The organism is Pseudomonas sp. NBRC 111123 (genome assembly GCF_001320205.1).
Classification (GTDB): Bacteria; Pseudomonadota; Gammaproteobacteria; order Pseudomonadales; family Pseudomonadaceae; genus Aquipseudomonas; species Aquipseudomonas putida_J.
In genome coordinates this window covers 1-54,235 of sequence record NZ_BCAZ01000024.1, presented here as the reverse complement: position 1 = coordinate 54,235, position 54,235 = coordinate 1, and the positions used below count along the sequence as shown (strand labels likewise).

Annotated in this window: 57 protein-coding genes and 1 tRNA gene; 34 read left to right on the top strand and 24 right to left on the bottom strand. The window is 63.6% G+C overall.

The genetic code is table 11. The features are described 5' to 3' along the window. Window positions 1-152: 152 nt before the first annotated feature. The 3 genes from APH27_RS14165 to APH27_RS14155 all read left to right on the top strand — a co-directional run bounded on the left by APH27_RS14165 (window position 153) and on the right by APH27_RS14155 (window position 1,997). A complete protein-coding gene (locus APH27_RS14165; RefSeq protein WP_027916979.1) occupies window positions 153-1,133 on the top strand; it encodes a response regulator in 981 nt (326 codons plus the stop codon). Further along, window positions 1,130-1,495, top strand: a complete 366-nt coding sequence (locus tag APH27_RS14160; protein WP_177326665.1) for a response regulator transcription factor — start codon at window positions 1,130-1,132, stop codon at window positions 1,493-1,495. The genes APH27_RS14165 and APH27_RS14160 overlap by 4 nt, the downstream gene beginning before the upstream one ends. Window positions 1,496-1,568: 73 nt before the next feature. Further along, entirely contained in the window at window positions 1,569-1,997 is a 429-nt protein-coding gene (locus APH27_RS14155; protein ID WP_060485142.1) for a DoxX family protein, read from the top strand. A 33-nt stretch (window positions 1,998-2,030) separates the two neighbouring features. On the opposite strand, the gene APH27_RS14150 is transcribed toward APH27_RS14155, so the two are convergent. Next, entirely contained in the window at window positions 2,031-3,521 is a 1,491-nt protein-coding gene (locus APH27_RS14150) for a YifB family Mg chelatase-like AAA ATPase (protein WP_060485141.1), read from the bottom strand. A 256-nt stretch (window positions 3,522-3,777) separates the two neighbouring features. Between APH27_RS14150 and APH27_RS14145 the strand changes: the two genes are divergently transcribed. Beyond that, window positions 3,778-5,790, top strand: coding sequence for a DUF4034 domain-containing protein (locus APH27_RS14145; RefSeq protein WP_060485140.1), 2,013 nt, complete (start codon window positions 3,778-3,780; stop codon window positions 5,788-5,790). Window positions 5,791-5,824: 34 nt separating this feature from the next. Here the strand turns inward: APH27_RS14145 and APH27_RS14140 are convergent, their stop codons facing one another. Together APH27_RS14140 and APH27_RS14135 are read right to left on the bottom strand one after the other, a co-directional pair. Then, window positions 5,825-6,253, bottom strand: coding sequence for a molybdopterin-binding protein (locus tag APH27_RS14140; RefSeq protein WP_060485139.1), 429 nt, complete (start codon window positions 6,251-6,253; stop codon window positions 5,825-5,827). A 21-nt stretch (window positions 6,254-6,274) separates the two neighbouring features. Beyond that, entirely contained in the window at window positions 6,275-6,538 is a 264-nt protein-coding gene (locus APH27_RS14135) for an accessory factor UbiK family protein (RefSeq protein ID WP_027916973.1), read from the bottom strand. A 376-nt stretch (window positions 6,539-6,914) separates the two neighbouring features. Between APH27_RS14135 and glnK the strand changes: the two genes are divergently transcribed. From glnK to sutA, 3 genes are all read left to right on the top strand, one after another. Further along, window positions 6,915-7,253, top strand: a complete 339-nt coding sequence (glnK, locus tag APH27_RS14130) for a P-II family nitrogen regulator (RefSeq protein WP_002555808.1) — start codon at window positions 6,915-6,917, stop codon at window positions 7,251-7,253. A 48-nt stretch (window positions 7,254-7,301) separates the two neighbouring features. Next, window positions 7,302-8,636: an ammonium transporter gene (locus APH27_RS14125; RefSeq protein WP_027916972.1), complete on the top strand. Its 1,335-nt coding sequence runs from the start codon at window positions 7,302-7,304 to the stop codon at window positions 8,634-8,636. 428 nt (window positions 8,637-9,064) lie between these two features. Then, window positions 9,065-9,394 (top strand): transcriptional regulator SutA, encoded by a 330-nt coding sequence (sutA, locus tag APH27_RS14120; RefSeq protein WP_027916971.1) that lies wholly within the window; start codon window positions 9,065-9,067, stop codon window positions 9,392-9,394. Window positions 9,395-9,581: 187 nt separating this feature from the next. Here the strand turns inward: sutA and APH27_RS14115 are convergent, their stop codons facing one another. The 6 genes from APH27_RS14115 to APH27_RS14090 are packed head-to-tail and all read right to left on the bottom strand — an operon-like array spanning window position 9,582 to window position 14,186. Then, window positions 9,582-10,277, bottom strand: coding sequence for an HAD family hydrolase (locus APH27_RS14115; RefSeq protein ID WP_027916970.1), 696 nt, complete (start codon window positions 10,275-10,277; stop codon window positions 9,582-9,584). Then, the gene (gene xerC, locus APH27_RS14110; RefSeq protein ID WP_027916969.1) at window positions 10,274-11,173 is read right to left on the bottom strand and encodes a tyrosine recombinase XerC; all 900 of its coding nucleotides are present in this window, start codon (window positions 11,171-11,173) and stop codon (window positions 10,274-10,276) included. The genes APH27_RS14115 and xerC overlap by 4 nt, the downstream gene beginning before the upstream one ends. Continuing rightward, on the bottom strand, window positions 11,173-11,877 hold the full coding sequence (locus tag APH27_RS14105) for a DUF484 family protein (protein ID WP_027916968.1): 705 nt from the start codon (window positions 11,875-11,877) through the stop codon (window positions 11,173-11,175). Before APH27_RS14105 ends, xerC begins: the two co-directional genes overlap by 1 nt. 13 nt (window positions 11,878-11,890) lie before the next feature. Beyond that, window positions 11,891-12,721: a diaminopimelate epimerase gene (dapF, locus tag APH27_RS14100; protein WP_027916967.1), complete on the bottom strand. Its 831-nt coding sequence runs from the start codon at window positions 12,719-12,721 to the stop codon at window positions 11,891-11,893. Window positions 12,722-12,725: 4 nt separating this feature from the next. Further along, window positions 12,726-13,973: a diaminopimelate decarboxylase gene (gene lysA, locus APH27_RS14095; RefSeq protein WP_027916966.1), complete on the bottom strand. Its 1,248-nt coding sequence runs from the start codon at window positions 13,971-13,973 to the stop codon at window positions 12,726-12,728. Between the two features lie 9 nt (window positions 13,974-13,982). Beyond that, window positions 13,983-14,186, bottom strand: a complete 204-nt coding sequence (locus tag APH27_RS14090; RefSeq protein WP_033695922.1) for a lipoprotein — start codon at window positions 14,184-14,186, stop codon at window positions 13,983-13,985. Window positions 14,187-14,405: 219 nt separating this feature from the next. Here APH27_RS14090 and cyaY point away from each other — a divergent pair, with 219 nt between their 5' ends. From cyaY to rnk, 3 genes are all read left to right on the top strand, one after another. Beyond that, on the top strand, window positions 14,406-14,738 hold the full coding sequence (gene cyaY / locus APH27_RS14085; protein ID WP_027916965.1) for an iron donor protein CyaY: 333 nt from the start codon (window positions 14,406-14,408) through the stop codon (window positions 14,736-14,738). A 1-nt stretch (window position 14,739) separates the two neighbouring features. Continuing rightward, window positions 14,740-14,952 (top strand): DUF1289 domain-containing protein, encoded by a 213-nt coding sequence (locus tag APH27_RS14080; RefSeq protein WP_027916964.1) that lies wholly within the window; start codon window positions 14,740-14,742, stop codon window positions 14,950-14,952. Window positions 14,953-15,084: 132 nt separating this feature from the next. Continuing rightward, window positions 15,085-15,495, top strand: coding sequence for a nucleoside diphosphate kinase regulator (gene rnk / locus APH27_RS14075; RefSeq protein ID WP_027916963.1), 411 nt, complete (start codon window positions 15,085-15,087; stop codon window positions 15,493-15,495). 15 nt (window positions 15,496-15,510) lie between these two features. On the opposite strand, the gene APH27_RS14070 is transcribed toward rnk, so the two are convergent. The 4 genes from APH27_RS14070 to APH27_RS14055 all read right to left on the bottom strand — a co-directional run bounded on the left by APH27_RS14070 (window position 15,511) and on the right by APH27_RS14055 (window position 20,120). Further along, entirely contained in the window at window positions 15,511-16,353 is an 843-nt protein-coding gene (locus APH27_RS14070; RefSeq protein ID WP_027916962.1) for a hypothetical protein, read from the bottom strand. Window positions 16,354-16,430: 77 nt separating this feature from the next. After that, window positions 16,431-19,295 carry a class I adenylate cyclase gene (locus APH27_RS14065; RefSeq protein WP_060485138.1) on the bottom strand — a complete coding sequence of 955 codons (2,865 nt, stop codon included), beginning with the start codon at window positions 19,293-19,295 and terminating at the stop codon, window positions 16,431-16,433. Between the two features lie 210 nt (window positions 19,296-19,505). Next, on the bottom strand, window positions 19,506-19,751 hold the full coding sequence (locus APH27_RS14060; protein WP_027916960.1) for a TIGR02647 family protein: 246 nt from the start codon (window positions 19,749-19,751) through the stop codon (window positions 19,506-19,508). Window positions 19,752-19,820: 69 nt separating this feature from the next. After that, the gene (locus APH27_RS14055; RefSeq protein WP_027916959.1) at window positions 19,821-20,120 is read right to left on the bottom strand and encodes a hypothetical protein; all 300 of its coding nucleotides are present in this window, start codon (window positions 20,118-20,120) and stop codon (window positions 19,821-19,823) included. A 147-nt stretch (window positions 20,121-20,267) separates the two neighbouring features. On the opposite strand from APH27_RS14055, the gene APH27_RS14050 reads away from it, so the two are divergent. After that, entirely contained in the window at window positions 20,268-20,930 is a 663-nt protein-coding gene (locus APH27_RS14050) for a glutathione S-transferase (RefSeq protein ID WP_027916958.1), read from the top strand. A gap of 123 nt (window positions 20,931-21,053) precedes the next feature. Here APH27_RS14050 and argH read toward each other — a convergent pair whose 3' ends face one another. Then, window positions 21,054-22,448, bottom strand: a complete 1,395-nt coding sequence (gene argH / locus APH27_RS14045) for an argininosuccinate lyase (RefSeq protein WP_027916957.1) — start codon at window positions 22,446-22,448, stop codon at window positions 21,054-21,056. Between the two features lie 309 nt (window positions 22,449-22,757). Between argH and APH27_RS14040 the strand changes: the two genes are divergently transcribed. From APH27_RS14040 to APH27_RS14010, 7 genes are all read left to right on the top strand, one after another. After that, on the top strand, window positions 22,758-23,501 hold the full coding sequence (locus APH27_RS14040; RefSeq protein WP_027916956.1) for a LytTR family DNA-binding domain-containing protein: 744 nt from the start codon (window positions 22,758-22,760) through the stop codon (window positions 23,499-23,501). Window positions 23,502-23,688: 187 nt separating this feature from the next. Next, window positions 23,689-24,630: a hydroxymethylbilane synthase gene (hemC, locus tag APH27_RS14035; protein WP_027916955.1), complete on the top strand. Its 942-nt coding sequence runs from the start codon at window positions 23,689-23,691 to the stop codon at window positions 24,628-24,630. Continuing rightward, on the top strand, window positions 24,627-25,409 hold the full coding sequence (locus APH27_RS14030; protein ID WP_060485137.1) for a uroporphyrinogen-III synthase: 783 nt from the start codon (window positions 24,627-24,629) through the stop codon (window positions 25,407-25,409). Before hemC ends, APH27_RS14030 begins: the two co-directional genes overlap by 4 nt. Window positions 25,410-25,440: 31 nt before the next feature. Beyond that, window positions 25,441-26,541, top strand: a complete 1,101-nt coding sequence (locus APH27_RS14025; RefSeq protein WP_060485136.1) for a uroporphyrinogen-III C-methyltransferase — start codon at window positions 25,441-25,443, stop codon at window positions 26,539-26,541. Continuing rightward, on the top strand, window positions 26,538-27,776 hold the full coding sequence (locus APH27_RS14020; RefSeq protein WP_060485135.1) for a heme biosynthesis HemY N-terminal domain-containing protein: 1,239 nt from the start codon (window positions 26,538-26,540) through the stop codon (window positions 27,774-27,776). The genes APH27_RS14025 and APH27_RS14020 overlap by 4 nt, the downstream gene beginning before the upstream one ends. Window positions 27,777-27,995: 219 nt before the next feature. Further along, window positions 27,996-28,502, top strand: a complete 507-nt coding sequence (locus APH27_RS14015) for a disulfide bond formation protein B (protein WP_060485134.1) — start codon at window positions 27,996-27,998, stop codon at window positions 28,500-28,502. Window positions 28,503-28,734: 232 nt separating this feature from the next. Then, window positions 28,735-29,205 (top strand): Rsd/AlgQ family anti-sigma factor, encoded by a 471-nt coding sequence (locus tag APH27_RS14010; RefSeq protein WP_060485133.1) that lies wholly within the window; start codon window positions 28,735-28,737, stop codon window positions 29,203-29,205. Between the two features lie 9 nt (window positions 29,206-29,214). Here the strand turns inward: APH27_RS14010 and APH27_RS14005 are convergent, their stop codons facing one another. Continuing rightward, window positions 29,215-29,874 (bottom strand): FKBP-type peptidyl-prolyl cis-trans isomerase, encoded by a 660-nt coding sequence (locus APH27_RS14005; RefSeq protein WP_060485132.1) that lies wholly within the window; start codon window positions 29,872-29,874, stop codon window positions 29,215-29,217. A 499-nt stretch (window positions 29,875-30,373) separates the two neighbouring features. On the opposite strand from APH27_RS14005, the gene APH27_RS14000 reads away from it, so the two are divergent. Beyond that, window positions 30,374-31,417 carry an AlgP family protein gene (locus tag APH27_RS14000; protein WP_060485131.1) on the top strand — a complete coding sequence of 348 codons (1,044 nt, stop codon included), beginning with the start codon at window positions 30,374-30,376 and terminating at the stop codon, window positions 31,415-31,417. Here the strand turns inward: APH27_RS14000 and APH27_RS13995 are convergent. Beyond that, window positions 31,393-31,875, bottom strand: coding sequence for a TIGR02444 family protein (locus APH27_RS13995; protein ID WP_060485130.1), 483 nt, complete (start codon window positions 31,873-31,875; stop codon window positions 31,393-31,395). The genes APH27_RS14000 and APH27_RS13995 overlap by 25 nt on opposite strands. Window positions 31,876-31,925: 50 nt before the next feature. Here APH27_RS13995 and APH27_RS13990 point away from each other — a divergent pair, with 50 nt between their 5' ends. Together APH27_RS13990 and APH27_RS13985 are read left to right on the top strand one after the other, a co-directional pair. Beyond that, window positions 31,926-33,836 carry an ATP-binding cassette domain-containing protein gene (locus tag APH27_RS13990; protein WP_027916946.1) on the top strand — a complete coding sequence of 637 codons (1,911 nt, stop codon included), beginning with the start codon at window positions 31,926-31,928 and terminating at the stop codon, window positions 33,834-33,836. A gap of 225 nt (window positions 33,837-34,061) precedes the next feature. Next, a complete protein-coding gene (locus APH27_RS13985) occupies window positions 34,062-34,694 on the top strand; it encodes a LysE family transporter (protein WP_027916945.1) in 633 nt (210 codons plus the stop codon). 30 nt (window positions 34,695-34,724) lie between these two features. Here the strand turns inward: APH27_RS13985 and APH27_RS13980 are convergent, their stop codons facing one another. Both APH27_RS13980 and APH27_RS13975 read right to left on the bottom strand, forming a co-directional pair. Further along, window positions 34,725-35,477, bottom strand: a complete 753-nt coding sequence (locus APH27_RS13980; protein WP_027916944.1) for a slipin family protein — start codon at window positions 35,475-35,477, stop codon at window positions 34,725-34,727. Beyond that, window positions 35,477-36,829 (bottom strand): nodulation protein NfeD, encoded by a 1,353-nt coding sequence (locus tag APH27_RS13975; RefSeq protein ID WP_060485129.1) that lies wholly within the window; start codon window positions 36,827-36,829, stop codon window positions 35,477-35,479. The genes APH27_RS13980 and APH27_RS13975 overlap by 1 nt, the downstream gene beginning before the upstream one ends. A 98-nt stretch (window positions 36,830-36,927) precedes the next feature. Between APH27_RS13975 and APH27_RS13970 the strand changes: the two genes are divergently transcribed. From APH27_RS13970 to APH27_RS13960, 3 genes are all read left to right on the top strand, one after another. Then, on the top strand, window positions 36,928-37,386 hold the full coding sequence (locus APH27_RS13970) for an aminoacyl-tRNA deacylase (protein WP_027916942.1): 459 nt from the start codon (window positions 36,928-36,930) through the stop codon (window positions 37,384-37,386). Between the two features lie 61 nt (window positions 37,387-37,447). Further along, window positions 37,448-37,690 (top strand): DUF2789 domain-containing protein, encoded by a 243-nt coding sequence (locus APH27_RS13965; RefSeq protein WP_027916941.1) that lies wholly within the window; start codon window positions 37,448-37,450, stop codon window positions 37,688-37,690. 69 nt (window positions 37,691-37,759) lie between these two features. Then, window positions 37,760-38,398 carry a hypothetical protein gene (locus tag APH27_RS13960; protein WP_060485128.1) on the top strand — a complete coding sequence of 213 codons (639 nt, stop codon included), beginning with the start codon at window positions 37,760-37,762 and terminating at the stop codon, window positions 38,396-38,398. Between the two features lie 7 nt (window positions 38,399-38,405). Here the strand turns inward: APH27_RS13960 and APH27_RS13955 are convergent, their stop codons facing one another. The 4 genes from APH27_RS13955 to APH27_RS13940 form a co-directional block, all read right to left on the bottom strand. Continuing rightward, entirely contained in the window at window positions 38,406-38,843 is a 438-nt protein-coding gene (locus tag APH27_RS13955; protein WP_027916939.1) for a CBS domain-containing protein, read from the bottom strand. Window positions 38,844-38,973: 130 nt separating this feature from the next. Then, on the bottom strand, window positions 38,974-39,963 hold the full coding sequence (locus APH27_RS13950; RefSeq protein ID WP_218187548.1) for an alpha/beta fold hydrolase: 990 nt from the start codon (window positions 39,961-39,963) through the stop codon (window positions 38,974-38,976). Between the two features lie 121 nt (window positions 39,964-40,084). Beyond that, window positions 40,085-41,815 (bottom strand): dipeptidase, encoded by a 1,731-nt coding sequence (locus APH27_RS13945; RefSeq protein WP_060485127.1) that lies wholly within the window; start codon window positions 41,813-41,815, stop codon window positions 40,085-40,087. 157 nt (window positions 41,816-41,972) lie between these two features. Beyond that, window positions 41,973-42,049, bottom strand: a tRNA-Arg gene (locus APH27_RS13940). 264 nt (window positions 42,050-42,313) lie between these two features. On the opposite strand from APH27_RS13940, the gene APH27_RS13935 reads away from it, so the two are divergent. From APH27_RS13935 to APH27_RS13900, 8 genes are all read left to right on the top strand, one after another. Next, window positions 42,314-43,063 carry a GntR family transcriptional regulator gene (locus APH27_RS13935; RefSeq protein ID WP_060485126.1) on the top strand — a complete coding sequence of 250 codons (750 nt, stop codon included), beginning with the start codon at window positions 42,314-42,316 and terminating at the stop codon, window positions 43,061-43,063. Beyond that, window positions 43,060-44,784, top strand: a complete 1,725-nt coding sequence (locus APH27_RS13930; RefSeq protein ID WP_060485125.1) for a fumarate reductase/succinate dehydrogenase flavoprotein subunit — start codon at window positions 43,060-43,062, stop codon at window positions 44,782-44,784. Before APH27_RS13935 ends, APH27_RS13930 begins: the two co-directional genes overlap by 4 nt. A gap of 159 nt (window positions 44,785-44,943) precedes the next feature. Further along, complete coding sequence (locus APH27_RS13925; RefSeq protein WP_008096634.1) at window positions 44,944-45,189, top strand: ferredoxin family protein; 246 nt, start codon at window positions 44,944-44,946, stop codon at window positions 45,187-45,189. A gap of 122 nt (window positions 45,190-45,311) precedes the next feature. Continuing rightward, on the top strand, window positions 45,312-46,718 hold the full coding sequence (locus tag APH27_RS13920) for an ABC transporter substrate-binding protein (protein WP_060485124.1): 1,407 nt from the start codon (window positions 45,312-45,314) through the stop codon (window positions 46,716-46,718). A 15-nt stretch (window positions 46,719-46,733) separates the two neighbouring features. Beyond that, complete coding sequence (locus APH27_RS13915) at window positions 46,734-47,516, top strand: ABC transporter permease (protein ID WP_027916934.1); 783 nt, start codon at window positions 46,734-46,736, stop codon at window positions 47,514-47,516. After that, window positions 47,516-48,367 (top strand): ABC transporter ATP-binding protein, encoded by an 852-nt coding sequence (locus APH27_RS13910; protein ID WP_060485123.1) that lies wholly within the window; start codon window positions 47,516-47,518, stop codon window positions 48,365-48,367. The genes APH27_RS13915 and APH27_RS13910 overlap by 1 nt, the downstream gene beginning before the upstream one ends. After that, window positions 48,364-49,329 carry a HEAT repeat domain-containing protein gene (locus APH27_RS13905; protein ID WP_060485122.1) on the top strand — a complete coding sequence of 322 codons (966 nt, stop codon included), beginning with the start codon at window positions 48,364-48,366 and terminating at the stop codon, window positions 49,327-49,329. Before APH27_RS13910 ends, APH27_RS13905 begins: the two co-directional genes overlap by 4 nt. Continuing rightward, on the top strand, window positions 49,329-49,622 hold the full coding sequence (locus APH27_RS13900) for a gamma-butyrobetaine hydroxylase-like domain-containing protein (protein WP_027916931.1): 294 nt from the start codon (window positions 49,329-49,331) through the stop codon (window positions 49,620-49,622). The genes APH27_RS13905 and APH27_RS13900 overlap by 1 nt, the downstream gene beginning before the upstream one ends. Before the next feature lie 76 nt (window positions 49,623-49,698). Here the strand turns inward: APH27_RS13900 and APH27_RS13895 are convergent, their stop codons facing one another. Next, window positions 49,699-50,562 carry an ABC transporter ATP-binding protein gene (locus APH27_RS13895; RefSeq protein ID WP_060485121.1) on the bottom strand — a complete coding sequence of 288 codons (864 nt, stop codon included), beginning with the start codon at window positions 50,560-50,562 and terminating at the stop codon, window positions 49,699-49,701. Continuing rightward, entirely contained in the window at window positions 50,559-52,133 is a 1,575-nt protein-coding gene (locus tag APH27_RS13890) for an ABC transporter permease (protein ID WP_256250585.1), read from the bottom strand. Before APH27_RS13890 ends, APH27_RS13895 begins: the two co-directional genes overlap by 4 nt. A 297-nt stretch (window positions 52,134-52,430) precedes the next feature. Here APH27_RS13890 and APH27_RS13885 point away from each other — a divergent pair, with 297 nt between their 5' ends. Beyond that, the gene (locus tag APH27_RS13885; protein ID WP_027916928.1) at window positions 52,431-53,468 is read left to right on the top strand and encodes an ABC transporter substrate-binding protein; all 1,038 of its coding nucleotides are present in this window, start codon (window positions 52,431-52,433) and stop codon (window positions 53,466-53,468) included. 36 nt (window positions 53,469-53,504) lie between these two features. Further along, window positions 53,505-54,235, top strand: a 731-nt coding sequence (locus tag APH27_RS13880) for a TauD/TfdA family dioxygenase (RefSeq protein WP_060485119.1), incomplete at its 3' end; no start/stop codon positions are given.

Genomic DNA, 54,235 nt, shown 5'->3' with positions numbered 1-54,235 from the left:
GGGCACGCTGTTGTCCGTTATCAGTACCTGGTGCTCGACGGGGGCTTGTATAGTTCTGAGGCCAACCTATCCCTCGGGATAATTGTCTGATCGCGCTCGCTGGCCTAGGCTGCCCGAGGCTGCGCAATCGCCCATGCCCGCGCGAGGAAACCATGATCCGAATAGGCAATGCCCAGGTGTCGCTGGAGCGGCGAGAAGCCTTTCTTGACGGCAAGCCGATCCCGTTGGGCGGGCGGGCGTTCGAGGTGCTGGCCACGCTGATCAGGGCCAAGGGCCGGGTGGTCGGCAAGGACGAGCTGTTCAGCCAGGTGTGGGCCGGCACGGTGGTCGAGGACAACAACCTGCAGGTGCAGGTGTCGCTGCTGCGCAAGGCCTTCGGCGACCGCGGGCTGATCCAGACTGTACCGCGTCGGGGTTATCGCCTGGCGGCCGACGTCAGTATCGACGTGCCTTGCCTGGCGTTGGGGCCATCTGCGCTTTGCGCCGTGGCCGGTGCCACAGAGCCGCTCGATGACGGTGCGAACGTGCCAGTGCTGGTGGTGGACGACGACCCATCGGTGCGCAAGGCACTGGGCCGTTTGCTGCGTTCGCAGGACATTCCCCACCGGTTGTTCGCCAGTGCCGAAGAGCTGTTCGACGCTCGGCTGGAAACGCCCTGCGCCTGCCTGCTGCTGGACATGCACCTGCCAGAAACCAGCGGCCTTGAGGTGCAGGCTGCGCTGGGGCGATTGGCGCTGCCTTGGCCAATCGTGTTCATGACCGGCTTCGGCACCATCCCCATGACAGTCCAGGCGATGCGCGCGGGTGCCGTGGAGTTTTTGACCAAGCCTTTCGACGAAGATCAGCTGCTGGCACTGCTTGTAGCGGTACGCGCACGCGCCGTGACCGAGGGGCGCAAATGGCACCATGCGCGGCAGGTCGAGGAAAAATACCAGCGCCTGACCCAGCGCGAACGTCAGGTGTTCACGCTGGTGGTCGGCGGCCTGTCACACAAGCAGATCGCCAAGGAAATCGGCACCAGTGAGGTGACCACCAAGGTGCACAAGAAGAACATCATGAACAAGATGCAGTCACGCTCACTGCTGGAGCTGGTGGCGATGCACAACGTCATCGAGGCTCGGTCTGGCGCATGAGCAGAGCGGTGTGCATCGTCGATGACGATGCTTCGGTGCGCAAAAGCCTGGCCAACCTGCTGCGTTCGGCGGGCTTCGGCAGCCTGGCGTTTGCCACGGGGGAAGTGTTTCTGGCTTCGGAGCTGGCGCGCGAGGCAGGCTGCGTTCTGCTCGATCTGAAAATGCCGGGCATGAGTGGGCTGGACGTGCAGCGCGAGCTGGCGCGCAGGGGTTGGCGCTTGCCGGTGATCTGCATGTCGGCGCATTGGGACGAAGGTGCGCTGCAGGCGGCACTGCGCAATGGCGCACGGGCTTGTCTGGGCAAGCCGTTTCCCGAAGAGGTACTGCTCAAGGTGGTCGAAGAAGCGCTAGCGGGTGAATGAGCACACCTGATCAATCAATTGCTGCGCGTTCGAGCGATGCTCGCTGGGTTGATCGAATTGCGAGACCTTTCCCATGCCACGCCTGAACACCTTTCTCGACCTACCATCGCCGGCCCTGACCGCCAGCGGCCTGCTGTTCATGCGGGTGATGGCTGCGCTGCTGCTGTTTTTCATTCACGGCTTGCCCAAGCTGCTGGACTGGAGCGGGGAGTTGCAGCGCATCGAAGATCCTTTTGGCCTTGGGGCGTCGCTGACCTTGGGCCTGGCCGTGTTTGCCGAGGTGGTTTGCCCCGTGTTGCTGGTGCTGGGTATCGCAGCGCGCCTGGCCTGCCTGCCGGTGCTGGCGGTGTTGCTGGTGGCGCTGCTGGTGGTGCATCCGGACTGGTCGCTGGAACAGGGGCAGTTTGCATGGTTGCTGGTGGCGCTTTATGGCGGACTGGCGCTGACCGGGCCAGGGGCGTATTCGGTCTCGGGGTTGATCGGTCGGGGCACGTTTTCCTGATGGATTTTGGGGTCGCAAAGCGGCCCCAAAGATCTAACTGCTCCCTGGCCGGTACTGCAATGCCTCGGCCAGATGGCTTTTGCCGATCACCTGACTACCTTCCAGATCCGCCAATGTACGTGCAACTTTCAGCAGCCGATGCGCTGCCCGCAAAGAAAGGCTCAGCCGTTCACAGGCAGTCTCCAGCCAGGCCTGGTCCGCCGCTGCCAGCTGACAATGACGACGCAGCCCCTCCAGGTTCAGAAACGCATTGGCACAGCCTTGCCGTCGCTGCTGTACTTCACGGGCCTCGGCCACCCTGGCTGCCACACCGGTGCTGGTTTCGCCGCTCGGTTGGTTGTTGAGCGTGGTGGTCTCGCGGGCCACGGTCAGGTGCAAGTCGATGCGGTCCAGCAACGGGCCTGACAGCTTGTTGCGATACCGTGCGATCTGTTCGGTACTGCAGCGGCAGCGGCCGGTGGGGTCACCCAGGTAGCCGCAAGGGCACGGGTTCATCGCCGCTACCAGCTGGAAGCGTGCCGGGAAACGCACCTTGTCGCGCGCCCGTGCAATCACGATCTCGCCCGATTCCAGCGGCTCGCGCAGCACCTCCAGCACGCGCCGTTCAAACTCTGGGAGCTCGTCGAGAAACAGCACGCCATGGTGCGCCAGGGTGATCTCGCCAGGTTGCGGCCGGCTGCCGCCGCCAACCAGCGCGGGCCCCGAGGCCGAATGGTGCGGATGGCGAAATGGCCGCTGCGGCCAACTGCTAAGCGGCGCGTGGCCACTGACCGACTGGATCGCCGCCACCTCCAGCGCCTCGTGTTCATCCAGTGGCGGCAGCAGTCCGGGGAGGCGGCTGGCGAGCAAGGTCTTGCCCGTGCCGGGCGGGCCGGTGAACAACAGGTTATGCGCCCCGGCTGCGGCCAGCAGCAATGCCCGCTTGGCCGCGACCTGGCCCTGGACTTCGCTGAGGTCCGGGTAAGGATGTTGCTGCAGGACCAGGCCATTGGCGGCGAACGGTGGCAGCGGTACCTGCCCGTTGAGGTGCGCCACCAGCTCCAGCAGATGCCCCACCGCATACACCACCAGCCCGCCGGCCAGGCTGGCTTCTTCGGCATTCTCCCGCGGCACCACCAGCGTCCGGCCCGCCTCGCGTGCCGCCAGCGCTGCCGGCAATACACCCTGCACTGGGCGCAGGTTGCCCGACAGTGCCAGTTCACCCAGGCACTCCAGGTCGCTCAACGCCGCTATCGGCACTTGGCCGTCGGCGGCCAGGATGCCCAATGCGATGGCCAGGTCATAACGCCCGCCGTCCTTGGGCAGGTCGGCCGGTGCGAGGTTCTGGGTGATGCGCCGTTGGGGGTAATTCAGCCCGGAATTGACGATGGCACTGCGCACACGGTCCTTGCTCTCCTTGACCGTGGTTTCCGGCAAACCGACCAGGGTGAGATGGGGCAGGCCGTTGGCCAGGTGCGTTTCGACGCTGACAGCCGGGGCCTGAACGCCGACCTGGGCGCGGCTGTGGACGAGGGCGAGGGACATGGACACTCCGTTGGTCACGACATGGAAAAGCCGCTTCCTGCGGCTCGTCGAAGCCTAGAGTGTTTGCAAAGAACTCGCGCAACAAGAATGCGACTTCCTTTTGCAGGGCAGGCGTTTTCCCTGCTTTTCCACACAATCTGACAAATACTGGATCCAATTCTTTGCGAAGATCCCGCCTATGGCTTAGTGTTCATGAGCGACTGCTGTTGCCATTGGATGGCAACGCGACCCTGAAAATGGACTTAAGGTACTGCCCGTGCAAACGCTCATTCGCACCCGCCAGCAGATCCGAGAACGGGTGCAGGCCAACGAATACGCTGAACTCAACCGCTTCTTCGATGCGCTCCAGGCGCAGTGGCGGCAGGCGCCCCTCGGTGAGTGCCCCGCCTATCTGGAGGCTGTGCAAGGCTACATGCTGGATTGCGACTCCCAGGGCGGCAAGGCCCTGACGCAAACCCTCAAGGCCTGGATCGATAGCTGCCCCAAGGCTTATCACCCACAGGTGGTAATGGGCTTTCACTGCTTCAGCCACGCCTGCCAGATCCGCGGGCAGGCTGGCCCTGATGAGGTGTCCGAAGAGCGCTGCCTGGCTGCCGAACAGGCTTGCGAGAAGGGCGCTGCGCATTTCCTGCAGGCCATGCAACGCAGCGCGCAACCGGTTGCCGCTGTGATCGGCATGCTGCACATCAGCGCGTACCTGCGCGAGCCCGGCTGGTTGGTCGAATTGTTCGCTGGCCAAGTGGCGCGCTACCGGCCCAGTGCGCATGCGGACGTGGAGGTGCAGGAGGCGGCTGCGCCGCTGTTGGTCAAATACGGCCTGACCCCCTTGCTGGAATTGCCGCAAACATTGCCTGCAGGTTTAGGCGCGCGTTTGCATGAGCAAGGCGAAAGTGCCCGGGACTACTGGCTGCGCCATGCACTGGCGTGGTTCCCAGGCTGCTTTGAAGCCATTGAGGCTTATGCCACTTACCTGACCCCACGTTGGGGCGGCAGCGATGAGGCGGTCGACGCATTGGCCTGCGGCCCGCTGTGCCAAGGCTGGCCTGAAGCACTGCGCAATGCGATCCGCTGGCGGGCCCTGGAAGACAGCATCTGGCTGCCGCAGGCCAGGCAACAGCTACAGGTGGCGACCTGGCACAGAACCTTTGCCCAATGGGCCCAACGCGAACTCAGGCCCAAGGAGCGCGCAATGCTGCTGGCCCGGCGTGGCGCCCTGCGGCGCTATTCGATGCAGGATTACGCCGGCGCGATGCGCGACTTTGTCGAGAGTGTCGCGCTATACCCTGACCACGGCTTCGTCCCGGCCATTGGCGAGCCCTTCCACAGCCTTGTATGCCTGGTGCTGTTCCACGAGGCTGAGGACGATTCGCAGGTATTGCGCACCGTGATCGAGCGGCTGTGCGACGACCGTCGGCAGGCAGCGGCCTGTGCCCTGCGGGCTGCGGGGCATCAGTTCGGGTTGTGGGGCTTCGGGCAATCTGCCGAGCAGGCAAGCACGTGGTTGCGCTTGGCGGTCAAGCGCCAGTGCGGGTGGGAAGGGCAGGGCTTCGATGTGCTCGATGTACCGCGCCTGCTGTGGGCCGCCAAGCTGCATGAGGCTGCGCACTTCCTGTATCAAGCCTGCGCAGAGTTGAAACTGCCGGATGCCGCCCTCGCACTCTACGACCTGCATCGTGGCTGGCTGGCCGACACCCCCGAGCAATATCTGAGTGGCAAGGCTGCCGAGCACTGGTTGCTGCGGGCGGCAGAGTCCGGCCACCCACTGGCCAAATTCGACCTGGCTTGCCAGCGGATGAGCCACCCGCAAGGGCTGGAAGACCCAAAGGCGGCGCTGGCGGTCAAGCGGCTATTGCTTGATGCACTGAGCCATCGGCAACTCCATGCCAAGGCGCAGTTGCAGCTAGGCATCCTGCTACGCCAATACGGTGATGCGCGGGAGCGTGTCGAGGCGGTCGATTATCTGCTGGGGCTGGCCGAGCATCCCGACGCCTGGATTGCAGCGCGCGCCTGTGCAGAACTCGGGCTGGCCTGGATGCAGGGTTGCGGCACGCGCAAGCAGAGCCGCTTCGCGGCAATCGAATGGGCCAACCACGCCGTTGCACTGCAGCCGAGCGATCCGCTCATCGAAGAAATACAGGCCGAGATCCGCAACTCGCACAGCCGTGTGAAAACGCTGTTCACCGTGTGCGGGGCTGCGTTGTTCCGCGGCGACCTGCATGCCAGTGAACTGCCACCCAAAGCCGCCGGCCAGCACAGGGCTTCGGCCTGATCGAAGCCGGGGCCGCCAGGCGGCCCCGGCTTTGTTATGGCTTGGCGCCGAGGATGATGTGCGACGCCTTGATCAGCGCGGTGGCTTGCACGCCGGGGGCCAGGCCAAGTTCCTGCACGGCTTCGCGGGTGACAATGGAGAACACCTCGGTGCCGCCCGCCAGCTTGAGTACCACTTCGGCGTTCACAGCGCCGTCGCCTACCCGTACCACTTCACCTTCCAGGGCGTTGCGGGCAGAGAGCCGGTAGCCGTCGGCATCGGTCATCAGCACTACCCATGGTGCCTTGACCAGGGCCACGGCCTGTTTGCCGACATTGATGTTGAGGTTGTGCAGGCTGGCCATAGTGACCACCGCCACCAGCTTCTCGCCGCCAGCCAGGGTCAGTTCGACCTCGGCATTCACCGCGCCGGGCTGCACGGCGCTGACGGTACCTTCAAAGACGTTACGGGCACTGACTTTCATGGTGAGGCGCCTTATCGATTGTTATTCCTGCGCAGCTGGCGCCATCCGGGCTTCCAGCTCGGCGACGTGCTTCTCCAGGGCCTCGAGGCGGGCACGGGTGCGCGCCAGCACGACCATCTGGCTGTCGAATTCTTCGCGGCTGACCAGGTCCAGCTTGCTGAAGGCGCCTTGCATCAGCACCTTGAACTGGCTTTCCAGTTCGGCGCGGGGCTGGGCGGTATCGCTGCTGAACAGGCGCGAGGCCTGGTCGCTCAGGGCGTCGAGAAGGGCTTTGGGCGCGAGCATGTCGGGCTGTCCACTGATACTGAGAAATGGCTCGCAGTGTAGCACGGGGCAACGCTGCACCCTTGCCCTCAGGCAGTTGCACATTTTTCGAGCAGCGCTGCAGGTCGCTGCGCACCGAAGTTGTGCACGTTTGCCATGCTGGCGACTGGCCAATCCTGACTAATTCACATAACTCGCTGTTTTCCGGTGGTTTAACGGAACTGGCAAGGTTTCTGCAAAGACCTGTACGAGCCATGCACTGATGCAGTTCCTTGTGACCAGGCAGTGCGCACGCGGAGCCGGATGCCGACGACGCGTTACAAAGCCAACCGCTGCGCTTAGACTTGAGACGGGTTTGTTTTCCTGGGGCAAGTCCACCAAATCGGGAGAGAGTTTCATGAAGCTAGTCACAGCCATCATCAAGCCGTTCAAGCTGGACGACGTGCGCGAGTCGCTGTCGGAAATCGGCGTGCAGGGCATTACCGTCACGGAAGTCAAAGGTTTCGGCCGGCAGAAGGGCCACACCGAGCTGTATCGCGGCGCGGAGTACGTGGTCGACTTCCTGCCCAAAGTGAAGATCGACGTCGCCATCGACGACAAGGACCTTGATCGAGTGATCGAAGCCATCACCAAGGCGGCCAACACCGGCAAGATCGGTGACGGCAAGATCTTCGTGGTGAATCTGGAGCAGGCGATCCGCATCCGTACCGGCGAAACCGATACCGACGCGATCTAAGCGCCGAAAAAAAGCCTCACCAAACCCAACGCCCCAGGAGAAAACAACATGACTCTGCGTAAGATCGCAGGGCTAGGAGCCCTATTGTCCCTCGTAATGCCCGGGCTGGCCCTGGCAGAGGAAGCAGCTGCCCCAGCGCTGAACTCCGGCGACACCGCCTGGATGCTCACCTCGACAGCGCTGGTGCTGTTCATGACCATTCCGGGTCTGGCCTTGTTCTACGGCGGCATGGTGCGTTCCAAGAACGTGCTGTCGGTGATGATGCAGTGCTTTGCAATCACTGGCCTGATCAGCATTCTCTGGGTCATTTATGGCTACAGCATGGCCTTCGATACCGCCGGTATGGAAAAGGGCGTGCTCAACTTCAATTCCTTCGTCGGCGGGTTCTCCAAGGCGTTCCTCAGCGGCGTCACGCCAGCGAACCTGACCTCGGCTACCGCACTGTTCCCAGAAGCCGTGTTCATCACCTTCCAGATGACCTTCGCCATCATCACCCCGGCGCTGATCGTCGGTGCCTTTGCCGAACGCATGAAGTTCTCGGCGATGCTGGTGTTCATGGGCATCTGGTTCACCCTGGTCTATGCACCGATCGCGCACATGGTCTGGAGCGGTGACGGCGCGCTGATGTGGGACTGGGGCGTACTCGACTTCGCTGGCGGCACCGTGGTGCATATCAACGCCGGTATCGCTGGCCTGGTCTGCTGCCTGGTACTGGGCAAGCGCAAAGGCTACCCGACTACCCCGATGGCCCCTCACAACCTGGGCTACACCCTGATGGGCGCGGCCATGCTGTGGATCGGCTGGTTCGGCTTCAACGCTGGCTCCGCCGCTGCGGCCAACGGCACTGCGGGCATGGCCATGCTGGTGACCCAGATCGCCACCGCCGCCGCTGCACTGGGCTGGATGTTCGCCGAGTGGATCTTCCACGGCAAACCAAGCGCCCTGGGCATTGCCTCGGGTGTGGTCGCCGGCCTGGTCGCCATTACGCCGGCCGCTGGCACCGTGGGCCCGATGGGCGCCCTGGTGATCGGCCTGGTCTCGGGCGTGATCTGCTACTTCTGCGCCACCACCCTCAAGCGCAAGCTGGGTTATGACGACTCCCTCGACGCCTTTGGCGTGCACGGTGTTGGCGGCATCATCGGTGCCATGCTCACCGGCGTGTTCGCAGCACCGGCCCTGGGCGGCTTCGGCGCGGTAACCGACATTGGTGCCCAGGTCTGGATCCAGGCCAAAGGCGTGATCTTCACCGTGGCCTACACCGCCATCGTCACCTACGTGATCCTCAAGGTGCTGGATGTGGTGATGGGCCTGCGGGTCAACGAAGAAGAAGAGTCGGTCGGCCTCGACCTGGCTCAGCACAACGAACGCGGCTACAACCTGTAACTGCGACGCTGGAAAAACTTGCCCGGTTCGCCGGGCATTTTTTTGCCTGTTTTTTGCCATTTCCCGCAGTGCAAACGGTTTATCACTCACGTTCGCGACGTAGGCCAAAAACTTACAAGCTACAGGGCGTTTATGGTGCTTTGCTTTTTCCACGGGCGCGCTAGAATGCGCGCCAAAGGGTGTTTGACGAGTAGTCCACACGCTTTACCAGCCTTTGCTAGGCTTGCCAGTAGCGTGTGGCCAGCAGGGGTCAAGGATTTGTCAGGTCCTGCCAGGAGCAGGGCTTGCTGGGTGCCGCCTCCCATCAGGAGCGCTGACCCAAGGGCAGTGGCCTAACCCACGGCCAGTTGAATTTTCACTGGTGCCTGCCGGTCTACGGCTGCACTGGTCTATAACTAACCTGCTTTTCGCAAGTCATGAGGTAGAACATGAGCGACGACGATCTGGAAAATGATGACCTCGAAGTAGGCGACGAAGACGAGGCTGATGAGGGCCTCGAAGCGGCGGCTGACGATGGTGCGGAAGATGCTGGCGATGACGACAGCAGCCCGGCACCGGCTGCCAAGGGTAAATCCAAGGCCGCTATCTCGGTAGACGAGATGCCGAGCATGGAAGCCAAGCAGAAGGAGCGTGATGCCCTGGCCAAGGCGATGGAAGAGTTCCTTTCGCGCGGTGGCAAGGTGCAGGAAGTCGAGGCCAACGTGGTCGCCGACCCGCCCAAGAAGCCGGACAACAAGTACGGCAGCCGCCCTATCTGAGTGGCTGAATACAAATGAGCCCGCCGTCGCTGCGGGCTTTTTTGTGCCCGTTCAGGTTGGCGCGGTCCCTGTAGGAGCGGCCTTGCGTCGCGAAAGGGTGGCGGAGCCGCCCCTGGCATTGGTGGTGTGTATCAATTGCTGGCGCCGCTGTGCGGCGCTTTCGCGACGCAAGGCCGCTCCTACACAGTCAGCGCCAGCGGGTCAGAATGTCGGGCAGCTGAGAGAGGCGTTGAATCTCTGCATCTGGCGCTCGGTCGCCAGCCCAGGCCTTGCCCTGCGGGTTGAACCACACCGCACGCAGCCCGGCGCGCTGGGCCCCGGCGATGTCGTCGCCCGGGTGATCACCGACATGCACCGCTGCACCGGCTTCAACGTCGCCGCGCTTGAGGGCCTCCATGAATGGCGCCGGGTCGGGCTTGCCGATGCCCAGGTCCTCCGCGCACAGGGCAAAGCGGAAGTAGTCCGCCAGCCCCAGGCGGCTTACGTCGGCGTTGCCGTTGGTGACCACGCCCAGGATGTAGTGATGGCGCAGGATCTCCAGCACCGGCTGCACCTCGGGGAACACTTCGATCTGGTGGCGGGCGTGCAGGAACACTTCGAAGCCTTCGTTGGCCAGCTCCTGTGCCTGCTTGTCGCTGTAGCCGACTTCCTCGAGGGCGTGGAACAGCACACGGCGGCGCAGGGCACTGATGCGGTGCTTGAGACCCGGTTCGGCCTGCACCAGCCGTTCGCGGATGGCGAACAGGTGTTCAACCGGCACGCCGCCGAGGATGGGGGCGTTGGCTTCGAGCCAGTCGCGCAGCACGACCTCGGCGCTGGCAATCACGGGCGCGGTGTCCCACAGGGTGTCGTCGAGGTCGAAGGTAATCAGCTTGATGCTCATGAGTCTGTGCCTTTGCTGCGTTTGGCCCGAGGGTGGGCGCTGTCGTACACCGCGGCCAGGTGCTGGAAGTCCAGGTGGGTGTAGATCTGCGTGGTGCTGATGTCGGCATGGCCGAGCATTTCCTGCACCGCCCGCAGGTCCTGGGACGATTCCAGCACATGGCTGGCGAAGGAATGGCGAAGCATGTGCGGGTGCAGGTGCTGGCCCAGTTCACGCTCGCCGGCTGCCTTGACCCGCATCTGGATAGCCCGCGGGCTCATGCGGTTGCCCTGGCGGGTGATGAACACCGCGCTGTCACGTGGGCCGCCGATGCCGCGCAGCTTGAACCAGGCCTGCAAGGCCTCACGGGCCTTGCGGCCAACCGGTAGCACGCGGGTCTTGCTGCCCTTGCCGAGCACCTGCACCAGGCCCGCGGCCAGGTCGAGCTGTTCGAGGTCGAGGTTGTTCAGCTCGGACAGGCGCAGGCCGGAGGAATAGAACAGTTCGAGGATGGCTTGGTCGCGGCGGGCGATGAAGTCGTCGTCAACACCACCCTCGAGCAGTTGCAGGGCGCGGTCGGTGTCCAGCACCTTGGGCAACCGGCGCTCGCCCTTGGGCGCACTCAGGCCGGTGGCCGGGTCGTGCTGGCACAGGCCTTCGCGGTTGAGGTAGCGGTACAGGCCGCGCACCGCTGACAGCAGCCGCGCCAGGCTGCGCGAGGACTGCCCTTGGTGGTGCTGGCGAGCGATCAGCTGGCGCAGCTGCTGGATCTGCAGCGCGCCCCATCCGGCGATGCCCTGGCTGTTGCAGTATTCGATGACCTTGTCGAGGTCGCGGCGGTAGGCCAGCAGGGTGTGTTCCGATACCTGGCGCTCGTTGCGCAGGTGTGCGCAATAAGCCTCCAGCTGGCGTTCCATCAGCGCACCGGACGCAGGGTCTGGGTCACGCGTGGCACCACGCGGCCGAGCACTTCGGCGATGTAGCCGAGGAACAAGGTGCCGACGCTGCTCTTGTAGTGCTGCGGGTCGCGGCTGCCGATTGCCAGCACGCCATGCAGCCCCTGGTATTCGAGGGCTGCAACGGCACTGGAGCCGACTTCCTGCTGCTGCTCTTTGCCAAACAGGAAGGCCAGTTCGTGCTCGCGCAGGTTGCCGCTGACGGTCTTGCCGCCGCCTAGCAGGCCGCCAATGGCTTGCTGGGCTTCGGCATTGCTGACCCAGCGGCCAACAGGCGCTGCGTTGTCGCCGAACAGGATCAGGCTGACGAAAGGCACCTGGAATTCCTGGCGAAGGCTGTCTTCGACGGCCATCACCACTTCTTCCAGGCTGCCAGCATCGAGCAGGTCGAGGATCAGCCGGCGCGTCTTGTCGAACAGCCGGTCGTTGTCACGGGCCACGTCCATCAGTTGCGACAGGCGATGGCGCATCTCGATGTTGCGGTCGCGCAGCAGCTTGAGCTGGCGCTCCACCAGCGACACGCTGTCGCCGCGCTGGTGGGGGATGCGTTGCTCGATCAGCAGTTCGTCGTGCTCGGCGAAGAAGGTGGGGTGGGCGCGCAGGTAGGCGACCACCGCTTCGGCATCGAGCTCATCGGGCTGCTGGGGTACTGGCTGATCGGTCATGGCGGTTACTCGCTTAGAGACGAACCTGTCCTTCGAAGACGCGTACGGCTGGGCCGGTCATCAACACGGGCTTGCCGGGGCCGGCCCATTCGATGTGCAGGCGGCCACCCGGCAGGTCGAGGGTCACCGGAGAGTCCATCCAGCCCTGGCTGATGGCGGCCACGGCAGCGGCGCACGCGCCGGTGCCGCAGGCCTGGGTCTCGCCGGCGCCACGTTCCCATACCCGCAGGTTGGCGCGATGGCGGTCGATGACCTGGAGAAAACCGGCATTCACTCGCTGCGGGAAGCGCGGGTGGTTTTCGATTTTCGGGCCCAGCTCATGTACCGGCGCAGTGTGCACGTCATCGACGCGCAGCACGGCATGCGGGTTGCCCATGGACACGGCGGCAATCGAATGCACCTGGCCGTCGACTTCCAGTGGGTAGTTCAACGCCTGCTCGTCGGCAATGAACGGGATTTCTGCCGGGACGAAACGCGGCGGGCCCATGTCGACACACACCTGGCCGTCGTTCTGCACGTCCAGCTCGATGATGCCACCCTTGGTTTCCACGCGGATGCGCTTCTTCGCGGTCAGGCGCTTGTCCAGCACGAAGCGGGCGAAGCAGCGCGCGCCGTTGCCGCACTGCTCGACCTCGGAACCGTCGGCATTGAAGATGCGATAGCGGAAGTCCACTTCCGGGTTGCTCGGCGCCTCGACGATCAGCAGCTGGTCGAAGCCGATACCGGTGTGGCGGTCACCCCATTGCTTGGCATGCTTGGGCTGGATGTGCGCGTGCTGGCTGACCAGGTCGAGGACCATGAAGTCATTGCCCAGCCCATGCATCTTGGTAAAGCGCAGCAGCATGGGGTCACTCCGGCAGCAGGCTTTCGCCAGCGTACAATTCGGCGATGGTCTCGCGGCGGCGAACTTCGAAAGCCTGGTCGCCGTCGACCAGGATTTCCGCGCAACGCCCACGGGTGTTGTAGTTGGAGCTCATGACGAAACCATAGGCGCCCGCCGACTGCACGGCCAGCAGGTCACCTTCGGCCAGGTTCAGCACGCGGTCCTTGGCGAGGAAGTCGCCGGTTTCGCAGATAGGCCCGACCAGGTCGTAGGCACGGCCTTCGCCGGCACGAGGCGTGACCGCGCTGACACCCATCCAGGCCTGGTACAGGGCTGGGCGGATCAGGTCGTTCATCGCCGCATCGATGATGGCGAAGTCCTTGTGTTCGGTGTGCTTGAGGTATTCCACGCGGGTCAGCAGGGCACCGGCGTTGGCCACGATGTAGCGGCCTGGTTCGAATACCAGGGCCAGGTCACGGGTGCCGACGCGCTCACGGATGGCTTTGATGTAGTCGGCCACCAGCGGCGGCTCTTCGTCGCGATAGCGCACGCCAACGCCGCCGCCCAGGTCCAGGTGGCGCAAGTGGATGCCGCACTCGGCCAGGCGATCGACCAGGGCCAGCAGGCGGTCGAGGGCATCGAGGAACGGGTCGACGGTGGTCAGCTGCGAGCCGATGTGGCAGTCGACACCCACCACGTCCAGGTTCGGCAGTTGCGCGGCTCGCACGTAGATGGCTTCGGCGTCGGCGATGGCGATGCCGAACTTGTTCTCTTTGAGGCCGGTGGAGATATACGGGTGGGTGCCGGCATCGACGTCCGGGTTCACGCGCAGCGAGATCGGGGCAATTTTGCCCATTTCGGCTGCCACCACTTGCAGGCGCTCGAGCTCGTCGGTGGATTCGACGTTGAAGCAATGGACGCCGACTTCCAGGGCGCGGCGCATGTCTTCGCGGGTTTTGCCAACCCCGGAGAAGACCACGCGATCGGCGCGCCCGCCAGCGGCCAGCACACGCTCCAGCTCACCGCCGGAAACGATGTCGAAGCCCGCGCCCAGGCGCGCCAGGACGTTCAGCACGCCGAGGTTGGAGTTGGCCTTGACGGCGAAGCAGACCAGGTGCTCGGTACCTTGCAGGGCATCGGTGTAGCTGCGGTACTGGGCTTCGATGTGAGCGCGCGAGTAGACGTAGGTGGGGGTGCCAAAACGTTCGGCGATAGCCGAAAGGGCCACGCCTTCCGCGAACAGTTCACCGTCGCGGTAGTTGAAAGCGTTCATCTGATTTCCTTACTGCGCAGGCGTCTGCTCGGGCTGGATTGGCTGCTCTTCTTGCGGCTGGACCGCAGGAGCGTGCTGGTGCTGGTGCGACTTTTTCGGGCCTTTGCCGTCCTTGCCGTCTTCTGGCAGGTACAGGGGCCCCTTCTGACCGCAGGCCGAAACGAGGCAGGCAACCGCGACCAGCGCCGCGAGCGAGGAAATCAGGCGCTTCATGGGTGAAATCCTTTGAAATATGCAGTATTGCGCCCGAGTATACCGAGCGACCGGCGGATTGCCTATGCAAGAGCCGGTCCGTCGGGCGGGCTATGCTTAGGTGCTCTCGCCGCCGGTTATGGGGCCAGTGCCGAGAGCGGCTAAACCTTTGCATTCATGGCCCGGCGCCCGTATCTTGCCGGGCTTGCCCGTAAAGCAGCCAATTTCGAGGTTCCTGCAATGAGTTTGAGCGAAGCGCGTTTCCATGATCTGGTCGACGCGACCCAACAGGCCCTGGAAGACCTGTTCGACGAGAGCGGCCTGGACCTGGACATGGAAAATTCCGGCGGCGTGCTGACCGTCAAGTTCGAAGGCGGCGCCCAGCTGATCTTCAGCCGCCAGGAGCCGCTGCGCCAGCTGTGGCTGGCCGACCGTTCCGGTGGCTTCCACTTCGACTATGACGAAGAGACCAGCAAGTGGGTGTGCGAGAAGAGCGAAGAGCTGCTTGGCGAAATGCTCGAACGCATCGTCTGGGAGCGGGCCGGCGAGAAGCTGGACTTCGACGAGATCTGACATGACCAGCCAGGCGCGGCCGTCCAAGCCGCTGTACAGCAACGTCAGCCCGGCAGTACCGTCACCCTGCATCAGCGTCTGCCGGCTGGATGAGCAGCGGGTGTGCACCGGCTGCCACCGGCATGTCGAGCACATCCGCGAGTGGCGCTCGGCTGACGACGAACGGCGCCGGCAGATCTGCCGCGAAGCGGAGGCCCTGCGCGCACGGGCTTGAGTATTTGCCCCGCTGTGGTAGTGTCGGGTTGTGCGTCGGTGACGCAAAAGCATTCACAAACCCCGCCCTTGGGCGGGGTTTTGCTTTATCTGCCTGCAGGAAACCGCCTGTTCAAAGGAGTCAGACTGGATCATGAGCACCAAGCCTTCCCTCATCCTCACCCGACTGGACGTACAGCGTCTCGAGCGCCTGATCGACAGCCTCGACGAAACTACCCCGGGTGTGCTCGCCTTGCAGGAGGAGCTGGACCGTGCCGGGCAGGTGGTCGGCCATGATGAGGTGCCCGCCGGTGTGGTGACCATGAACTCGCGCGTACATTGCCGCGAGCAAGCCAGTGGCAAGGATTACCACCTGACCCTGGTCTATCCGAAAGATGCGGGTGGTGAGGGCAAGGTCTCGATCCTCGCGCCGATCGGCTGTGCGCTGCTGGGTTTGTCGGTGGGAGAGCAGATCGACTGGCCGGCACCGGGGGGCAAGACCCTGAAGCTGAAGCTGCTGGAAGTCGAGTACCAGCCAGAAGCGGCTGGCGATTTCGACCTCTGAACCCCGCACGGTCTTTCAGGGTGTGTTCTGCGCCTTGAGCTGGCAGGCGTGAATGCAGTTGTCGACGATGCGGCTGCGCAGCGACCAATCGGTATTGATGATGTAAAAGCCCTGGATATAGCTGTCCAGGTCTTTCGAGTCGAACCACTCATCGATCTTGTCGCTGAAATCGTCAGGCGTGAACACCACCTTGTTGTACTTCGCGCACTGGATCGAGCGTAGTTTGCCGTCCGGCTTGTAGGCTTGCCTTCGCTGGTCCATGAACGCTTTCAGCTCTTCTGTAGACGGTGTGTTTTCGCCCATCCATACCTGTTCCACGCCATCCCAGTGGCTGCCTGCGGCGTGATTGTTGTAGGCGATGACCACGGTTTTGCCTGGGTGGTCATTCCACAGTTGATCCAAGGTCAGCGTGTGCAAGTCATAGGGGATGATGCGCTGCCCCATGTACTTGTCCAGCATCGCCAGCAACCACGCGTGCTCCTGGGCGCTGAAGTTATCGAATTGATGGAAGTCGAGGATGATGATTTCCCGTTCGTTGGCAGCATCCTCATAGAAACGATTCAGCTCGGACACGATGTCGCCGAGCACGGTGCGGCCCGATGTGCTCATGTGAAAGAGCTTGTACCGATAGGGTGAGTCGGGTGTGTGTTCGCGGTTGGCCCGTACACGAAGGTCCAGCACGCGAATGCCGGCGCGAATCTGCTCGATGCAGGAAACGTCCTGGGTCACTTCTTGCGGTGGGACGATATTGTCGGCTTGTTTATCCATGCCCGAATCATGGCTGCCGGGCAGGATCAGCTGATCAATGCGCAGGCGGCCCAGTTCAGGCAAGTTGCCCATCCAGTTCTGCTTGTTCATGACGCACCTCAGTCATTGAATGAGTGCGAAGCATGCTGCTGGTCTGTAGCGCCGTGCAGAGGGAAAGAGTGGCTGGATCAGGGCGCGAGTTCAGCCTGGAGCTGCTCCAGCCCCTGATTGAGCGCATGTTCCAGCTCGCGCTTGTAACGCAGGTACAGGCTGGTCGAACCCTGTTCATCCTCGAGCAGTTCCGAAAGCTCCAGGTCGGTGATGTAGCAGCGATAGTGCCCGGCACTGCGGCGCTGGCCGAGGATCTGCCGGGCGACAACCGCATATAGCTGGTCGCCATGCTCCAGTTCGGAAAACTCCTGCTGGTCGCAATACAGCGTCACATGCACATCATCCCCCGTGCCGGCCTGCAGAATGGCCTGAACCTCGTAATAGGGTTGATCGATGCCAGCGCTGGGGGCGGGGCGTGGCTCGATGCTGCGCGCCTTGCCCGGCCCGGAGGGCAGCAGTTGGGCATAGTGGATGCCAAGTGAAGCCTGCTGCAGATGGTCGAGCGGGAGGCGGGCATCATGGCGCACCACCACCGAGCGCAGAAAGCGCTGCAACGGCAGCAGCAGATGGCTTTCATCAAACAGCGGCAGGCGTTGCTGCCACAGGGCGTTGTTCTCATCCAGCACGTACAGGTCGGCCCAGCCGTCGAGCAGGCGGTAGAACACCTGGATGCAATTGCGCTGACCTTGCTCCAGCAGCAGAGGCAGGTCGTAGTCCTGCAGCGCATTGCCATCCAGGTGCAACGGGCTGTAGCGGCTGCGCACTTCGCCGAGGTGATCGAGCACGGCGTCATGCTCGGCCATGGTCGCCAGGCTGACCTGGCCGGGCAACAATTCAAGCACATGGGTGTACTGCGCTACCTGCAACAGGTAACGGTGATTCAGGCCCTGGTCGAGCAGCCGTTGTGCCGTGTCGAAGATTTCTTCCACCCGCTGGCTAATGGCCTGGGCGCGGTTGTGGCAGAAGCAGCGCACCTTGACCTGCGGGCGCTGGCTGCGCTGGCCGAGGCTGTTGAGGAAGTCACGCAGGCAGCGCAGCAACGCGTGTTCACCGTCGTAGCGCTGCACCAGCACTTCGTTCCAGCTGTTGCGGGTGATCTGGTCGAGGGTCAGCACCAGGTTCTCGCGCACACCCGCATAGCTCAACGAGTCGGTACGCTCGGTGGTCATCAGGATGTTCAGGTCGCGATGTTGGCGCAGCGGGTCGACGCCGACGTTGACCAGCAGCAGGATCTCGTCAGCCACGCTGGGTTGCAGCAGGCGCTCTTCGCTGACGCTGTCCAGCGGCAGCGGGATGCTCTGCTGCAGGCTGCCCAGCAGGTTGAAAAGCTCGAACTCGCTGAGGTCGCTGTCACCTGGGTGCAAGGCCAGGCGCGTGCTGCTGTCGATGACGCCGTTGCGGTGGGCCCAGGTCAGCAGTTCGAGCAGTTCGCGGCAGCGCTTGATCGGGCTGAAATGCTCCCACTCGTGCACCCCCAGGTTACCGTTGTAAAGCCCCCAGTGATGGCTGCCAGGCTCCTTGCGGTTTGGCGACTGGACCAGCGTCAAGGTGTCTTCGGCGATGTCCGGGGCAATACCCGGGTTGATCACTTCGATCTTGCCGGCGCGGCGTTCGAAGGCGGCGTACAGGCGCCGGCCCAGCACATTCAGGTCGCGCTGGTCGGCGCGGCTGTTGGCGTCCTGGCTTTGCGCGAACTGCCCGAGAAAGCGATAGCTATGGTTGAGCTCTGCAACCAGTTCACGACGTTCGACGGCAACCTGGCGTACCTTCCACTGGCTGCGGCTGTCGAGCATGGCCAGCTGGCGTTCGTCCCATCCCCACTCATCGGTCAGCCGCTGCAAAAGTTGGCGCTGCCAGCCGCTGCTGCGGGTACGGTCCAGGCCGCTCAGCTTCTTGTTGACCTTCAGGTACAGGCTGCGCCGGACCAGTTCGAGCCGTGCGGTTTCGCCGCGTTGCTGCAGATAGCGCTCGATACGCCGGTACACCATCACATAGGGGTCGAGTTCATCGAGGTTGAGATGATTGGCGAATACCGCCTGCTTGTAGTCCAGGCTCAGGCAGCGCACGGTCGGGTGCTCACTGGCGTAAACCTCGGTCAGCAGCAGCTTGAGTAAAGACTTGTAGGGCGAGTCGATGCCCTTGAACAGCTGCCACAGCCCGGCGCCGACGTACTCGCCGGGCGGAATCTGTGCAAGGCTGCCAAGGTCGAGGGCGTCCTGGTTGCGGATGAAGCGCTTGGACAGCAGGGTCTCGGTATAACCCTGATAGTTGTGCTCTTCATAGACCGGCACCAACCACCACAGCGGCGTGCGCCCGGCGAGCCAGATGGCGGTGCGATAGAACTCGTCGAGCAGCAGGAAGTGCTGGGTGGTGCCGCAGTCATCGGAGCTGAGCTGGCTGTCGCGCTGGCCCTGGGCGAAGTTTTGCGGGTCGATCAGGAAGAAGTGCGCCTCGGCACCCTGGCTTGCCGCCCAGGCTTCCAGCAGCTGGCATTTGCGCCGCAACTCATCGCGCTCGGCTTCGGCCAGGCCGGGGGCATGGCACACCCATAGGTCCATGTCGCTCTGTTCGGCCTGGGCCAGCGAACCGAGGCTACCCATCAGGAACAGGCCGTGGATCGGGCGTGGCGGATTGCCATGGCGTGCCTTGTAGGCGAACGAGCGAGCCAGGCGCTGGGCATCGGCGACCTGTTCGGCATCCGGCTCGAACCCCGCCACCCCAGCTGGCGTGGCACCGGAAACGTAACCCGGTAGCAGCGGGTGGTTGACGTGGAACAGCAGCGGCAGCAGGGTCAGGACCAGTTGCTGGCGGCTCGACAGGCCTTCCATGGCGCGCTCTCGCCGGCACTGGTTGATGTGCATGAAGCGCGCACGCAATGTCGCCAGCACCTTGCGGTCGATGCCTTCGTCCAGGTCAGGGCGGATTTCGTGGGGGTGGTTCATTGCACACTCAGGGCGGGCCGGGGGACGCTGTGGCGAGTTTAGCCTGAGTGGAGCAGTCGGATAAGTGGGTTGTGGAATATTGGCGCCATTTTTCTATCGCCCGTTCTGGACCTATCGCTTGCAAGCCAGCTCCCACAGGTAATGCACAGGGCTTGAGGTTGGCGCTATCCCTGCGGGAGCCGGCCTGCCGGCGGTGTGGCCGGTACAGGATTATGCGGGTTGGGGCGCCTTGAGGATGTTCAGCAGCAGTTGCACGCTTTCTACCGCATCATGCCCCAGGCTGGTCAGGTAACCGCCATCGGGCTCATCGGTCAGTTGCTTGTCGTAAAGCCGTTGCGCGGCGGCGACCAAGGCAGGGGAAGCGTTGGCGTGAATCTTGATCCCTTCCTGGCTGCTGTCCAGGTTGAACAGGGCGAGCACTTCCAGTTCGGCGATCAGTTCGGGGGTAAAGGACATGGCGACTCCTGACTTCCAGACGAGGATGGCGGCACCGCCAACGGTGCCTGACCTTGGAGTGTAGCCGGGTTATTCGACGTCGCCTTGATCTGCCTCAGGAGGCAGTTCAGGCAGTGCGCGCAGGGCGTTTTCGTACCACTCGGTGTTGAACGGGCGGTCTTCGTCGAGCATGTTGTCGATCTCGATGGCCAGCACGTGTGCCATGAGGTTGAGGATGTCTTCACGCTCGTAGCCGACCAGGGTCAGCTTGTTGAAGGTGGCCTTGGCGGCCGGCGGCTCGCCACTTTCGATCTGGTTTTCGATGGCCTGGGTCAGTGTCGCCTCGGCGAAGGCTTCGTCGTCATTGTCGATTTCGTCGTGCTCGCTCATGGCGGTACTCCTGTGGTGGGATGCACAGTTTGCCATGCTCGCGCCGGCAATGCCCGGTCATCGACCGGGTGCATGACGCTGGTCAGGCGTTAGCGTACCGTCTATAACAGCCGAGCCATCCCCACACGGCCTGGAGGCTGTAACCCCATGCTCAAGCTTCACGGATTCTCGGTCAGCAACTACTACAACATGGTCAAGCTGGCCTTGCTGGAAAAAGGCCTGCCTTTCGAGGAAGTCACCTTCTACGGCGGTCAGGCACCGCAAGCGCTGGAGGTCAGCCCGCGCGGCAAGGTGCCGGTGCTGGAGACCGAACACGGTTTTCTCAGCGAAACCAGCGTGATCCTCGACTACATCGAGCAGACCCGCGGTGGCAAGGCGCTGTTGCCGGCGGATCCGTTCGAGCAGGCCAAGGTGCGCGAACTGCTCAAGGAAATCGAACTGTATATCGAACTGCCGGCGCGCACCTGTTACCCGGAAGCTTTCTTTGGCGCAGCGGTCGAGCCGTTGATCAAGGAGCGTGCGCGTACAGAGTTGCTGGCAGGCTTTGCGACGCTCAAGCGTAATGGGCGCTTCGCACCGTATGTGGCGGGCGAGGAACTGACGTTGGCCGACCTGATGTTCTGCTTCTCGGTCGACCTGGCCTACGCAGTAGGCAAGAAGGTGCTGAACATCGATTTCCTGGCGGACTTCCCGGAGGCCAAGGCATTGCTCGAGAAAATGCGCGAGAACCCACACATGGCGAAAGTCGTGGCGGACAAGGAAGCGGCGATGCCGGCCTTCATCGAGATGGTACGCAGCGGCAAGCGCTGAGACCGGGTTGGGGCCTTCGCGGGCAAGCCCGCTCCCACAGGTAAGGTGCAAGGCTCAGGCAATGCACGGTTACTGTGGGAGCGGGCTTGCCCGCGAACGAGGGCGAAGCCCTCGCAATGGGCCTTAGCGCGAAGCCAGCAGGGCCTTGCCGCGAACGACAGCGGCACGCACCTGAGCCGGCGCCGTACCACCAATGTGGTTACGGGCATTCACCGAACCTTCCAGGGTCAGCACGGCAAACACGTCCTGCTCGATCTGGTCGCTGAACTGGCGCAGTTCGTCCAGGCTCATCTCGGCCAGGTCCTTGCCGGTGTCGACGCCATACTTTACGGCATGGCCGACGATCTCGTGGCAATCACGGAACGGCAGGCCGCGGCGAACCAGGTAGTCGGCCAGGTCGGTAGCGGTGGAGAAACCGCGCAGGGCCGCTTCGCGCATGATGGCGTGCTTGGGCTTGATCGCCGGGATCATGTCGGCGAAGGCGCGCAGCGAGTCGCGCAGGGTGTCGGCGGCGTCGAACAGCGGCTCTTTATCTTCCTGGTTGTCCTTGTTGTAGGCCAGCGGCTGGCCTTTCATCAGGGTCAGCAGGCCGGTCAGGGCGCCGAACACGCGGCCGCTCTTGCCGCGTACCAGCTCTGGTACGTCCGGGTTCTTTTTCTGCGGCATGATCGAGCTGCCGGTGCAAAAGCGATCAGGCAGGTCGATGAACTGGAACTGGGCGCTGGTCCACAGCACCAGCTCTTCGGAGAAGCGCGACAGGTGCATCATCGCCACGCTGGCGGCGGCGCAGAATTCGATGGCGAAGTCACGGTCCGAGACGCCGTCCAGCGAGTTGCCGGCCACGGCCTCGAAGCCCAGCAGCTTGCAGGTCAGTTCACGGTCGATCGGGTAGGTTGTACCGGCCAGCGCGGCGCTGCCCAGAGGCATGCGGTTGGCGCGCTTGCGGCAGTCGACCAGGCGCTCGTAGTCGCGGCTGAGCATTTCGAACCAGGCCAGCAGGTGGTGGCCGAAGGTGACCGGTTGGGCGGTCTGCAGGTGGGTGAAGCCGGGCATGATGGTTTCGGCTTCACGCTCGGCCTGCTCCAGCAGGCCCTGCTGCAGGCGGGTGATCTCGGCCAGGATCAGGTCGATCTCGTCACGCAGCCACAGGCGGATGTCGGTGGCCACCTGGTCGTTGCGGCTACGGCCGGTATGCAGCTTCTTGCCGGTGATGCCGATGCGGTCGGTCAGGCGTGCTTCGATGTTCATGTGCACGTCTTCGAGGTCGACGCGCCAGTCGAAGCTGCCAGCCTCGATTTCGCCCTGGATGGTTTTCAGGCCATCGATGATGGTGTCGCGCTCGGCATCGCTGAGCACGCCGACCTGCGCCAGCATGGTGGCGTGGGCGATCGAACCCATGATGTCGTGGCGGTACAGGCGCTTGTCGAAGTCGACCGAGGCGGTGAAACGGGCGACGAATGCGTCGACGGGCTCACTGAAGCGGCCGCCCCAGGACTGATTGGTCTTGTCGGTGCTCATGGATTCACTCATTGCAGGCGTGAACGAAAAAGTGGCGCCGATCATAGCAGGGTTGGGCCGACTGCCGCAGGGCGTCGGTCGACAGAAACCGCTGGAAAACATCCATAAAGGCAGGCCAGAACGATATTCAACGATTGAACGGCAGTGTTCCACGGACCGTCTACAGTTGGACAGAGGACTGGCAGCGATTCTGCCAACTCAGTGAATCTTTGGCCTTCGTATCGGTCTAGAGCGTGACCGCAGTGTCGCTCGACCTGCTCTTGTCTACGCTATACCTGTGCGAGACTCACTCAGGAATCCAGAGCAATTATGAATGTCCTGATCGTTGATGATGAACCCCAAGCCCGTGAACGCCTCACACGGCTGCTCGCTGAACTGGAGGGGTACACCGTGCTGGAGCCCAGCGCCACCAACGGCGAGGAGGCCTTGGCACTGATCGAAAGCCTCAAGCCCGATGTGGTCCTGCTGGACATCGGCATGCCAGGCCTGGATGGCCTGCAGGTCGCCGCTCGCCTGTGCGAGCGCGAGGCGCCACCGTCGGTGGTGTTCTGTACCGGCGATGATGAATACGGCGCCGAGGCTTTCATGGACAGCACCCTCAGCCACGTGACCAAGCCGATTCAACCTCAGGCCTTGCGCGATGCCTTGCGCAAGGCCGAGAAGCCCAACCGTGCCCAGCTGGCGGCGCTGACCCGGCCGGGTAGTGAGGGCGGCGGCCCGCGCAGCCATATCAGTGCGCGCACGCGCAAAGGGATCGAGCTGATCCCATTGCCCCAGGTGATCTATTTCATCGCCGACCACAAGTACGTGACCTTGCGCCATGAAGCCGGGGAGGTGCTGCTCGACGAGCCGCTGAAGGCGCTGGAGGACGAATTCGGCGAGCGCTTCGTGCGTATCCACCGCAATGCGCTGGTTGCCCGTGAGCGCATCGAGCGCCTGCAACGCACGCCGCTGGGGCATTTCCAGCTGTTCCTCAAGGGCCTTGACGGTGATGCCCTGACTGTCAGCCGCCGGCATGTGGCGGGTGTGCGCAAGATGATGCAGACCCTTTGAGAAGGTTCGCGGAACCCTTGTAGGAGCAGCCTTGCGTCGCGAAAGGGCTGAGCAGCAGCCCCAGGATGGATGCTCCAACCCACAGACCCCGAGGCCGCTGTGCGGCCTTTTCGCGACGCAAGGCCGCTCCTACAGGCTCCGGTGATGCTGTTATCATCAGCGGCATTTCTCTGGATCGGGGCGTTTCATGTCCACTCGCGAAATCCGCATTGCCACCCGTAAAAGTGCCTTGGCCCTGTGGCAGGCCGAATACGTCAAAGCCCGCCTAGAGCAGGCCCACCCCGGTTTGCGGGTGACCTTGGTGCCCATGGTCAGCCGCGGTGACAAGCTACTCGATGCGCCGCTGGCGAAGATCGGCGGCAAGGGCCTGTTCGTGAAGGAACTGGAAACGGCACTGCTGGACAACGAAGCCGATATTGCCGTGCATTCGATGAAGGACGTGCCCATGGACTTTCCCGAGGGCCTGGGGCTGTACTGCATCTGCGAGCGCGAAGACCCGCGCGATGCCTTCGTCTCGAACAACTTCGCCAGCCTCGACGCCCTGCCGGCCGGCAGCATCGTTGGCACCTCCAGCCTGCGCCGTCAGGCCCAGCTGCTGGCACGCCGGCCTGACCTGAAAATCCATTTCCTGCGCGGCAACGTCAACACCCGCCTGGCCAAGCTCGATGCCGGCGAGTACGACGCCATCATCCTCGCCGCAGCGGGCCTGATCCGCCTGGGCTTCGAGGACCGTATCAGCGCTTCCATCAGTGTCGACGACAGCCTGCCTGCCGGTGGCCAGGGCGCAGTGGGCATCGAGTGCCGCAGCGCCGACAGCGAAATTCATGCACTGCTGGCGCCGCTGCACCATGCCGATACCGCCGACCGCGTGATCGCCGAGCGTGCCTTGAACAAGCGCCTCAACGGTGGCTGCCAGGTGCCGATCGCCTGTTACGCGGTGCTCGAAGGCGACCAGCTGTGGCTGCGTGGCCTGGTGGGCCAGCCAAGTGGCGGTACCTTGCTGGTGGCTGATGCCCGTGCGCCGCGCGAAGCCGCAGAGGCGTTGGGCGTGCAGGTGGCCGAAGACCTGCTGGGGCAGGGCGCCGAAGCGATTCTCAAGGAAGTGTACGGCGAGGCCGGGCATCCGTGAGCCCTTGGCGCCTGTTGCTGACCCGGCCTGAAGAGGACTGCGCGGCACTGGCGCAGCGCCTGGCCACTGTAGGTGTGGCCAGCAGTTGCCTGCCATTGCTGGCCATTGAGCCAGTCGCCTTGGCTGACGGGCAGCTTCAACAGCTGGCCGGGCTGGCGCAATGCCGGGCCATCATCGTAGTCAGCAAGCCGGCGGCCCGATTGCTGCTCGAGCAGTTGCGGCAGGCCGGCCTGCAGGCACCGTCAACAGGCTGGTTCACCGTGGGCGAGGCGACGGCGGCGGTGCTGCAGGGCGCGGGCCTTCAGGTGACATTCCCCACACAGGGTGACGACAGCGAGGCTTTGCTCGCGCTAGCGGCCCTGCGCCAGGCTGTTGCGGTGCCTCAGGCGCGTGTGCTGATCGTTCGCGGCGTTGGAGGTCGCGAACTGCTGGCCGAGCGTCTTGCAGAGCAAGGTGCTAGTGTCGAATATCTGGAACTGTATCGTCGCTGCCTGCCGGAGTATCCGGCGGGCACGCTGATGCGCCGCATAGAAGCGGAACGCCTCAATGGCCTGGTGGTCAGCAGTGGGCAGGGTCTTGAACATTTGCAGCAGATGGCCGCCGCCGACTGGCCGCGAGTGGCCAGCCTGCCGTTGTTCGTACCAAGCCCGCGGGTCGCTGAACAGGCCCGGGCCGCCGGGGCCCAGCAGGTTGTGGATTGCCGTGGCGCGAGTGCCACGGCCTTGCTGGCAGCCGTGCAGCGTAGTGCTGCACCTGCCTCTCAAGGCGCTTCGCAGTAGAGCGAGGTGCCCCCATGCAAAGGATGGATACGTGAGCGAAACTGTCTTGTCCAACAATGATCAGCCGTCGGCCCAGGAGCCGGCGCAACCCGTCACCGACAAGCCTGTAAAGCGCTCTGGCAGTGGTCTGGCCGTGCTGGCGCTATTGCTGGGTGCCGCCGGGGTCGCAGTAGGGGGGTGGGGTGTCTGGCAGGTGCGGCAGCTGCAAGGCAGCGAAGTGAACCAGGGCCAGCACCTGGAAGCCCTCAACCAGCGCGCCGCTGCACTGCAGCAGCGCGAGCAGCAGATCAGTGCGCAACTGGCCAGCCTGCCGGCCGCCAGCGAGCTGGAAGACCGCCGCCGGCTGGTGACGCAGCTGCAAGGCGACCAGCAGCGTCTCAGCCAGCGGCTGGAAACCGTGCTCGGCGAGAGCCGCAAGGAGTGGCGCCTGGCCGAGGCAGAGCATCTGTTGCGCTTGGCCACCCTGCGTCTGTCGGCGCTGCAGGACATCACCAGCGCCAAGGCCTTGGTCGAAGGTGCTGATGAAATCCTTCGCGAGCAAAGCGACCCGGGCGCCTTTGCCGCCCGCGAGCAGCTTGCGCGCAGCCTGGCCGTGCTGAACAGCACCCAGCAGCCTGACCGCACCGGTCTGTTCCTCAAGCTCGCCGCCCAGCGTGATCTGGTGCAGCAGCTCAGCGCCCAGTCGCCCGAGTTCGCCAGCAACGCCGATGCGCTAGGCGCGTTGACCGCCGATGGCGATGGGGCCAGTCGCCTGTCGCAGTGGTGGGCAGAAATCTCCAAGTACTTCCAGATCGACTTCAATGCCGACGACAATGTGCGGCCGTTGCTGGCAGGCCAGCAGCTGAACCAGCTGCGTCTGGCCCTGAGCCTGACCATCGAGCAGGCACAGTGGGCTGCGCTCAATGGCGAGGCCAAGGTCTACAGCCAGGCCCTGGATGATGCGCGCAGTGTGCTGCTGGCCAACTTCAATGCCGACAACCCGCAAAGCAAGGCGATGCTCGACAGCCTCAACGCATTGGCTGAGCAGCCTGTCTCGGTAGTAACCCCGGATCTGAGCGAAAGCTTGGCGGCGGTACAGGCGTACATCCAGCGCCGTCATCTGCCAACCGAGGCTGAAGGGGGCAAACCATGAAGCGTGTCTACCTGCTGGCCGTACTGGCGATCGTGATTGCCGCAGCGCTGGGCGTTGCGGTAGCCAAACACAGTGGTTATGTACTGATTGCCTATGGTGGTTTCCGCTACCAGTCCGGGTTGTGGGCGGCGCTCGCGGCGCTGGCTGGCGTGGTCGTGCTGCTGTTGCTGCTGCGTTACCTGGTCGGGCTGGTGCTGACCTCAAGTGGCGTGGTCAACCCATGGTCGCGGCGTAACCGCAGCCGGCGTGTGCGGATCGCCATCGAACAGGGTCAGCTGGACCTGGCCGAGGGCCGCTGGGCCAGTGCCCAGCGCCACCTGCATCGTGCTGCCGAGGCCGAGCGCCAGCCCCTGCTGTATTACCTCGGTGCTGCCCGCGCTGCCAATGAGCTGGGGCGCAAGGAAGACAGCGACAATCTGCTGGAGCGTGCCTTGGAGCGTCAGCCTCAGGCCGAGCTGGCCATTGCCCTGACCCATGCGCAATTGCAGATGGACCGCGGTGAGCGCGATGCAGCGCTGGAGACACTGCTGGCCATGCAGGAGCGCCATCCCCATAACACCCAGGTGCTGCGCCTGCTGCAGCGCCTGCACCTGGAACGTGGTGACTGGTCGGCGCTGATTCGCCTACTGCCGGACCTGCGCAAGGGCAAGGTGTTGCCGGCCGACGAGCTGGCCGCGCTGGAAAAGCGTGCCTGGGGCCAGAACCTTGGCCTGGCGACCACTCGTGGCGAGGATCCGCAAAGTGCCCGTCAGGCGCTTGAACGCGCCTGGCAGCAGCTGACCGCGGCCCAGCGCCAGGAGCCGCAACTGGTGCTGGCCTATGCCGAACAGTTGCGCCAGGTGGGTGCTCAGGGCGAAGCCGAGCAGGTGCTGCGCACTGCGCTCAAGCGTGAGTACGAAAGCCACCTGGCTCGCCTGTATGGCTTGGTACGCGGTGATGACCCGGCGCGTCAGCTGCAAACCGCCGAAGGCTGGCTTAAAGCCCACCCAGATGACCCGAGTCTGTTGCTCACACTCGGCCGCCTGAGCCTGCAGAACCGCCTGTGGGGCAAAGCGCGCGACTATCTCGAAAGCAGCCTGCGCATGGAGCGTAACCCGGAAGCCTGTGCAGAGCTTGCGCGCTTGCTCGCCAGCCTGGGCGAAACCGAACGCAGCAATCAGCTGTTCCAGGAAGGCCTGGGTCTGCTCGATGAGCGTCTTCTGGCACTGCCGTTGCCAGAAGCTGTTCGCGCTTGAACGCCCCCTGAGCCCGCGCAGGTGTGCGGGCTCATGGGGTCGGTAACTTATTCATCGTCAAAAGTTTGTTCTGCAGCCTCTTCTTAAGAAATTTCCTACAGCTCGCATGGAAACTTTCCTTGCGATACAGCGACTTGTCATTCCAGTAGCGCCTTGAAACAACCCCGGCGTTTCCTCTACCGTTCCAGCCACTTCAACTTTCCCGGGACCGTCCTGCCCATGTCGATGGCCAGTCTGCGCACGTTTTTCATTCCGGCATGCCTTGCCTCGCTGGCGGTGCTGGGCGTGTCTTTCTATCTCGAAAGTGTCCTTGGGCTTGTGCCTTGCCCGCTGTGTTTCAGCCAGCGGGTACTGCTGGGTTTGTATGCATTGGTGTGCCTGTGTGCGGCGATGCATGCACCGGGTATTGCCGGGGCTCGGCGATACGCGCGAACAGCGCTGGTGTGCGGCGCCAGTGGTGCGTTGCTGGCGGCACGGCATGTGTGGCTGCAGGGTGCGATCGATGCGAGCCACATGTGCTCGTTGCCAATCGGGCGCATGTTAGAGCTGCCATGGCGCGAAGTCGCGCGGCAGCTGTTGTTCGGCGGCCCTGATTGCAGCTCGCTGACCTGGAGTTTTCTCGACCTGACCTTGCCGGAGTGGAGCTTGCTGGCGTTTCTGCTACTGGCGGCGCTGCCCTTGAGCTGCCTGCTGGCGTATCGTTTCCACTCGCTTGGCAATCCTTGACCTGGCGCATGCCGGCGGCCGATAGCGCGACCAATGGTGGTGCATCGGGGTATTAAACACTTGTATGAACTTTGTCTGCTGCGTACCTTGATGCTAAGCACGCGCGGGAATAATCTCCCAGCACGCATACTGAAAACACAACTGCTCGATGCCGTCCTGCTGATGTCACCTTTGTGCTGCACGGTCGTGGTGCGAGGTGCAGCGGCATCTACCCAGAAGGGAAGAGATCGCCATGCTCGATAGTTGTCAGAACGCCCAGGAACGCTGGGGTGGGGTTCACAAGCTGATCGACCGTTGGCTCGAGGAGCGAGAGGAGCTGGTCCAGGCTTTCCGCACCTTGCGCGCCGTGAGGCCAGCCTTTGCCGACAAGGACACCAATGGAGATTTTTGCGCTCTCTTGGTCGACTACGTTTCGGCGTGGCACTTTGAGGTCAGTGAGCAGTTGGTCAGCGAAGCCAAGGCATTTGGCGATACACGCGGATTGGAGCTGGCTACGCAGATCAATCCCCGCATTGATGAAAGCACTCAAATTGCTCTGGCCTTCAATGACCACTGCGCCAAGGGCGAGTGCAAGGACACCGAACGCTTCGCCGAAAAGCTGACCAAGCTGGGTGCCCTGCTGCGCGAACGCTTCGAGCTCGAAGACTGCCTGATCGAGGTCCTGCACAACGCGCACAAGGAAGAGGGCGCGGTAGAAGCCTGAAGGTCGGCGTCAGTCGCCGACCGCCAGTAACTCGATTTCGAACACCAGCGGCGTGTAGGGCGCGATCAGGTCACCTGCGCCCTCGGCACCGTAGGCCTGTGCAGAGGGAATCACCAGGCGCCAGGTCGAACCCGCTTTCATGTGTGGCAACGCCACCTGCCAGCCTTCGATCACCGAGTCCAGGCTGAACCACTGCGGTTGCGGGTTCTGGTCGAACACCGTGCCATCCGGCAGCCTGCCGACATAGCGCACCTGCACTTTGCCGCCGGCTTTGGGTTGCGCGCCATTACCCCCTTTCAGCTCACTGTACAGCACGCCTTGCGGCAGCTCGTGCACTCCGGCACGGGCACGCTCGTTGGCCATGAAGCGGGTTTCCACGGCCTGCAGCTTGGCGACTTCGGCTTGCTCGGCGGCGCTGTTGGCCTGTTCTTCGTGTTGTTGGAGAATGGCTTCCATTCGGGCTTTGTCGAGCTTCAATGGCTGGCCCTGATAGGACTGGCGCAGGCCTTCGACCAGCGCATCCAGTTGCAGGCCAGGCACTTCCTGGCGCAGACGCTCACCCAGGCTGGCGCCTAGGCTATAGGCTAGGTCGTGATCATTGGCAGGAGCGGTATCGGCCAAGGCAAATGGCGCCATCAGGTACAAGCCGAGAACAAGTTTACGAGACATGGTGAGGTACTGTTCCAGATGTGTGTGGAGGCTCGGTGTTTGCCGTGGTTGATTCGTTGTTGTCGAGATCCAGCGCCGCCCGCGCGGCGCATCGCGGATAAATCTGCTCCTGCATTTATTGCAACGTGCCGAACCTGTAACGCCATGGTCGCCTGCCTTGGTGTATGACTTGATCCCTACAAACAAGGCTGACAACCATGGCCTCACTGGCAGGGTCACGTTGCAATAAATGTAGGAGCAGATTTATCTGCGATGCGCCGCGCGGGCTGCGCTCGATCTACGCCTCGACAAACGACTCAAGCCATGCACTGCATAAAACACGGTCTACCAGGTAAAAACCTGCAACGTTTTGTTAAGCAACTACACTTGCTCGGAGCTGCAAGATAACAACTTTGCCCAGGCATGCAACGCGGCGCCACCAATACTGTCAACATGCCCTAGCGGCGGTAGCAGCAGAAGCATAGTATGAGCCGCAATCTCGTCAGCCAGGAGGTAAACCATGTCGGCTAAAAAGAAGCCAGTAAATACGCCGTTACACCTGCTCCAGCAACTTTCGGGCAGCCTGCTCGAACACTTGGAAGAAGCCTGCTCGCAAGCGCTGGCTGATGCGGAGAAATTGCTGGCCAAGTTGGAAAAGCAGCGCGGCAAAGCGCAGGAAAAACTGCACAATGGTCGCCTGAAGTTGCAGGACGCGGCCAAGGCAGGTAAAGCCAAGGCCCAGAACAAGGCGCAAAAGGTTATTGGTGAACTTGAAGAATTGCTCGACTCGCTCAAGGAGCGCCAGACCCAGACGCGTACTTACATTCAGCAACTCAAGCGTGATGCCCAGGAAAGCCTGAAACTGGCTCAAGGGGTCGGCAAGGTGCGTGAGGCCGCCGGCAAGGCACTCGACCAGCGTGCAGTGGCTGCCAAGACCGTGAAACCGGCTGCTGCCAAGGCACCAGCCCGCAGCGCCGCCAAGCCTGCCGCCGCCAAGGCCCCGGCCAAGCCGGCCGCGACCAAAGCGCCGGCCCGAGCTGCCGCCGCCAAGCCAGCTGCGAAACCCGCTGCTGCCAAGCCCGCAGCGGCAAAAGCCCCAGCCCGCGCCGCCGCTGCCAAACCTGCCGCCAAGCCAGCCGCGAAACCCGCTGCTGCCAAGGCTCCCGCCAAACCAGCAGCTGCCAAGCCTGCAGCAACCAAAGCCCCGGCCAGAAGCGCTGCCGCCAAGCCAGCGGCCAAAACTGTCGCCGCTAAGCCCGCAGCTGCCAAGCCTGCCGCCAAACCGGCCGCAGCCAAGGCTCCAGCCAAGCCAGCGGCAGCCAAGCCAGCGGCAGCCAAACCAGCCGCCAAGCCTGCTGCTGCCAAAGCGCCGGCCAAACCTGCCGCAGCCAAGCCAGCAGCAAGACCTGCAGCGAAGGCCCCAGCAAAACCGGTCGCAGCCAAACCTGCCGAAGCGAAACCGGCTACTTCAGCCGCCAGTGCGCCAGCGACCAATTCGGCTGCTCCCGCCACGTCCTCGGCACCCGCCAGCACCCCAGCTCAGACGCCGTCTTCGGCCTCCTGAAGCGCTGCGGCCGCGACGCGCAAGATCACCAGCGCGTCGTGGCCGCGGGCCGGCTCCGGCGTCAGCCGGTCCAGCCAATCGTCCGTGGGCTCACTCGAGCCTGTGGGCCATTGTTGCGCACAGGTTTGCAGCCGTTGCAGCAACGCCTTCTCCGCTTGCAACTCCAGCCCCTTCACTTGCTCTCGCAACGCCGCCAGGTGTGAATCTTGCTGCGCGGGCGTGCGCCATTGACGGCGTAGGCTGCGTAATGGCGCAACCACATCGTGCTGCCACGGCCCGGCAATCGCTCGCAGAGCCTGGGCGCGTTCTTCACTGAAGGTCACCGCATGCGCCTGCAGCCAGGTGGCGCACAGCAGCAAGCAGACGTCGCCCCCCAGCGCCTGAACATCCAGGCAGGCTGTTTCGACTCCCGGGCGGGCATACAGCGCCAAGGCGTGATTCCACAGGTCGGTGTACATGATTCCACTCACGCTGCGGGCCGAGGAAGCTGGTAGACTCCGCGACCACTATGATCAGACTATCCAACCTCACTTTACAGCGTGGTCCGCAGCGCTTGCTAGAAGGCGCCGAGATGACCCTGCACGCCGGCCACAAGGCCGGCCTGATTGGTGCCAACGGCGCCGGAAAATCCAGCCTGTTCGCCTTGCTGCGCGGTGAGCTGTCACCCGATGCCGGCGATTGCCAGCTGCCCGGCGACTGGCGCATTGCCCATATGCGTCAGGAAGTCGATACCCTCGACCGCCTGGCCGTGGACTATGTACTCGACGGCGACGCCCGCCTGCGCAAGGTCCAGGCCGAACTGGCCGTGGCCGAGCAGGCCCACGACGGCACTGCCCTTGCGCGCCTGCACAGTGAGCTGGAAGTCGCCGACGGCTATACCGCCGATGCCCGCGCGCGCAAGCTGCTGGCTGGCCTGGGTTTCACCAATGAGCAGATGGACCGCCGCGTAGGTGACTTCTCCGGTGGCTGGCGGATGCGCCTGAACCTGGCCCAGGCCCTGATGTGCCCGTCCGACCTGCTCTTGCTCGACGAGCCGACCAACCACCTCGACCTCGATGCGATCCTGTGGCTGGAAGACTGGCTCAAGGGCTACCCGGGCACGCTGTTGCTGATTTCCCACGACCGCGATTTCCTCGATGCCGTGGTCGACCATGTGCTGCACGTCGAGCAGCGCAAGCTCAACCTGTACAAGGGGGGCTACACCGCCTTCGAGCGCACCCGTGCCGAGCGCCTGGCGCAACAGCAGCAAGCCTACGAGAAGCAGCAGGCGCAGCGCGCGCACATGGAAAAGTACATCGCCCGCTTCAAGGCCCAGGCCACCAAGGCACGCCAGGCGCAGAGCCGGATCAAGGCTTTGGAACGCATGGAGGAGTTGTCGGCGGCGCACGTCGATTCGCCGTTCGACTTCGTCTTCCGTGAGTCGCAGAAAATCTCCAGCCCGCTGCTGAGCCTGTCCGAAGGCCGCCTGGGGTATGGCGACAAGGCGATCCTCGACAAGGTCAAGTTGCAGCTGGTCCCGGGTGCGCGCATCGGCCTGCTCGGCCCCAACGGCGCCGGCAAGTCGACCCTGATCAAGAACCTCGCCGGTGAGCTCGAGCCGCTGTCGGGCCGCCTGGTGCGTGGCGAGAACCTCGCCGTCGGCTACTTTGCCCAGCATCAGCTCGACTCGCTGGACGACAAGGCCAGCCCGCTCCTGCACCTGCAGCGCATCGCACCGGCCGAGCGCGAACAGACCTTGCGCGACTTCCTTGGCGGTTTCGACTTCCATGGCGACCGCGTCGATGAGCCGGTGGTGAACTTCTCCGGTGGCGAAAAGGCCCGCCTGGCTCTGGCGCTGATCGCCTGGGAGCGGCCGAACCTGCTGCTGCTCGACGAACCGACCAACCACCTCGACCTGGAAATGCGCCTGGCGCTGACCATGGCCCTGCAGGAGTTTGCCGGTGCCGTGGTGGTGGTTTCCCACGACCGTCACCTGCTCAAGAGCACCACCGACGACTTCCTGCTGGTGGCCGATGGCAAGGTCGAGACCTTCGATGGCGACCTCGACGACTACAGCCGCTGGCTGGTCGAGTATCGCCAGCGCAGTGCCCCGGCCAGCAACGCCCCGGCCAATCCGGACAAGACCGACAAGAAGGCCCAGCGTCAGGCTGCCGCCGCCCTGCGACAGCAGTTGGCACCGCACAAGAAAGCGGCCGACAAGCTGGAGAGCGAGCTCAACCAGGTGCATGCGCAGTTGGCCGAGATCGAGACTGCGCTGGGCGATGGTGGTGTTTACGAAGCGGCGCGCAAGGATGAATTGCGCGATCTGTTGGCTCGGCAGACCAAGCTCAAGCAGCGCGAAGGCGAGCTTGAGGAAGCCTGGATGGAAGCTCTGGAAACCCTGGAGAGCATGCAGGCCGAACTTGAGGCTTTGTCCTGATCGTTTGATGTTGCCTGTACCGGCCTCATCGCGGGCTTGCCCGCTCCCACAGGGATGCCACACGGCGTAAGGGCGGTGATGTTCCTGTGGGCGCGGCGGTGCGGAGGTCCGACTTGCCCGCGAAGAGGCCACTACAGGCAGTAGAAATCCCACAGAATTTGCTGGTTATTTTTTCGCCAACCCCTTAGCTTAACGTTTTGCAACAATTGTTGAGCGAGGTGTGTGATGTCGATGGAAGTGTGGTTGGGCTTCTTTGCCGCGTGCTGGGTAATCAGCCTGTCGCCGGGTGCCGGGGCAATTGCCTCGATGTCCAGCGGGCTACAGTACGGTTTCTGGCGGGGTTACTGGAATGCCCTGGGCCTGCAACTGGGCCTGATCGTGCAGATCGCCATCATTGCTGCAGGTGTCGGCGCCATCCTGGCCGCTTCTGCCACCGCCTTCCAGGTCATCAAGTGGTTCGGTGTCGCCTATCTGGTCTACCTGGCCTACAAACAATGGCGCGCCTTGCCGATGGACATGGCCGACGAGTCCGGCGTACGCCCGATCGGCAAGCCGCTGAGCCTGGTGTTCCGCGGCTTCCTGGTCAACGTCAGCAACCCCAAGGCGCTGGTGTTCATGCTCGCCGTGCTGCCGCAGTTCCTCAACCCACACGCGCCGCTGCTGGCGCAGTACATCGCGATCACCGTGACCATGATCAGCGTCGACATGCTGGTGATGGCGGGTTACACCGGGTTGGCTTCGCGTGTGTTGCGCCTGCTGCGCACGCCCAAGCAGCAGAAGCGCCTGAACCGTACCTTTGCCGGGTTGTTCATCGGCGCGGCGACCTTCCTCGCCACCTTGCGCCGCGCACCCATCTGATCGAGCCCCGGGGCTGCCATGCAGCCCCGGTCATTTCTGCTTGTCCACCAGCCCCTTGAGCAAGTCGATCGGCAACGGAAAGACGATGGTCGAGCTCCTGTCCCCGGCAATCGCCCCCAACGTCTGCATGTAACGCAGCTGCATGGCCCCTGGCTCCTTGCTGAGCATCTGCGCGGCCTGCATCAACTTTTCCGACGCCTGCAATTCACCCTCGGCATGGATCACCTTGGCCCGCCGCTCGCGTTCGGCTTCTGCCTGGCGGGCGATGGCGCGGACCATCGATTCGTTGAGGTCGACATGCTTGATCTCGACGTTGGCGACCTTGATGCCCCAGGCGTCGGTCTGGGCGTCCAGTACCTGGCGGATATCCGAATTCAGCTGCTCGCGCTCGGCCAGCAGCTCGTCCAGTTCGTGCTTGCCCAATACCGCACGCAAGGTGGTCTGGGCCAGCTGGCTGGTGGCGACGAGAAAGTCCTCGACCTGGATGATCGCTTTTTGCGGATCGAGTACGCGGAAATACAACACCGCATTGACCTTCACCGACACGTTGTCGCGCGTGATCACATCCTGTGGCGGCACATCCAGCACCACGGTGCGCAGGTCGACCCGCACCATCTGCTGGATCACCGGAATCAGCAGGATCAGCCCCGGGCCTTTGACCTGCCAGAAGCGCCCCAGCTGAAACACCACGCCTCGCTCGTACTCGCGCAGGATGCGCAATGCCGACAGCAACAGCATCGCCAGCACGATCAGCACCGCACCGAAACCCACTTGCATGAACATCATCTGTCTCCTTGCGCCGCGGGGGCGGCGGCGCTTACTTCCAGCATCACACCTTGGCGTGCCGTGACCCGGACTTTCTGCCCGGCCTGCAGTGGCGTCGTGCACTGGACTTGCCATTCTTCGCCCTGAGCCTGTACCGAACCACAGAACGGGTTGTCCGCCAGCACCTGGGTGACCGTCACCAGGCTGCCGACTAGGCCGGCGTCACCGCTGACCGGCGCCCGCCGTCGCGCCTTGATGGCCATGCCCAGCACGCCGCCGATCAGTAGTGCCGAGAGCACTGCGAGCGTGCCGATCAGCACCAGGGGGATACCGAAGCCCGGTGCGTCGGTGTCGATCAGGATCACCGCGCCAACCACGAAGGCCACGATGCCGCCGAAACCGACCACGCCGAAGCTGGGCAGGAACGCCTCGGCGATCATGAAGGCGATGCCAAGCAGGATCAGCGCCACGCCGGCAACGCTCACCGGTAGCAGCTGCAGCGCGTAAAGCCCCAGCAATAGGCAGATGCCACCCACCACGCCGCCCAGCGCCGAGCCGGGGTTCATGAACTCGAACAGCAGGCCGTACACCCCCATCATGATCAGGATCAGCGCCACGCTGGGGTTGGTGATGACGGCCAGTAAGCGCGTGCGCCAGTCCGGCAGGTGCTCGATCAGGGCAGCATCGCGTGTTTGCAGCAGCAGCGGTTGACCGGCGGCGATCAAGGTCTTGCCATCGAGCTGGCGCATCAGGTCGGGCAGGTCGTTGGCGACCTGGTCGATCACTTTCAGGCGCAGCGCTTCACTGGCTGGCAAGCTGACCGCCTCACGCACCGCTCGTTCTGCCCAGTCGGCATTGCGCCCGCGCAGTTGGGCCAGGCCTCGGATATAAGCGGTGGCGTCGTTGACCTGTTTGCGGGCCAGGGTCTGTTCTTCGTCACTCGGCTTGGCCTTGTCGTCCTTTGATGTACCGGGCAGGCCACTGATCTGGACGGGCGTGGCGGCGCCGAGGTTGGTCCCCGGGGCCATCGCGGCAACGTGGCTGGCATACAGGATGTAGGTGCCGGCGCTGGCCGCACGGGCACCGCTTGGGGCGACGAAACTGACGACCGGCACCGGGCTGGCGAGGATCGCCTTGATCATCTGGCGCATGGCACTGTCCAACCCGCCGGGGGTGTCCAGGCGCAGTACCACCAACTGGGCTCCCTGGGCCTTGGCCTGTTCGAGGTTGCGCAGCAGGTAGTCGGCGCTGGCCGGGCCGATGGCGTCATCCATGCCCAGCACCCAGATGCTGCCGGGCGCTGCCTGGCCGGCCTGGGCAAGGCCAAGCAGCAGCAACAACAGCAAGCCGCGGCAACATCGAGTGATCACCTGTCGTCACCTCGTTGGCCTCTCTACTTGAAGTTTAGCCATGCCTGCCAACCCAAGGCCTAAAATTGGAGGTTGGGGGGCGAAACCGGAGGTGCATCATGCGTATGGCCAAGACTTTGCAGCAGCGCCTGGACCAGGCCAACTGCGATTACGACATCATTCCCCACCCACACTCGGCCACCAGCCTGGAGTCGGCGCGCACGGCCGGGGTACCCGCAGAGCGGGTCGCCAAGTCGGTCATGCTGGACGACCGCCATGGCAACTACATCATGGCCGTCTTGCCGGCCAACCGGCACATGGACATGAGCAAGGTGCGCATGTCCGGCGCCTGGCAACTGACCCGCGAAAGCGCCTTGCCGATGCTGTTCGGCGATTGTGAGCGGGGCGCCATCCCGGCTATGGGTGACGCCTATCAGATCAAGATGCTGCTCGATTCGAGCCTTACCCGCCAGGGCGATGTCTACCTGGAGGCGGGTGACCACGATCACCTGATCCACATGAGCATGGAGCAGTACCTCAAACTGGTACCGCAAGCTGAAGTACGCGAGCTGTGCTGATGTTTTCAAGCCAATGCCGGGCCGGCGTCGTGGACGGCCAGCCCGGCACACAGGAGGAACCATGGACGCACCGATCCATCCATTCGCCGAGCTGTTCAAGCAACTGGGCCTGCCCGACGATGCGCAGAGCATCGACCAGTTCATCACCAGCCATTCGCCGTTGAAGAACGAGATAAAGCTGGTGGATGCACCGTTCTGGACCGATTCCCAGCGCGCCTTCCTGCAGGAAAGCATCATTGAAGATGCCGATTGGGCGGAGCCTTTCGATCAGCTCAACGAAGCGTTGCGCCGCCCCAGAAAATAAAGTGCCGAGCGGCACCTGACGAGTGATCGGCCGTTGCTATGCTCAGGAAAAACAAGAGGGGTTAGCGTGATGAAAGATCCCTACGCATCAGGCTTCTGGTGCTCCGTGACGATCCTGGGCACCCTGACGGCCAGCTACTTCTACGGCATCCGCCAAACCCAGCAGATGAACCAGGCGATCCAGTTCCTCTACGCTGCTGCCGCGGTTACAGCCGCAGTTGCGTTGGTGGCACTGACCTGGATTGCCTGGCAGCAATTGCACCTGAACAAGCGTGAAGTGGTGCAGGGGCGAACGTTGCTGACCATCTGGAACACCAAGGTTGCGTTACGTCGCGTCGAAACGGTGTTCGATCGCTACTTCTGGGGTAGCTACTGGCATTCCGGGCGCACCTTCGAAGAGGTGATGGGCGAGCTCAAAGGCACCCCGCTGGAACAGAGCCTTGATGCGCTGAAACGCCAGTGCCGGGCACTCGACCGTGAAATCCACGACCATCATCATCACTGGCTGGCCAATGCCCGTGACCTCTCCAGCGTGGCCACGGCCATGGCCCGCGAGCGTTATCAGCTGGACTTGTGCGAGCCGTCGAGCAACGGCCACGGCAACACCGCCGTGCTCAACCGTGACCTGGAGGTACTGGTGTACACCTGGTCGGCGCGCCTGCGCAGCTTCGACCATCAGCTGGACGAGCTGGAGCGCGCCTACCACTGAGGCGCCCTCATTCGCCGCGGATGTACTGCTCCAGCTGCTTGATGAGGTTGGCCTGCTCGGCGATGGTTTCCTTGACCAGGTCACCGATCGACAACAGGCCGAGCAGTTGGCCGTCCTCGACCACAGGAAGGTGGCGCAGATGACGGTCGGTCATCTGTTGCATGCAGTAATCCAGGCTTTTCTTGGGCCCCACCGTGATCACCGGCGCGCTCATGATCTCGCGCACCGGCGTGGCGGCCGAGGAGCGGCCTTTGAGCACCAGCTTGCGTGCATAGTCCCGTTCACTGACGATCCCCACTACCTGGTTGTTTTCTACCACAGGCAGTGCACCGACGTTTTTCTCCGCCAGCAGTTTCAGGGCGTCGAGTACCGAGTCATCCGGGCCGATGGTGTACACGGTCTGGTGCTGGGACTTGGTCTTGAGGATTTGTTCGACGGTCTTCATACGGGCCTCTGCGGGTGGAAAAGACGAACGCTTGGAGTAAATAAAGCATCCGGCACGCCGGCCTGCACGGCAATGCAGGAAACGGCATCGAGTCGATTGAAAAACGTCATGGCTGCCCCAGCTCCACGCTTCAATCCGCTATACCTGGCGTTGAAACCAGGCGCCCCTGCTGTTCAAGGCCTTGCATGAACCCGACGACATGCTTGGCCAGCATGACGGGCTGTTCCTCCACTGCGAAATGGCCCGCGTCTATCAGGTGAATCTGGGCGGTGGGCAAGTCTTGGTGATAGGCCAGTGCGCCTTCGCTGATGAACGCCGGGTCGTTCTGCCCCCAGACCACCAGTGTCGGCGGTTGCCGTTTGCGCAGAAACGCTTGCCACTGCGGATAGGCTTCGATGCTCTTCCAATAGTCCTGAAAGAGTTGAACTTGAACTTGCTGTCGCGAAGCGTCGGCCAATGCCAGCAGGTCGTGGGTCCAGGCATCCGGGCTCATGCGTTCCGGGTGCGCGGCCACATCCCGCAGATATTGCTGGTTCCTGACGCCTTCAGCCGTTGTCAGGCCATGCAGGCGCAAGAGGTTGGCGCTCGAACGGTCTCGGTGGGCTTGTTCGAAAAATGCCAGGCGTGACGGTGTCAGGCCTTGCAAGTAGGCGTTGGCATTCTGCACCACTAGTGCTTGCAGGCGCTCTGGTTGCAGCTGCATCAGGCGAAAGCCAACCGGCGCGCCGAAGTCCTGGATATAAAGGCTGTATCGCTGTAGACCGAGCTGCTCGGTGAATGCGGCGATGTGTTCAGCCAGGCGGTCGAAGGTGACGGGCGTTTGCCCGGAAGCGGGCAGGGCGCTGTAGCCGGAGCCCAGATAGTCGGGCGCTATGATGTGATAGTGGCCGGAGAGCAGGGGTATCAGCTCGCGGTAGGTATGCGATGAGGAAGGAAACCCATGCAGCAACAGCAGCGTGGGTCTGTTTGTGTCGCCAGCTTCGCGATAGAAGGTACGTTGCCCCTCTACTTCGATGTAGCGGTAATAGGTTTTATGTGGCCAAGCAGCAATCGGTTCGCTGGCGTTGGCCATGGCCATGAAGGCCAGGGAAAGCAGCAAGCAGATAATCGGGCGGTGCATGTTAGGGCCTCGGTAACGTAGGGCTGGAAAACACATCTTCCAGCCCCGTTCTTGGCCATACAGGCTGCCAACATCTATCCCGGCGGTGGGATTCTTCCGGAAATGATGTTGGCCTTGATGCTCAGAGCTTCGGCATCTGCCCGATGCGCGCCACCATCTCGCTCACGATCTGCAGGTCGAGCATGAACTGTTCCACGGTCTTGAACTCGTTGTCGTTGTGCCCGGTGTACTTCACATCCGGCATGGCCAGGCCGAACTGCACGCCGTTGGGCAGGTCATGCACCGAGGTGGCGCCGGCCGAGGTGCCGAAATCGTGCTTCATGCCCAGGTTCTCGCTGGCCACATCGAGCAGGGCCTTGACCCATTCGCCTTCAGGGTTGCGGAACATCGGCTCGTCGAGGCTGTAGTCGAAGGCCACCGAGGTGTGGCTCTGGCGTGTCCATTGGCCCAGCTTGTCGGCCAACTGGTCCTTGAGGGTGGCCAGCGGCTTGCCTTTGGGAATGCGCAGGTTCACGGCCAGCTTCAGGCCCTTTTTATCCACGCCGACGAAAGTCAGCGAGGTGGTCAGCGGGCCCATGAACGTGTCTTCGAAGCCGATGCCGAGTTTCTTGCCCAGGTAGTCCAGGCCCCAGTTGTCGGCGGCGTAGCGGGCGGCATCGGTGAAGTGGTTGTGCTTGAGCGGCACCTGCTGGCCCAGGCCATTGAGGAAGTCGAGCATGCGCGCCACCGGGTTCACGCCGGACTCTGGCTCCGAGGAGTGGGCAGAGACACCGGTCACGGTGAGCAGCACGTTCTTGCCATCGGCCTTGGCGTCGATGCTGAAGTCGCCGCCATTGCGCTTCACATAGTCGGCACCCGCATTGTTCAGGCGTTTTGCCAGTTCTTCCGGGTTGTCGCCAACCAAGGTCGCCACCGAGGTGGTGGGAATCTGGTTGGTCGCCAAGCCGCCGGTCAGGTTGACGATTTCCGCACCCTGGCCCGTGGCCGGGCGCTTGCTGAAGCTGGCCATGACCGTGCCGTAGCCCTTCTCGGCGATCACCACCGGGTAGCCGCCATCCAGCGCCAGGTTGTAGTCGGGGGTGGGGTTGCGCTCGAAGTAGTAGGGGATGGCGTCGCCGCTGGTTTCTTCGGTGGTATCGATCAGCAGCTTGAACTGCCGGGCCAGCGGCAGGTTCTCGTCCTTGGCGACTTTCAGCGCATACAGCGCGACGATGATGCCGTTTTTGTCATCCTCGGTGCCGCGGCCGTACATGCGGTCGCCGACCAGCGTCACGTTGAATGGATCGAGGCGGGTGCCGTCGGCCAGCTTCCAGTTGTCCGGGTTGACCGGCACCACGTCGGCATGGGCGTGGATACCGACCACTTCCTTGCCTTCGCCGAGCGAGATCTCGTAGACGCGGTTGTCGACGTTGCGGAAGGCCAGGCCGAAGCTCTGCGCCAGGGCCTTGATCTTGTCGGCGATCTTCAGGAACGCGGGGTTTTCGTGCTGGGGTACGCCGTCGACGCTGAAGGTGGGAATGGCCACCAGTTCACGCAGGTTTTCCGTGGCCGCCTTGGCGTATTTGATGCGGGTGTAGAGCCCGAGCAGGCGGTTGATTTCGTTCTGTTGCTCGGCTGCCAGCGGCGTGCCGGCCAGGTAGGCGTCGAGGGTGGCAGCGAGGTTGTCGGCCTTGGCCAGTTCGCTGCCCTTGAGTTTGCCGAGGAATTGCTTGAAGTCTGCCGGGTTGCTGCCGTCGAAGGCTTTGACGATGGCGGCGGACTGTTGCTGGGTGAGGTTGGCTTGGGCCGGTTGGGCGAACAGGCCGATGCTGGCCAGCAGCAGGGCGGTGGAGGTGAGCTTTTTCAGGTGCATGGGCACGCATTCCTTCGCGAATCATTGTTATGGGTTACCCGTCGGGAACGGGAAGGGGCCCACGCTAACACCAATGACCCATGGCACGGGAGTGCCAGAAACGCGACATGTCGCACAAATGAAAAAGCCCCGGGAATGATCCCAGGGCTTTCGAAGATGGCGCACTCGGCGGGATTCGAACCCACGACCCCTGCCTTCGGAGGGCAGTACTCTATCCAGCTGAGCTACGAGTGCAACGCGAACGCATGATACCCATCTGATTCGGCGGCGTCCATCGCCTTGATCTATGGCAGTTTTTCCTGATTGGCCCCTCGCGGCTAAAGCCGCTCCCACAGGTTGTGCGCTGTTTGTAGGCGCGGCTTTAGCCGCGAAGGGCCGGTATCGGCCACCTAAATCCATCTATCCATATGCGATATCAGTATTTCCCTCTAGGTTCTTATGCCCCCTATGATCTGGTCACAACTTGTTATAACAAGTCATCGATCAGCGAAGAGACCCATGGCCGAACTGCTTCCCCTGTCCCCGGTACCGCTTTACACCCAGCTCAAGGAACTGCTGCGCGAGCGCATCCTCGACGGTACTTATCCACCCCATAGCCGCATGCCCTCGGAAAGCGAGCTGGGCAAGGCCTTCGATGTCAGCCGCATTACCGTGCGCCAGGCGCTGGGCGACCTGCAAAAGGAAGGGCTGATCTTCAAGATCCACGGCAAAGGCACCTTCGTCGCCAAGCCCAAGGCGTTCCAGAACGTCAGCACCCTGCAAGGCCTGGGCGAGTCGATGACGCAGATGGGTTACGAAGTGATCAACCGCCTGCGCAGCTTCCGCCACGTGCCAGCCAATGCCCTGGTGGCGGCGCGGCTGCAGGTCGCGGAGGGTAGCCTGGTCACCGAGATCCGTCGTGTGCGGTTGATCAACCGCGAGCCGGTGTCGCTCGAGCTGACCTGGCTGCCCAAGGCCGTCGGCGAGAAGCTGGAAAAGGCCGACCTGGTCACCCGCGACATCTTCCTGCTGCTGGAAAACGACTGTGGCATCGCCCTGGGTCACGCCGACCTGGCCATCGACGCAGTGCTGGCCGACAGTGACCTGACCCAGGCGCTGGATGTGGAGGAGGGTGCGCCAATCATGCGCATCGAGCGCCTGACCCACACCGCCGACGGTGCGCCGCTGGACTTCGAACACCTCTATTACCGCGGCGATGCCTTCCAGTACCGCCTGCGCATCGACCGCCAGAAGGGGAGCAAGGCATGAGTATCGAGACCCAGGATTACGACATCATCGTCATCGGCGGCGGCACCGCCGGGCCGATGGCGGCGATCAAGGCCAAGGAGCACGACAAGCGACTGCGCGTGCTGCTGCTGGACAAGGCCAACGTCAAACGCAGCGGTGCCATCAGCATGGGCATGGACGGCCTGAACAACGCCATCATCCCCGGCCATGCCACGCCCGAGCAGTACACCAAGGAAATCACCGTGGCCAACGACGGCATCGTCAACCAGGCCGCCGTGCATGCCTATGCCACCCACAGTTTCGAAACCATCGAGCAGCTCGACCGCTGGGGCGTCAAGTTCGAGAAAGACGAGACCGGCGACTACGCGGTGAAGAAGGTCCACCACATGGGCGCCTACGTGCTGCCCATGCCCGAGGGCCACGACATCAAGAAGGTGCTCTATCGCCAGCTCAAGCGCGCCCGGGTCGAAATCAGCAACCGCATGGTTTGCACTCGCGTGCTGCTCGATGCCCAAGGCGCCGCTGCCGGTGTGCTGGGCTTCGACTGCCGCACTGGCGAGTTTCGCGTGGTCCGGGCCAAGGCGGTGATCCTCGCCTGCGGTGCCGCCGGGCGCCTGGGCCTGCCGTCGTCGGGCTACCTGATGGGCACGTACGAGAACCCGACCAATGCCGGCGATGGCTATGCCATGGCCTACCACGCCGGCGCCGAGCTGGCCAACCTCGAGTGCTTCCAGATCAACCCGCTGATCAAGGACTACAACGGCCCGGCCTGCGCCTACGTTACCGGCCCGCTGGGTGGCTACACCGCCAACAGCAAGGGCGAGCGGTTCATCGAGTGCGATTACTGGAGCGGGCAGATGATGTGGGAGTTCCACCAGGAGCTCGAAGGCGGCAACGGCCCGGTGTTCCTCAAGCTCGACCACCTGGCCGAGGAAACCATCCAGAACATCGAAGAGATCCTGCACAGCAACGAGCGCCCCAGCCGTGGCCAGTTCCATGCCGGGCGTGGCACCGACTACCGCCAGCACATGGTCGAGATGCATATCTCCGAGATCGGCTTCTGCTCGGGGCATTCGGCCTCGGGGGTGTGGGTCAACGAGAAGGCCGAGACCAGCGTCAAGGGCCTGTATGCCGCCGGTGACATGGCTGCCGTACCACACAACTACATGCTCGGCGCCTTCACCTACGGCTGGTTTGCCGGTGTGAATGCCGCGCAGTACGTGGCCGGGCGGGAGCTGGCCGAAGTTGATGCCGGGCAGGTCGAGCGCGAACGCGCGCGGGTGTTCGCCCCACTTCAGCGCGAGCATGGCCTGCCGCCAGCGCAGGTCGAATACAAGCTGCGCCGCATGGTGAACGATTACCTGCAGCCGCCGAAGGTGACCAAGAAGATGGAAATCGGCCTGGCTCGCTTTGCCGAGATCGAGCGTGATCTTGAGCAGATGAAAGCCAGCAACCCGCATGAGTTGATGCGCGCCATGGAAGTGTCGGTGATCCGCGACTGTGCCGAAATGGCGGCGCGGGCCTCGTTGTTCCGTGAAGAGAGCCGCTGGGGCCTGTACCACCACAGGGTCGACTTTCCCGAGCGCAACGATGGCGAATGGTTTTGCCACTGCCACCTGAAAAAAGGCGAAAACGGTGAAATGACCAGTTTCAAGAAAGCCGTCGAGCCGTACCTGATCGCGTTGGATGCCGAAGAGCAGACTGCCTATGACCGGTTGAGAGTCAAAGCCAATGCCGCCTGAGCGACACCTCACCTTGTGGGAGCGGATTCACCCGCGAACACCGGCGAAGCCGGTGCCATCCACCGTGTTGGATTCTTCGCGGGTAAACCCGCTCCCACGGGGAAATGTGCAAGCCTCTAGATGAAAGGGTGCCCATGAAGGCCCCAAGGACCCCGTGAAATGGCCTACCAGCCCCAGGAAATCTTCTTTCGCAGCAGCGCTCCGGTAACCATCGATGAAGACAAGTGCATTGCCGAAAAAGGCTGCACCGTCTGTGTCGAGGTCTGCCCCATGGACCTGTTGGCGATCAACCCGGCCACGCAAAAGGCTTACATGGCCTTCGACGAGTGCTGGTACTGCATGCCCTGCGAAAAAGACTGCCCCACCGGTGCGGTCAAGGTCGACATCCCTTACCTGCTGCGCTGACTCATCCCCGCCATCCGGCGAACCACCGGACGCGCCCTCCTGCAATGCCCCTCGTTTCCCACCCCCCAAGCCGGGCGGCGGAGACGATTCCAGAACGCAAAACGATTCGAGGGGAAACACCCATGCGCCTTGTAGCAACCGTGGCCGGCCTCGCGCTGGCGCTTACCGGCCTGAATGCCAGCGCCGAAACCATCCGCATCGCCATCGGCACCCAGGACACCACCATCAACTGCGCCACCGGCGGCTTGCTGGTCCGTGAGCTGGGCCTGCTCGACAAGTACTTGCCGCACGACGGCAAGTACAAGGATGCCCAGTACCAGGTGGAGTGGAAGAACTTTACCAGCGGTGCGCCGCTGACCAACGAGATGGTCGCCGGTAAGCTCGACTTCGGTGCCATGGCCGATTTCCCTGGCTCGTTCAACGGCGTCGCGCACCTGGATGCCGGCAAGCGCAGCTTGTTCATCAGTGTGCTCTCGGGCAGTGTGCATGGCAGCGGCAACGGCATCGTCGTACCGGCGGCATCCAAGGTGCAGTCGCTGGCTGAGCTCAAGGGCAAGACCATTTCCGTGCCGTTCGCCTCCACCGCCCACGGTATGCTGCTGCGCGCCGTCGCGGCCCAGGGCTGGGACCCGCAAAAGGACCTGCGGATCATCGCCCAGGCCCCGGAAATCGCTGGCTCCGCCTTGCGCAGCAACCGCATCGAGGCCCATGCCGACTTCGTGCCGTTCGCCGAGTTGTTCCCCAACCGCGGTTTTGCCCGCAAGATCTACGACGGTGCCCAGGCCAATGCGCCGACCTTCCATGGCGCCCTGGTCGATGCCGCTTATGCGAACAAGTACCCGGAGGTGGTCACCGCCTACCTGCGCGCCAGCCTCGAAGCTGACCGCCTGATCGCTGCCGAGCCGGAGAAGTACAGCGAGCTGATCGAGAAGGTCACCGGCATCGAGGCCGAGGTCAATTACCTGTTCCACGGCCCGCTCGGCCTGCAGACTCGCGACCTGACCTGGAAGCCCGAATACCGCCAGGCGGTGGCCACGTCCATTGATACGCTGAAGTTGCTGAAGAAGACCGACCGCGGCCTCGACACCGACCAGTTCATCGACGACCAGTACATCCGCGCCGCCTTCAAGCAGGCCGGCCTGGACTACGACAAGGCGCTGAAAAACTACGACCCATTGCCGCTCAAGGCCAACGACGCGCTCACTGGCAAGCCGATCACCGACTTCAGCCGCCTGGCGCAGATCTGGGTGCGCGGTGAAGCCAAGGTACGCCACTACGCCTCGCCGGAAGCCGCCCTTGGCGCTCTGGCCCAGCTGGAGCAGGAAGGCAAGGACATCCGCGCCATCTATGCCCAGGCTGCCGACAGTGGCATCAAGCTGCTGGCCAACCAAGCCTGGTTTGTGCGAAACGCCAAGGGTGAGCTGGCCGCTTTCCTGCTCAAGGACCAGGCCGAGCAGTACGCCAAGTCCCATGGTGGTGAAGCGCTGGACTTCGTCAGTGCCAACCAGAAGCTGGTTGCCCAGCGCTGACCGGGAGGTACCGACATGTCCCGCGACCTCAAGCGCTGGCCTGTGCGCCTGGTTTCGCTGCTGGCCTGCCTGCTGTTCTGGCAGGTGGCGGCCAGCGTCAAGCTGGACCTTGGCCTGCTGACCTTCACCTACGTTCCCACGCCGCAGGCGGTGCTGGAGGCGGCCTGGCAGTTGCTGACCAGCAATGCCCTGCTGGCGCACCTGGGCAGCAGCCTGTCGCGGGTGTTTGCCGGATATGCCGCTGCGGCACTGCTGGGTGTGGCCCTGGGCTTGCTGATCGGGCGCTCGAAATGGGCCGAGGACACCTTGCTGCCACCGCTCGAAGTACTGCGGCCGATACCTGCGGTGGCGTGGATCCCGCTGGCGATCCTGATGTTCCCGTCGTCGGAGCTGTCGATGGTGTTCATCACCTTCACCGGTGCGCTGTTCCCGATCCTGCTCAATACCGTGCATGGCGCGGAGGCCGTCGACCCACGCCTGGTCGCTTCGGCGCGCAGCCTCGGTGCCGGGCGCTGGGCGATCCTGCGCGAAGTGATATTGCCTGGCGCGCTGCCGAGCATTGTCACCGGCCTTGCCATCGGCATGGGCACTTCGTGGTTCTGCCTGGTCACCGCCGAAATGATCGCCGGGCAGTTCGGCATTGGTTACTACACCTGGGAGTCGTACACCTTGCAGAACTACCCGGACATCATCGTCGGCATGCTGCTGATCGGCGTGCTGGGCATGGGCAGCAGCGCGCTGGTCAAGCGCCTCGGCGCATTCGCCACACCCTGGTACCGCACGCGGAGGGCCAGCTGATGAGCAGTTATCAACAGGTACCCGGGCGCATCGATGGGCATGGCCTGTCGATTCGACTGGGGCAGGGCCGCGAAGCCTTCGAGGCGGTGCAGGGCCTGGACTTTGCCGTGGAGCCGGGCGAATTCGTCTGTATCCTCGGGCCGTCCGGCTGTGGCAAGTCGACCTTGCTCGGCGCCCTGGCCGGGCACCTGGTGCCGAGCAGCGGCCAGCTGAACGTGGATGGCCAGGCCATCGCCGGGCCTTCGCCGCAGCGCGGCATGGTGTTCCAGCACCACACCTTGCTGCCATGGCGCAGCGTGCTCGACAACGTCGCCTTCGGCCTGAAGATGCAAGGCCTGGGCAAGGCCGAACGCCGCCAGCAGGCACGCGAAATGCTGCACCTGGTGGGCCTGGCCGACTTCGCCGAGCGCTGGCCCAGCCAGCTTTCCGGTGGCATGCAGCAGCGCGCCGAAATTGCCCGGGTGCTGATCAACCGCCCGCGCCTGCTGTTGATGGACGAGCCTTTCGGTGCCCTGGATGCGCAAACCCGTTCGCGCATGCAAGAGCTGCTGCTGGATATCTGGGCGCGCATCCGCACCACCGTGGTGTTCGTCACCCACGACATCGACGAAGCCTTGTTCCTGGCTGACCGCATTCTGGTAATGAGCCCGCGTCCCGGTCGCTTTATCGAGGACCTGCGCCTGGATTTTGCGCGCCCACGCCGCGCCAGCCTGCTGACCAGCCCTGAATTCACTCACCTGAAACGCCATTGCCTGGCCTTGCTGCGCCATGAAGAGGGCCGCGAACTGCCGCGCCTGACGCCGCTCGGCCTGCCAGCCACCGACCATCCGCCGCTAAGGATCGCGCTATGACTGCACGAAACACCGACAACCGCGACATTCTCCAATTGCTGCCACGCCTGGAAGCCGACGATGCGGGCGTGCGACGCATTGCCTTGATCGAGCTGGCCGACCTTGAAGACCCCGATGCCTTGCCATGGCTGACCGATGCTGTGCTGGTCGACAGCGCCGACGAGGTGCGCGCCGAAGCCGCACGGTTGCTGGAGGCCTGGGAGGAACCTGAAGTGGTTCAGGCATTGTGCGCCGCGCTGGCCGATGCGGCCGAAGGGGTCCGCCTGGCGGCGGCGCAGAGCCTCAGCGAGCTCAAGAGCCCAGAGGCCGGGCTGCTGATTTTGCCGTGGGTCGGCCATGCCGAGGCCTTCGTCCGCGCCAGCGCTTTGCGTGCCCTGCGGGAGCTGCGCCTGGAGGACGCCGCGCAACCGGCACTGCAGGCGCTTCGGGATGTGGACGCCGCAGTGCGCCGGGAGGCCGTGGGCATTCTTGGCTGGCTCAAGCACGAGCCAGCGCTGCCGGCCTTGGCCTTGCTGGCCGAGCGTGAGCCGGACACTGATGTCCGCCGCGCCGCCATCGGCGCCCTCGGGCTGGCCCGTGATAGCCAAGTGTTGCCAGCGTTGGTCAGCGCCTTGAGCGACCCGGCCTGGCAGGTGCGCGAGGAAGCCGCCACGACCTTGGGCAAAGTAGGCCACGCACAGGCCGGCCCGGCCCTGGTGGCCGCGCTGGGCGATGGCTTCTGGCAGGTGCGCCTGCGTGCAGCGCGTTCATTGGGCCGGTTGCGCCATGCTGAGGCGCTGGAAGCATTGGCAGAGTTGCTCGGCCACGGTATCGCCAACCTGCGCAAGGAAGCCGCGTTGGCGCTGGGCGAACTCGGGCAGGCCCGGGCTTTGCCTGCGTTGCAGGCGGCGCAAGCGGATAGTGACCCAGAAGTGCGCAAGGCAGTGCGCATCGCCCTGACGCAGTTGCGTGGGGCTGCCTGATGGCGGCGCCAAGCGCGATTCGCAACCAGCGTGGGCCTGGCTTGCTGGCCCTGCAATGGGCCGATACCGAGGCGATCATCAGCCATGCCCGCCTGCGCGGCGCCTGCCCCTGCTCGCAATGCCGGTCGGCGCGCTTGCAGGGGCGGCTGTCCGTGGTCAGGGACGATGTGCGCGTCGAGCGGGTGGTGGCGCAGGGGTACGGCGTGCAGTTGGTGTTCAGCGATGGGCATGAGCGGGGTATCTATCCCTGGGCCTACCTGCGCACGCTTGGCGAGCCAGCACCGGCCTTGTAGGAGCGGCTTCAGCCGCGAAGCAGGCGGCGCGGTAGATGGGCACCGGCTTTGCCGGTGTTCGCGGCTCAAGCCGCTCCTACAGGGCGATCAACTCGGGCCTCAGGCCCTCTACCCGGCGCGCCGGTGGTGGCAAGTAACCGCCGTCACCGGTGATCTGATGCAGGACCTTTTCGCGCAGCCCATGCAACGCCACACCCGTGCGCAGGCGTGGATGCGGCAGGTCGACTTCCACCACCGACTTGATTCTTCCGGGGCGCGGCTCCAGCACCACTACGCGATCGGCAAGGTAGGTGGCTTCTTCGGCATCATGGGTCACCAGCAAGGTGGTGATGCCAGCGCGCTCGCGGATGGCCAGCAGTTCGTCCTGCAACTGCTGGCGGGTCAGTGCATCGAGTGCCCCGAACGGCTCGTCGAGCAACAGGATGCGCGGGCTTGCCACCAGGCCACGGGCAATCGCCACGCGCTGGGCCATGCCGCCAGAGAGCTGGTGCGGGTAGGCCGACTCGAAACCGACCAGGCCCACCAGTTGCACGAACTCGTGCACACGCCGGGCGCGTTCGCCCTGGGTCAACTGTTCATTGACCAGGCCCAGGCCGATGTTCTGCTCTACCGTCAGCCAAGGGAACAAGCGGTGTTCTTGAAACACGATGCCGCGCTCACCGCCAATGCCGCGGACCGCCTGGCCATCGACGCGGATACTGCCGCTGTAGTCGGTGTCCAGCCCGACCAGCAGGCGCAGCAGGGTCGACTTGCCGCAGCCTGAGGCGCCGACAATGGCGATGAACTCGCCTTCATTGATGGCCAGGTTGAAATTGCGGATGGCCTCGAAGGGCTGGCCGTCGACGCTGAAGACTTTGCCTACGCCTTCGAAGCTGACCAGCGGCGGCGTGGTGTCGGCCTGATTGGCCGCGAGCAGGTGTGAAGCATTGAAGGCGTTCATGCGGTTCTCCAGCGCGTGGCGCGCGATTCGAGGCGTTGACCGAGGGTGCCGAGCAGGGCGCCGACCAGGCCGATCAGGAGCATGGCGGCCATGACCTGGTCCATGCGGAACAGTTGCTGGGCGCCGATCATCAGGCTGGCAATGCCGCCGTCCGAGGGCATGAAGTACTCGGCGCCGAGGGTGCCGAGCCAGGCGTATATCAGCGACAGGCGCAGGCCGGCGAAGATGGCCGGTGCGGCCCCCGGCAGCACCAGCAGGCGCAGGCGTTGCCACAGGTTCAGGCGCAGTGTGCGGGCCGCTTCGCCCAATTGTGGCGACAGGCTGGCGATACCCCGCTGGGTAGCGATCAGCAGCGGGAAGAATGCAGCCAGGCCGACGAACACGTTCTTGGCCCCTTCGCCCAGGCCGAACCAGGCGGTGAGCAAGGGAACCCAGGCGAACAGCGCCACTTGGCGCAGGGCCGACAGGCTTGGCCCGAAAAGGCGTTCGGCATTGTGGGAAAGCCCTAGCACCAGCCCGCTCAGCAAGCCGGCGCTGCCCCCCAGGAGCAGGCCGGTCAGGGTGCGCTGCAGACTCAGCAGCATGGCCTCTGGCAGCGAGCCATCGGCCAGGCCGCTGAACAGGGTGCGCAGTACGTCCAGTGGTGAAGTGAGGATGTTCGGGTCGATCCAGCCGAAGCTGCTGCTCGCCTGCCACAGCGCAAGCAGTGCTGCCGGTAGCAGCAGGCTTTGCCAGCCCCGTGGGATGGGACCGCGCTGTTGTTCGCCGGTGGCCGGTTGCGGCCAGTGCAACAGGCGCTTTTCCAGGGCCGAGAAGCCACGTTCCAGCAGCGCGCCGACCAAGCCGATCACCAGGATGCACAGCAGCACCAGGTCGAGCATGAACAGTTGCCGGCCCCAGACCATCAGGTAGCCGATGCCTTCGCTGGAGGCAAGCAGTTCAACGGCCAGCAACGAGGTCCAGCCAGTCGCCAGGGCCAGTCGCACACCGGTGAGAAAGGCGGGGAGGGCGGCGGGCAGCAGCAGGCGCAGGAACAGCAGGTGGCGTGGCAGGCGCAAGGCGGCGGCAGCTTCACGCAACTTGGGCTGGGCATCGCGCACGCCGACCAGGGTATGCAAGGTGACCGGTACCACTACGGCCTTCACCAGCACCACCAGCTTGAGCAGCTCGCCGATGCCGAAGAACAACATGAACAGCGGGATCCAGGCCAGGGTGGGGATCTGCGCGAGGGCCACGAAGGTTGGCAACACCAAGGTCTGCGCATGGCGTGAGGTGCCCAGCCAGGTGCCGAGCAGCAAGCCGCTGCCGATGCCCGCCAGTAGCCCCCAGAACAGCCGCTGCAAGCTTATCCACAAGTGCCCCCAGAGCTCGCCTGAGCCGAACTCCAGCGCGCTCTGCCACACCAGCGAAGGTGCCGGCAGGATCTGCTCGCTCATCCAGTGCTGCCGGCTCGCCACCACCCATATAACGGCAAGCGTCACCGGCACCAGGTAGGCGCGGCCTTGTGTCGCGAAAGGGCCGCGCAGCGGCCCCCGCTGCCACCACGATCTCCTGCTAAGAACTCCATTCATCGGCCATCTCTCGAAGCGTTCCAATGTTATTCACTTAAGGAATTAAAAATTTACAGAAGTGACTTTCAAGAGATAAGAGCATGCAAGCCATGCATGCGGAACCCCCGCGCCATTGCGTTTTGCTCATATTTTCCATGCGTTTCTCGCAAGCCCTCCCGCGCCCCGCATGAATCCTCATTTATGTCTTTCAGTTACTAAAAAATGAAGTTTTGATCTTTGTAGGTTCTAACCAGACCTGCCTAGCTTCTGGCCAACGCGCCGGCCATCGCCGGTGGCAGCCTGCCAAGGAGCCTTGCCATGAAAACCCCATTGCGCCACCTGATTACCGCCCTCGGTCTGGCCTTCACCCTGAGCGCTCACGCTACCGAGCCGGCCAAACCCGAGAGCATCCGCATCGCCGTGCCCGACCTCAGCGCCGGCAGCAAGCACAGTGCTGGCGGCGTGGTCGATGTACTGCGTGACCAGCAACTGCTGGAAAAAGAATTCGCCAAAGACGGCATCCGCATCGACTGGCACTTTTTCAAGGGCGCAGGTCCTGTGGTCAACGAAGCCTTGGCCAACGGCCAGGCCGACTTCGCCTACCTGGGCGACCTGGCGGCGATCGTCGGCAAGGCCAACGGCCTCGACACCCGCGTGCTGTCTGCCGGCGTGCGTGGGGTGAAGAGTTATCTGGGCGTGGTGCCGGGCTCCGGCATCAAGACCCTGCACGACCTCAAGGGCAAGCGTGTGGCGGTATTCCGCGGCACCGCCAACCAGTTGTCGTTCGCCAGCGCGTTGGCCAGCCAAGGGCTGTCCGAACGCGACCTGAAAGTGATCAACCTGGACTTCAACGCTGCCAACGCTGCCCTGGCCGCCAAGCAGATCGACGCCACCTGGGGCTTGTCCAACCTGCTGTCGCTGCGTGAGCGCGGGCTGGTCGAGCTGCCGGTCAACTCCCGCGACCTGGAAGGTGCCGGTAGCACCCAGGCGGTGTTGCTTGGCACGGGCGATTTCATCCGCAAATACCCTGAGCTGGTGCAGCGCCTGGTCAATGCCCAGGAACAGGCCGCCAGCTGGCTGCGCGACGAGCACAACCGCGATGCTTTCGTCGACCTGGTGGCAAGCAACGCCAACTGGCCACGCAGCATCCTCAGCGATGACCTGGCCAAGGAAGACCTTGCCCATTACTTCGATCCACGGCTGGATGCCGACTTCGTCGCCCAACTGCAACAGGGCGTCGACCTGGCCGCCCGCGAGCGCTTGATCCGCCGTGGCTTCCAGGTTTCCGAGTGGATCGAACCACGCTTCCTCGATGCCGCGCTGCAACACCAACAGGCCGTGCAGGCCGCCCGCTGAACCCACAACCCGACCATGACCGCAAGGACCACGACCATGAGCAATGCCGCACTGGCCTCCGCGCCACACGCCCTCGAACTCGACATCCACCCGGTTGCCGGCCGCATCGGCGCCGAGATCCGTGGGGTGAAGCTTTCAGCCGACCTGGATGCCGCCACCCTCGACGCCATCCAGGCCGCCCTGGTGAAATACAAGGTGATCTTCTTCCGTGGCCAGACCCACCTGGACGACCAGAGCCAGGAAGGCTTCGCCAAGCTGCTCGGCGAGCCGGTCGCACACCCCACCGTGCCGGTGGTGGACGGTACCAGCTACCTGCTGCAACTGGACGGCGCCGAAGGCCAGCGGGCCAACTCCTGGCACACCGACGTGACATTCGTCGATGCCTACCCCAAGGCCTCGATCCTGCGCAGCGTGGTGGCGCCGGCTTCCGGCGGCGATACCGTGTGGGCCAATACCGCTGCGGCCTATCAGGAACTGCCCGAGCCACTGCGTGAGCTGGCCGACACGCTGTGGGCAGTGCACAGCAATGAATATGACTATGCGAGCCTCAAGCCCGATGTCGACCCGGCGAAACTTGAGCGTTATCGCAAGGTGTTCACCTCGACCGTGTACGAGACCGAGCACCCGGTGGTGCGGGTGCACCCGATCAGTGGTGAACGGGCGCTGCAGCTGGGGCATTTCGTGAAGCGCATCAAGGGCTATTCGCTGGCAGACTCGCAGCACCTGTTCGCGGTGCTGCAAGGGCATGTGACACGGCTGGAGAACAC

Excerpts from the sequence above, each read along its gene's own strand:
- APH27_RS14165 (WP_027916979.1), top strand. The coding sequence starts at position 153 with ATGATCCGAATAGGCAATGCCCAGGTGTCGCTGGAGCGGCGAGAAGCC.
- APH27_RS14160 (WP_177326665.1), top strand. The coding sequence starts at position 1,130 with ATGAGCAGAGCGGTGTGCATCGTCGATGACGATGCTTCGGTGCGCAAA.
- APH27_RS14155 (WP_060485142.1), top strand. The coding sequence starts at position 1,569 with ATGCCACGCCTGAACACCTTTCTCGACCTACCATCGCCGGCCCTGACC.
- APH27_RS14150 (WP_060485141.1), bottom strand. The coding sequence starts at position 3,521 with ATGTCCCTCGCCCTCGTCCACAGCCGCGCCCAGGTCGGCGTTCAGGCC.
- APH27_RS14140 (WP_060485139.1), bottom strand. The coding sequence starts at position 6,253 with ATGAAAGTCAGTGCCCGTAACGTCTTTGAAGGTACCGTCAGCGCCGTG.
- APH27_RS14135 (WP_027916973.1), bottom strand. The coding sequence starts at position 6,538 with ATGCTCGCGCCCAAAGCCCTTCTCGACGCCCTGAGCGACCAGGCCTCG.
- glnK (WP_002555808.1), top strand. The coding sequence starts at position 6,915 with ATGAAGCTAGTCACAGCCATCATCAAGCCGTTCAAGCTGGACGACGTG.
- APH27_RS14125 (WP_027916972.1), top strand. The coding sequence starts at position 7,302 with ATGACTCTGCGTAAGATCGCAGGGCTAGGAGCCCTATTGTCCCTCGTA.
- sutA (WP_027916971.1), top strand. The coding sequence starts at position 9,065 with ATGAGCGACGACGATCTGGAAAATGATGACCTCGAAGTAGGCGACGAA.
- APH27_RS14115 (WP_027916970.1), bottom strand. The coding sequence starts at position 10,277 with ATGAGCATCAAGCTGATTACCTTCGACCTCGACGACACCCTGTGGGAC.
- xerC (WP_027916969.1), bottom strand. The coding sequence starts at position 11,173 with ATGGAACGCCAGCTGGAGGCTTATTGCGCACACCTGCGCAACGAGCGC.
- APH27_RS14105 (WP_027916968.1), bottom strand. The coding sequence starts at position 11,877 with ATGACCGATCAGCCAGTACCCCAGCAGCCCGATGAGCTCGATGCCGAA.
- dapF (WP_027916967.1), bottom strand. The coding sequence starts at position 12,721 with ATGCTGCTGCGCTTTACCAAGATGCATGGGCTGGGCAATGACTTCATG.
- lysA (WP_027916966.1), bottom strand. The coding sequence starts at position 13,973 with ATGAACGCTTTCAACTACCGCGACGGTGAACTGTTCGCGGAAGGCGTG.
- APH27_RS14090 (WP_033695922.1), bottom strand. The coding sequence starts at position 14,186 with ATGAAGCGCCTGATTTCCTCGCTCGCGGCGCTGGTCGCGGTTGCCTGC.
- cyaY (WP_027916965.1), top strand. The coding sequence starts at position 14,406 with ATGAGTTTGAGCGAAGCGCGTTTCCATGATCTGGTCGACGCGACCCAA.
- APH27_RS14080 (WP_027916964.1), top strand. The coding sequence starts at position 14,740 with ATGACCAGCCAGGCGCGGCCGTCCAAGCCGCTGTACAGCAACGTCAGC.
- rnk (WP_027916963.1), top strand. The coding sequence starts at position 15,085 with ATGAGCACCAAGCCTTCCCTCATCCTCACCCGACTGGACGTACAGCGT.
- APH27_RS14070 (WP_027916962.1), bottom strand. The coding sequence starts at position 16,353 with ATGAACAAGCAGAACTGGATGGGCAACTTGCCTGAACTGGGCCGCCTG.
- APH27_RS14065 (WP_060485138.1), bottom strand. The coding sequence starts at position 19,295 with ATGAACCACCCCCACGAAATCCGCCCTGACCTGGACGAAGGCATCGAC.
- APH27_RS14060 (WP_027916960.1), bottom strand. The coding sequence starts at position 19,751 with ATGTCCTTTACCCCCGAACTGATCGCCGAACTGGAAGTGCTCGCCCTG.
- APH27_RS14055 (WP_027916959.1), bottom strand. The coding sequence starts at position 20,120 with ATGAGCGAGCACGACGAAATCGACAATGACGACGAAGCCTTCGCCGAG.
- APH27_RS14050 (WP_027916958.1), top strand. The coding sequence starts at position 20,268 with ATGCTCAAGCTTCACGGATTCTCGGTCAGCAACTACTACAACATGGTC.
- argH (WP_027916957.1), bottom strand. The coding sequence starts at position 22,448 with ATGAGCACCGACAAGACCAATCAGTCCTGGGGCGGCCGCTTCAGTGAG.
- APH27_RS14040 (WP_027916956.1), top strand. The coding sequence starts at position 22,758 with ATGAATGTCCTGATCGTTGATGATGAACCCCAAGCCCGTGAACGCCTC.
- hemC (WP_027916955.1), top strand. The coding sequence starts at position 23,689 with ATGTCCACTCGCGAAATCCGCATTGCCACCCGTAAAAGTGCCTTGGCC.
- APH27_RS14020 (WP_060485135.1), top strand. The coding sequence starts at position 26,538 with ATGAAGCGTGTCTACCTGCTGGCCGTACTGGCGATCGTGATTGCCGCA.
- APH27_RS14015 (WP_060485134.1), top strand. The coding sequence starts at position 27,996 with ATGTCGATGGCCAGTCTGCGCACGTTTTTCATTCCGGCATGCCTTGCC.
- APH27_RS14010 (WP_060485133.1), top strand. The coding sequence starts at position 28,735 with ATGCTCGATAGTTGTCAGAACGCCCAGGAACGCTGGGGTGGGGTTCAC.
- APH27_RS14005 (WP_060485132.1), bottom strand. The coding sequence starts at position 29,874 with ATGTCTCGTAAACTTGTTCTCGGCTTGTACCTGATGGCGCCATTTGCC.
- APH27_RS14000 (WP_060485131.1), top strand. The coding sequence starts at position 30,374 with ATGTCGGCTAAAAAGAAGCCAGTAAATACGCCGTTACACCTGCTCCAG.
- APH27_RS13995 (WP_060485130.1), bottom strand. The coding sequence starts at position 31,875 with ATGTACACCGACCTGTGGAATCACGCCTTGGCGCTGTATGCCCGCCCG.
- APH27_RS13990 (WP_027916946.1), top strand. The coding sequence starts at position 31,926 with ATGATCAGACTATCCAACCTCACTTTACAGCGTGGTCCGCAGCGCTTG.
- APH27_RS13985 (WP_027916945.1), top strand. The coding sequence starts at position 34,062 with ATGTCGATGGAAGTGTGGTTGGGCTTCTTTGCCGCGTGCTGGGTAATC.
- APH27_RS13980 (WP_027916944.1), bottom strand. The coding sequence starts at position 35,477 with ATGTTCATGCAAGTGGGTTTCGGTGCGGTGCTGATCGTGCTGGCGATG.
- APH27_RS13970 (WP_027916942.1), top strand. The coding sequence starts at position 36,928 with ATGCGTATGGCCAAGACTTTGCAGCAGCGCCTGGACCAGGCCAACTGC.
- APH27_RS13965 (WP_027916941.1), top strand. The coding sequence starts at position 37,448 with ATGGACGCACCGATCCATCCATTCGCCGAGCTGTTCAAGCAACTGGGC.
- APH27_RS13960 (WP_060485128.1), top strand. The coding sequence starts at position 37,760 with ATGAAAGATCCCTACGCATCAGGCTTCTGGTGCTCCGTGACGATCCTG.
- APH27_RS13955 (WP_027916939.1), bottom strand. The coding sequence starts at position 38,843 with ATGAAGACCGTCGAACAAATCCTCAAGACCAAGTCCCAGCACCAGACC.
- APH27_RS13950 (WP_218187548.1), bottom strand. The coding sequence starts at position 39,963 with ATGCACCGCCCGATTATCTGCTTGCTGCTTTCCCTGGCCTTCATGGCC.
- APH27_RS13945 (WP_060485127.1), bottom strand. The coding sequence starts at position 41,815 with ATGCACCTGAAAAAGCTCACCTCCACCGCCCTGCTGCTGGCCAGCATC.
- APH27_RS13935 (WP_060485126.1), top strand. The coding sequence starts at position 42,314 with ATGGCCGAACTGCTTCCCCTGTCCCCGGTACCGCTTTACACCCAGCTC.
- APH27_RS13930 (WP_060485125.1), top strand. The coding sequence starts at position 43,060 with ATGAGTATCGAGACCCAGGATTACGACATCATCGTCATCGGCGGCGGC.
- APH27_RS13925 (WP_008096634.1), top strand. The coding sequence starts at position 44,944 with ATGGCCTACCAGCCCCAGGAAATCTTCTTTCGCAGCAGCGCTCCGGTA.
- APH27_RS13920 (WP_060485124.1), top strand. The coding sequence starts at position 45,312 with ATGCGCCTTGTAGCAACCGTGGCCGGCCTCGCGCTGGCGCTTACCGGC.
- APH27_RS13915 (WP_027916934.1), top strand. The coding sequence starts at position 46,734 with ATGTCCCGCGACCTCAAGCGCTGGCCTGTGCGCCTGGTTTCGCTGCTG.
- APH27_RS13910 (WP_060485123.1), top strand. The coding sequence starts at position 47,516 with ATGAGCAGTTATCAACAGGTACCCGGGCGCATCGATGGGCATGGCCTG.
- APH27_RS13905 (WP_060485122.1), top strand. The coding sequence starts at position 48,364 with ATGACTGCACGAAACACCGACAACCGCGACATTCTCCAATTGCTGCCA.
- APH27_RS13900 (WP_027916931.1), top strand. The coding sequence starts at position 49,329 with ATGGCGGCGCCAAGCGCGATTCGCAACCAGCGTGGGCCTGGCTTGCTG.
- APH27_RS13895 (WP_060485121.1), bottom strand. The coding sequence starts at position 50,562 with ATGAACGCCTTCAATGCTTCACACCTGCTCGCGGCCAATCAGGCCGAC.
- APH27_RS13890 (WP_256250585.1), bottom strand. The coding sequence starts at position 52,133 with ATGAATGGAGTTCTTAGCAGGAGATCGTGGTGGCAGCGGGGGCCGCTG.
- APH27_RS13885 (WP_027916928.1), top strand. The coding sequence starts at position 52,431 with ATGAAAACCCCATTGCGCCACCTGATTACCGCCCTCGGTCTGGCCTTC.